We start from the raw sequence: 57,671 nt of genomic DNA, 5'->3' as shown, positions 1-57,671 counted from the left end.
CTCGGCGGCAAGAACCTGCGCACCGTCGACTGGGGTCTCGCCCTGGTGGCCGGCATCGTCGGCTCCTTCGTCGGCGGACTGCTCATCAGCCTGCTCTCGGGCGACGGCCTCGAGCTCCGCCCGAGTGGCATCATCGGCTCCCTCGTGGGTGCCGTTCTGGTGACCGCCGGGTGGATCTTCTTCAAGAAGCGTTCGACCGTCTAGCAGCCGGTGTCAGATGTAGCGCTTCGTGGCGGCAGAAGCAACGACGCACTACATCTGGCCACCGGCCCGAAATGAGGCCTGACCAGGCGATTGGTTCGGAACCGTGCTCGTCGGCTAGGCTTTACATCGCTCCGCTTCTCCAGGGAGCAACGGGCTGTGGCGCAGTTTGGTAGCGCACTTGACTGGGGGTCAAGTGGTCGCAGGTTCAAATCCTGTCAGCCCGACAGAAAACCCCGGTGAGCGTCGCTCACCGGGGTTTTGTTCTCGGAACCATCGACCGCTCACACGACCAGCGGCACCGCGACGTCGGCGCCGCCTTCCTCGGTGATCCGGGCACCCATCTGCGTGTACGTGGGCGCGGTGATGAACCCACCGGCGAGGAGTGCCTCACCCTGGCGGAACCCGGGCGACTCCGCCAGGAGGTGTTCGGGTACGAAGCCGAAGGTGTCGGCCAGCTCGGCGAGATCGCGTGGGGCGTTCATCCGCATCAGGCACAGGTTGTCGCACTGGGACAGGACATTGGGGTGGATCTTGGTCGGCCGCTGGGTTGACAGCAGCAGCCAGAGGCCGAATTTGCGGCCCTCGGCGGCGATCTGCACGACCCGGTCGATCAGCGCCTGCTCGACCGCGCTGGTGGCCTGCGGTGGGCAGATGTTGTGGGCCTCGTCGATCACGATGAGTATCGGGCGCCGCTCGTCGCGGTGGGCCCAGAGGTGTTCGAGCACACTGAGGGCGGCGACCTTCGGTTCCGCTGGGTGGGCGAACCCACCCAGGTCGAGCACGGTCGCCTGGGGTCGCTCGTCGATGACGTCGGTCGCCGCGAGGTCACCCCGCGCCCAGAGTGCCCAGTCGAGGACCTGCAGATTCTCGATACGCTTGGCCAGCCGCTGATGTCCGGGGTCGGCGGAACTGCGTAGCGCGTCGAGGTAGGTGGTCTGGTCCGATGTTTCGGTGAGTGTGGCGTCGGCGTGCAGCAGGACGTTGTACTCGTCGGCGTCGGCGATCGGATCCAGCTGCAGGACCGCGGCCTTCGCGGCCAGGGGCAGGGTCAGGAATCGCGTCCGCAATTGCGGTCCGTCACGTCGCGTCGAATGCAGGACCCGGATGTCGGATGCCGCGATCGCATCCGCGGCGGCGGGGTCCGCGGTACCCCGTGTCTCGGGCAACCGGGTGAAATCCGCGTTCGGATCGAGGATCAGCAACGGGAGTCGGGTCCGGAGCAGCAGCTGTTCGAGAACCACCCCGAGCGCGTAGGTCTTCCCGGAGCCGCTCTGGCCGCACCAGAAGGTGTGCCGATTGAACTTCTCCGCGGTGAGGAGGACGTCGGTCGTCGCGTTGTCGCGATGGCTTCCCACTGTCAGCTGAACCACGCTCGTACCTTACTGGCACGGGCGGGATTCCATCGGATTACGGAGCGGTCAGCTCCTTGCGGAGAACGAACGCCCGATCGCCGGTCTCGGGGTCGCGCAGCGGGAATTCGTGCCGGGCATAGAAGCGGTGCGCGTCGACGTCGGGTTCGTCGACCTCGATCTCGAATTCCCCGGCGCCCCGTCGCGCCGCCTCGGCAACCGCGGCGGTGAGGACGGCACCACCGAGTCCGCGGCTGCGTTGGGCGGGCGTGGTGTACATCTCGTCGAGCAGGGCGATGCCGCCGTCGACCCAGACGTTTGTCCGGATGGTCACCAGGCCCAGCGAGGTGATCGGGTCGCCGGCCACGATCGCGAAAGTCGAACTGCGCGAGAGTAAATCGGTCAGTCGATCGGCCAGGGCGGCCGGTCCGGGAGACGGTTCGCCGTACTCGCGGTTGAAGGCGTCGAGCAGTTCGGCCATGGTCGCCGCGTCGGCCGGTGTCGCCACTCGCGGGCTGTCGGGCTCGTTCACGGTCACCACCGTAGCCGCCCACCCGACGATCACCGGCGCAGGTCAACCCAGGGCGCCGAACCGGGCGAGTAGCCGGTCGACCGCACTGCAATCCTGCAGGACTCGTCGTCTATCGGGATCCTCTGCGGACTCGCGCAGCATCGTGGCGCCGTCCGGGATCCGCTCGGCGGCGAGGATGGCCGACCAGGCGGCGCTGTCGGTCGCCGTGAACGCGTCGACGCCGTCGCGCAGCGCATGCGCCAGGACGAGCCGGTCGTCCGGGCCGAGCCGGTCGTGGACCATCGCGATCATCTCGCCGGCGACCGAGCCGTGCGCGCGCTCGTCGCGGCGATGCAGGGCGACGGTGGCTTGGTGAACCGGTTGGATCGTCCGATCCTCGGCGATCAACGTGAGGTAGTCCCCGATGGAGGTCTCGGCGACCGTCGCGTATGCCAGGGTCGTGAGCGCCGCGGCTCGTGCCGACTCCGCACGTGCGAGCGCAGCCCGATGGCGGCGCACCATCAACGACTCGGGCAGTGTGGCATCCGGGAGCGTCCAGGCACGCCGGCGGCGGGTCAGCGCGGAAGCGTTCAGATGCATCAGCGTGTGGTACTCCTCGTCGACCATCGACTGGACGACCGCCGCCCTCCCGGCGTCGGAGAACCCAGTGCCGAAGGCATCCCGGAACAGCAAGCCGAAACCGGGTGTGACCACGTCTTGTTCGATGTCGACGACGTTCTTGTTGTATGCGATCCACCCCCACGCCCGGACCCGGGACCGGCGGTCCTCGTCGAGCCCGTTCCATCCCGGATGTCCGGCGAAGGGGAGCAGTGTCTCGGGATAGTCGACGCAATCGTCGTCGTAGAGATCGTCCATGGTCGGGCCGTCGAGTTCGGGCTCGGTGCGGCGCACCGTGGCCCGCCGCGACCAGCTGCGCACCAGCCCACGGATCACCGCCGTCTCCACCGGGTCGGCGGCGTCGTGGTCGGGCAGCGTGCCGGTCACGACGCCAACCCGGCGAACAGTTGCGCGCACAGCCCGGCATACTCGCTGCCGCGATCGCCCAGCGGCGCTCCGGCCCGGGCGAGCAGCGCCGTGAACTCGTCGGTGTCGCTGTCGCAGGTGGCGGAGACCCGGGACACCGCACGCGCCAACGCATCCCGGGCCGTCGACGCGCACGGGTTCGACGACTGCACGTCCCGGTACACCTCCGGTGTCCCACCGGCGACGCGCGCCAGCATCGCCGACATCGTCATGAACGGCGGGGTGGCCAGTGTCGCCGCCTCGTCGGCCTCGACGCCGAGATCGGCGAGCGCGACCCCGAACGACAGGATGGTCGCATGGGTGAGGGCCTGCACCGCGGCGCACAGGCGGTCGTGCCGATCGGCGGTGGTGACCTGCACGCGAGCGCCCCACCTCGCCAGGTCGTCGATCAGGCGGTCCACGCCGGGTCCGTCGCGATGGACGACCACCGCAATCGCGCGGCCGGGCAGACCGAGGGACGGGGCGAACATCGGGTTCACGCCGACGGCCGGGCCCGTTGTGGCGCAACGGCTCTCGTCCAGTCCGCCGACGGCCGCCGCGAACCGGGTCTTCACCGACAGCGTCTCCACCAGCATCGCGGTCGGGCGCATCAGTGATCGCACCGTCCCCAGCGAGGCGACGGCGACATTCTCCGGCACCGCGAGGACCACGATGTCCGCCGCGCGCACCCGCGCGGTCGCCTCTGGGCCGGGGGCACGGATGTCGTCGCCGGAGGTGGCGTCCAGGATGTGTACGAGGTCGCCGCCGCTGCGCCACCGGTCCGCGAACATGGATCCCACCGCCCCTGCTCCGCCGGCCACGACCACCGACCGCGCACCGGGGCCGGCCGATTCGGTCACGAGTCGCTCTCCTCGGCGACGGACAGGCAGCGTCGCATGGTCAGGGCCTTGACCATCGTCTCCTCGAACTCCTCGTCCGGATCCGACAGCGCGACGATCGCACCGCCGACGCCGAAGGTCACCTCGGAACCGGTCGCCACCATCGTGCGGATCACGATCGACAGGTCAGCGGTTCCGGTGAGCGAGAAGAAGCCGATCGCCCCCGAGTACACGCCCCGCGGACCCGCCTCGAGTTTGTCGATGATCTCCATCGTGCGGATCTTCGGTGCGCCGGTCATCGAACCGCCGGGAAAGGCCGCCCGCACACAGTCGACCGCCGACACCCCGTTCCGCAGCGTCCCCCGCACGGTCGACACCATTTGATGCACGGGTGCGTAGGTCTCGATGTCGAACAGTGACGGCACATGCACCGACCCCGGGACGCAGACACGCGACAGGTCGTTGCGGACGAGGTCCACGATCATCAGGTTCTCCGACCGGTCCTTCTCGCTCGCCCGTAGCGCGGATCGCAAGTGGTGGTCCTCGGTGGGATCGGCCGACCGCGGCCGTGTCCCCTTGATCGGCTTCGACTCGACCGTCCCGTCGGCACCGATCTTCAAGAACCGTTCCGGCGACGCGCTGAGCACCGACATCCCGGCGAACTGCAGCAGGGCGTTGTAGGGCATCGGGCTGATCTCCCGCAGACACGAATACCCGGACACGGGGTCGAGGCTGCGGTGCACGGTCGCCGAGTTCGTCAGACACACCTCGTACGACTCCCCGGACCGGATCTCCGCCAGACAGTCCTCGATGAGCCTCAGGTACGTCTGGCGGTTGTGGCGGAACACGATCGGCACCTCGTGGGGCGCCGGGACCAGCGGGGGAGTCGTCGCCGGAGCGGGTGTGGCGGTTCGCATCTCCCGAATGGTCGACGCCGTCTCGTCCAACCACGTCGCGACATCGGGATCCGGGCTCTCGACTGCTTCTAGTGCGAGCACATACGCACACCCGTGTCCGTGGTCGATCACCACCGCGCGGTCGGCGAACACGAGCGCCGCGTCGGCCTGCTCGGAGGCATGCGCCAGCTGGCCGCCGGTGTCCGCTTTGAGCTCGTAGCCGAGATAGCCGACGTACCCCAGACAGAACGCGAACGGCAGCTCAGGTTGCGCAGCCACCGCACGCGCCCGCAGCTGGGCGTCGAGGTAGTCGAAGAAGGTGCTGCGGACCTCCTCCGCTGTACCGTCCGAATGTTCGACTCGCACAGTCATTTCCGGGACCCGGTAGGTCACATACTCGGCGTGGGGGCCCGAGCAGTCTCCCATGACGGAGAAGCGACCGTCGGTCTCCTCGGCAGCCGACCGGTCGAGCCAATAGCTGTTCGGGCCACCGGCGAACAGTCGTTCATAGACGCTGTTCGGGTCCACCACGTGGTCCACCCGAACCGATCGGACCCGGTATTCCTCGTGCCGATTCCCCGTCGGTTCACTCCCCGCCGATTCACTCGTCGACGCCTCACTGGCCGGGCGCTCCGTCGTCGCCGACGCCCGACTCGCCCCGACCGAGACCCCGCGGTGCGCTCGCACCCGTGTGGCCGCCGCGAAGTTGGCCAACAGCTCCCGGCCGTACTCGCTGCAGATCGACTCCGGATGGAACTGCACCCCCCACATCGGCAACACCCGGTGGCGCACCGCCATCAGGACGCCGTCGTCGGACCACGCCTGCTCCTCCAACTCGTCGGGGACCTCCACCACCGCCAGCGAGTGATACCTGACCGCCCGGAACGGGGACGGCAGTCCCGCGAACAAGCCCCGGCCGTCGTGGTGGACGGTGCTGAGTCGTCCGTGCCGCGGCTCGGGGGCCCGTACCACCGGGCTGCCGAACACATGGCACAGGCCCTGGTGGCCCAGGCACACCCCGAGCACGGGTAGTCCGCTGTCGGTCAGAGCCCGTGCGCTGATCCCGAAGTCGCGGGGGTAATCCGGACGGCCCGGGCCGGGGGAGACCACCACGTTGTCGAAAGCTGTCAGGTCCACCGACGTCCAGGGCACATCGTTGGCGACGACGACCGGCTCCCGGCGGTTGACCTGGGTCAACAACGCGTACAGGTTGTACGTGAACGAGTCGTAGTTGTCGATCAGCAGTGTGCGCACCGGGTCCACCTCAGTCCGCGCTCGCGACTGCGGACGGGTGTCGGGCGGGGTCACGATCCGGCTCCGATCGCTGCGACGTCTCGGTCCCGACGATCAGATCCTCGACCCGACAGGTCTCCGAGATCATGAGGTCGTAGAGGGCATGCAGGAAATCGGTGGACAGGTCGTGATCGATGGCGAACCGGTGGGCGTGTTCGTGTACAGCGCCGACCCGGCGCGGCTGCATCACCGGGATGGCGTGCCGTCGTTTGAGTTCCGCGATGCGTGTGCAGACCTCGATCCGGGCCCGCACGTCTTCGAGCAGACGGTCGTCGATCCCGTCCAATTCCGTTCGCAGGGCTTCCAGTTCGCGTGCGGTGGGGTCGTCTCCACCCGGCGCACGGCTGTTGATGTTCGTCGATCGGGTCATGGCGCGACCACCTAGCAGTGTCCGAAAGTGCGGCCCGCCGACTTGACCCGCCCGACATGCGGCGCCTGCCCCCGTCCGGCATTGCGCCCGGCCCGCGTTCGCGAACCGCATCCCCCGACTCGGTCTATGGTCGCACCGAGCATGCGTGTCGCGAGGGGCGTTGACGTCACCAGGTGATCACGATTCGCCAACGACTAGTACGTCAAGGCACGAGATCCGTTGCCGGGGCGGCGGTTCGATTGCGGCAAGTCCGACCTTCCGGGCGTCGTTGCCGAGACCCTTTGCCGCGCTTACTTTCCGGGGTGCCGGAGGTGTCCGTAGAGGGCGGCGCGATAGCCGCGTGTGTAACTCGGTTCCTCGTCGTCGGGGTCGGGCGGACACGCGAGCGTCGACGACGCCAGTTGTCGCGCCCACGGCGCGGGAAGCGCACCGAGATCGGCCGCGGCATCGACGAAACCCTGCTGGAACAGGTCTGGATCGAGGTGCTCGTCGAGTTCGGCGTCGAAGATCGGGAACGACGTGGGCAGGCGCGTGACGACGCCGTACTCGGTGACGATGTCGAGTTCGGGGAGGTCGGAGTCGGGATTCTTCAACGGACCGAACGCCTCTCGGCCAGGGTGCGATACAGGGTCGCGCGGCTCACCCCGAGCTCTTGCGCGATCCTGGGTACGGAAACCCCCTGCGCGCGCATCTGTTCGGCGCGCACCACCTGATCGGCGTCGAGCGCCCGCGGCCGGCCGATCGCCGACGTGGACCCACGCAGGGTTCTCGGCGTGGAACGGTCCGACCGTCTCGGCGCGTCGTCGTCGAGTTCGGCCAGCGACGCCAGCACCGCGACGATCATCGCTCCGGCCGGGTCGGCGGTGTCGATTCCCTCGCGGAGCGAGCGCAGTCCGATGCGACGCCCGGCCATTTGGTTCGCGACCTCCATGACCTCGCGAACGTTCCGGCCGAGGCGGTCGATGCCGACGACCACCGTGGTGTCGCCGGCTCGCGCGTAGTCGAGGAGGGCGGCCATCCCGGGCCGCTGACCCGCGGGCGCGGAGCGATCGGTCGCATCGGTGTAGATCCGCGCGGGGTCCACCCCGGCATCGGTGAGCGCGTCGATCTGGGGCGCGAGTGCGTGGGCGCCGGGGGAGTCGCGTGCGTAGCCGAGGGCCATCCCCGACGGCTGTGTTGCGTCTGCTGTCACCGCGTCAGCGTATCTCAGAAGTATCGAAACAGACTCAAAAGACTCGCCGGTGTTTCGAGACATATGACGCAGCGGGGATGTTGGGTCTCGATAGTCCCAAAAAGAGTCTCGAAATAGGAGAGATGACTCAGGTGCGGCCGCGTTCGGGGTACACCCGTTCGCGCCGTTTCACCGCGTTGTGCCGCGCGGGCGTCGCGCCGGCGCTACCGTCGCACCACGGTCGTCGGAGGAGGTACATCCATGGGGCTCGCTCACTCGGACAGTCACTCGACGGAACCGCGCCTCGTCGAGACGCCGACCGGGCCGGTCGAATATGTCGACGTCGGATCCGGGCCACCGCTGGTGTTCGTGCACGGGTCCCCGGGTGGCTGCGACCAGGGGGTCCTGATGACGCGCTTCCTGGCCGGGACGCATCGCGTCATCGCGGTCTCTCGACCGGGCTACCTGGGTACGCCCCTGGGCGGCGACAATCGAGATCCGGCCGCGCAGGCGGCACTGGTCAGGGCGGTGCTGGATTCGGTGGGGATCGATCGTTTCGGGCTGATGTGCTGGTCCGGTGGCGGTCCCGTCGCCTACTCGTTGGCGGCTTCCGTACCCGAGCGGGTGTCCGCGATCGTCGCGGTCGCCGCGGTCAGCACCCGCTTCGATCCGCGGAGCAGCCTGCGCGGACGACTCGAACTGTCCGAGGAGAAGCTTCTCTTCAGTCGTTTCGGAAACTGGGTGGCCACGACGCTTGCGTCACACGCGCCGTCCACGGCCATCTCGACACTCCTGTCCGGTGAGGGAGACCTGTCGCGTGTACAGATCAGGGCGCTCACCGCGGAGATCATCGCCGATGACGACCAGCGCACGCTGGCAATCGATCTGTTCGACACCGTGTCGGGGTCGCGAAAAGCTGGCTTCGACAATGACTTCGACCAATTTCGCGACCTCGACCTACCGCTCGCGGAGGTGACCGCACCCGTGCTGGCGATACACTCCCGAACCGACGCCGACGTCCCGTTCGATCAGAGTGTCCATGCCGCGCAGACGCTGCCCGATGCTCGCCTCGAAGCCGTCGACGAGGGAACGCACCTGTCGTTGTGGCTCGGCTCGGACGCTCCGAGGCTGCAGTCGCTGGTCGTCGAACATCTGTCTGGGGCGTCGCGTACATGACGCTCGACGCTCGAGGATGCCGGATCACGAACTCACGTCGCGTGCGACATCGGTTCGCTGATGCGACTTCGATCGAGGTCGCGTAGACGGATTGATGTCGCATGCGACATCGATCTCAGGGTCGGCGTAGTCGGCTGGGCTCCTGATCAGAACAGTGTCGGCGGGAGAGCGCCCTCGAACTCGAGCAGCCAGCGTTTGGTCGCCAGACCCTGACCGTCCGCGCCGCCCGAGTAGCCGCCGAGTCCGTCGCCGGCGACGACGCGATGACACGGGATGATCAACGGCAGGGGGTTGATCCCCATGATCGTGCCGACGCCGCGCGCAGAGACCCGCGTGCCGCTCATCGCCGCGAGTTCGCCGTAGGTGACCGTGTCGCCGTGGGCGACCGTCCGGTGCAGCGTCGACAGGACCGCCCGGGCGGCGTCCGACATCCGATCGAGATCGACAGGCAGGTCGAAATCGGTCAGCTCACTCGCGAAATAGGCGCGGATCTGTCGAATCGCCTCTGCGAGAACGGGATCGATGGTCTCGTCATCGGTCGGTACGTCGGTGGTCACTCGCCAGGCCACGCGCACGACGGCCGATCCATTGCTGTCGACGGCCACGGCGCCGACCGGCGTCGGTACGAGAGCACGGCATGGTGTGGTCATCGGTGAGATCTCACGGTCGAGGTCAGGTCCGGCCACACAGTATCGGAGAGTCACGACACAGACGGCGCTGCGGGGAATACCCGGCCGAGCTGTGGTGTTCCGCCCACCATGAGTGCTAAAGCAGAGTTGAGTCCTGAAGGCTGGGTCCGCGAGCAGACCGAGAAGATCCTGGAGCAGGGCACGACCGACGGTGTGACCGTGATGGACCGTCCGATCGTACTGTTCACCACGACCGGCGCGAAGTCGGGCAAGAAGCGCTACGTCCCGCTGATGCGCGTGGAGGAGAACGGCAAGTACCTCATGGTCGCCTCGAAGGGCGGCGCGCCCGAGCATCCGGCGTGGTACCACAACGTGAAGGCGAACCCCCAGGTCACCGCGCAGGACGGTACCGACGTGAAGGAATTGACCGCGCGCGAGCTGAGTGACGGCGAGGAGCGCGATCACTGGTGGGAGCTGGCCGTCGCCGCCTTCCCGCCCTACGCCGAGTACCAGACGAAGACCGATCGGCAGATCCCGGTGTTCGTCCTCGAGTGAGCGTCGCGCTGCATCGATAAAGCCCCCGACCGCGGTCGGGGGCTTTACGCTGTCTGAGGCAACCTGCCGGAGGGAGAGTCATGGGTGACGTGATCGACTTCAAGCAGGTCTCCACCGCGGGACTCGAGAGTTCACCGGTTGCGGAGGCGCTGGCGGGACTCCGGGCAAACGAGGCCCGGTACTACAAGACGAAGTACGGGCACGACTTCACCGTCGTCCCGGCGTCGGACGCGCCCGAAATCCTCGACCGGGTGACCGCGATCCTGGCCGACGAGCGCGACATCACCATCGCCTCACCCGCGCTCGAGGTCAGCGACTTCGAGGTGGGCCCGGACGACGGAAGGCTGCACATGTCGTACGTGTTCTACGAGTCCGGCCTCGCGGTGAACGACATGTACAGCATCGATCCCGGTGGGAAGCGTGCCGTCGGGTTCAAGCTCTCCGACGGCATGGACGTCCCGACCGAGTCGGAGTCGACGTTCAAGTTCGCGCGTCAGAAATCGAAACTCGCCGGCGTGATCCGCGGGTCGTACTTCGTCATCAAAGGGGAGTACTGACCCCCGGGGTCACGAGAAGCGGATATTCAGTGTGGCGAGACCGAAGATCTTGCGGCCGCCCGACTTGGCCACCACGATCACGACGCCCGTCCGGGTCGCCGGATCGAGCGACTTGATCCGCCCGCTGTACTCGATCTCGCCGCCCTCGGCGCCGGACACGACAGCGGGCTGGGACAGGCGCACCGCGTAGCGGGTGACGGCACCCGGGTCGCCCGACCACGACGACACGAAAGCGGCCCCGAGCCCCATGGTCAGCATGCCGTGCGCGATGACATCAGGCAGGCCGGCCAGTTTTGCGCTCGTCTCGTCCCAATGGATGGGGTTCGCGTCGCCCGCGACACCGCCGTAGTTGACCAGATCGCCGCGCGACAACCTGATCGTGTGCAGAGGCAGTTCGTCGCCGACGTTCAGCTCGTCGAAGTTCCGTGCGCCCGATGTCCGCCCGCTGTCGTCAGCGGTGCGGACGTCAGCGTCGGGACGGACCGTCCGCACGTATCGTTCCGCCGCTTCGTCGTGGCTGAAGATGTTGACGTCGTGCATCATCACCTTGCGAACCGCACTGCTCAACTCGGGGTCGACCTCGTCGGCGGTGACCCCGACGACCGTCGTGTGCATGGTGTGCACACGCTCGCCCGAGGCATCGGTCATGGTGTTGGTCACGGTGATCAGGTCTTTGCCCGCGATCCGACGGACACTCGTCAGCTCCACGTCCGTCGTCAGCTCGTCGCCGGCGACGATCGGGCGGTGCTGCTCGAAGACCTGCTCGGTCTGGACGTAGGTGTCGTATCCGACGATGACCTTCTCGAACAGCTCCCGGTTCGCCGCCATCGCCGGGATGGAGGTGAAGGTGAGCGGCGCGACGAGACCGGAATAGCCAAGGGCGGCTGCGGCTTCGGGCTCCCAGTGGGCGCCGTGGTAGTCCTGGACCGCGCGTGCGTACTCACGCACCTTCTCGCGGCCGACCTGATACGAGCCGTCGAGCACGTAGTAGTGGCCGACGCGGGATCCGATCCCGGAGGGATCGTCGGTGGTCGTGGCGGTGGTCGTCGGGGTGTGCGTCACCCCGAACACGCTAACGGTGTGCGCATTCGAGTCCAACTCCGGAGTAACTCTCCGACACCGCGGTCAGCGCCGGAGACCTTTCCCGTGGGCGTACTCGGCCGGGCGACCCGAGGTCTGCCAGTCGTGCCAGTTCTCCCGATGGCGGCACATCCACTTCTCGTGAAGTCGACGGAATCGAGGTGAGAGTCGACGGGTGGTTTCGACGACGATCACCACCGGTAGTCGGAGCACGATGACGAGCATCCCCGGAACCGGACTGGGCATCCGGTAGCGCAGCCGCGTCGTGGGCAGTATGTAGACGCTCGAGTACGCCGCGTACATCGCCGCGTTGTATGTGCCGCGCAACCGCTGCAAGCCGGTCGACCCGCGCTTCGCGAACGCGGCCGGGAACGACTCGATGAGCTCTGCGCCGTCGGCCCCGGCGTCGTAGGTGCGGGTGGACGTGACGAAGGCCAGCAATCGCAACGAGTCGGCGATCGTTTCCGGATACCACTGCGTGCGCACCCCGAGTAGGTGGCCGAGGTAGCGCTGATAATGCAGCAGGACGCGGATCTCGCGGGGTGTCGTCTGTATTCCGGTCAGCCACAGCGCCATCGCGGGCACCACGCTGCCGCCCAGCAGGGTCAGTAGTTGGTAGGACTGACTGATCGGGTCGCCCCAGCGTTGGCGGTCCCATTCCGGGTGTTCGGCGACGGTGCGCCGGACCCACACGTGCATGATGCGTACCCGCATCGCCGTCGCACGACCCTGCGACCCCGGCGTGAGCAACGCGTCGGGTTGCGAGACGTCGATCCAGAAACGCGAGGTCTCCAGGAACCGGCGCAGAGCGTTGTCGCCCGCATAACCCCCGGCCAGCGAGAGCGGTTTCGCGACCGCGGCCTCGGTGTACATCTCCAGGGTGATCCCCCCGGCGACGCTGAACAGGCCGGTACCCCACCGGCGCCAGATGGCCTCGCCCTCCGCGATCAGCTCGGGGTCGACCCAGTCGGGCACCGTCTCGAACTCCTCGAACAGGTCGACCAGTGCGGGCGGGGGATCGTCGATGCTGTCCAGGCCGTCGGTGAGTGCCTGATCGAGCAGGGCCCGGGCCGCCTCGCCGCCCAACGTGCCGTAGACCTCGTCGACGAAACGTTCGGCCACGGGGTCGGTGCGGAACATGTCCTCGGCGAAGGTGCGGAGGTTCTCCGGCTCCGGGAAGAGGTCTTTGCGGGTGAACCGCCGAACCAGCGCCCGCACGCCTCGCAGACGCCGGTTGGTCATCGCGGACTCATAGGCGACCGCCGCCGGAAAGGCAGGAGTATCGAGTGGCAGCGAGGTGGACACGGGGACTCCTGACGTGAGACGGATTCCTAGATGTGTATCACCCGCGGTGCTCTGCTGACCAGTCGGCAACGGCGTCTTGACTTCAAGTGAACTCGAAGTTGCACCGTGGTGGGACATTCAACCAATCCGAGGAGGTATCGATGCGCCGCGTATCCGCCGACCTGTGGGAGACCAGCTCCGACAACCCGTTTCCGGGACTGACCACGCATGCCTACCTGTGGAGGTCGACTCGAAACGTCCTCTTCTACTCGGTTGCGTCGGACTCCGAGTTCGATGAGCTCTACCGCCTGGGTGGGATCGACGAGCAATATCTGTCGCATCAGGATGAGGCCGGGCCGCTGCTGGCAGCGATCCACGGACGATTCGGGACGACACTGCACGCTCCTTTCGCCGAAGCGGACCGGATCGGCCGCTACGCGCGGATCGGGGTGGGGCTCGCGGACCGGCACACGGACGGCAACGGGGTCGAGGTGATCCCGACACCCGGCCATTCCCCGGGTAGCACGAGCTACCTGGTGCACGGCGCCGACGGCGACCGCTACCTGTTCACCGGGGACACCCTCTATCGCAGTGCGTCGGGGCGGTGGACCGCCGGGTATCTCCCGGGCATCAGTGACCCCGACCAGCTCGCGGGGAGCCTCGAACTGCTGGCCACTCTTGCCCCGGACGTCGTCATATCGAGCGCGTATGCGGGGGAGTCAGCCGTTCACCGTGTCGACACGTCCACCTGGACAGCCGGTGTCACCGAAGCGATTCTCGGCCTGCAGGTGGCTGCGGACCGAAACGCCTAGTCGAACAGCCGCCGGAAGAGATTGGTCTCGGCGAGGTCGACCAGTTCGTCGCCGCGTCCGGACAGTACGGTGCGGAGCGCGTACAGCGTGAAGCCCTTGGCCTGGGCGGCGGTGATCGTCGGCGGGATGGACAGCTCCTGCCGAGCGGTGACGACATCGAGCAGCGCCGGACCATCGTGCGAGAGGAGCTCGTCGACCGCACCGGCCAGGTCGTCCGGCCGCTCGACGCGCCGACCGTGGATACCGAGCGACTCCGCCAGCGCGGCGAAGTCCGGATTCTCCAGATCGGTTCCGTAGTTGACGAATCCGGCCGCCTTCATCTCGACCTCGACGAAGTTCAGCGACGAGTTGTCGAAGACGACGATCTTCACCGGCAGGTTGTTCTGGGTGATGGTCAGCAGCTCGCCGAGCAGCATCGCGAGCCCGCCGTCGCCGGCGAGCGCAACGATCTGGCGGTCCGGGAAGGCGGTCTGTGCGCCGATCGCCTGGGACACGGCATTGGCCATCGAGCCGTGGGTGAACGAGCCGATCAGGCGACGGGCCCCGTTCATCTCGAGGTAGCGCGCCGCCCACACCACCGGTGAGCCGACGTCGGGGATGAACACCGCGTCGCGGTCGGCTTTCTCGCTGATGAGGCGGGTGAGGTACTGCGGGTGGATGGGCGTCCGGTTGCGGTCGTTGTCGGCGAGGTCGTCGAGGCGGCGCCGTGCCGTGGCGTAGTGGGCCAAACGAGGTCGACAGGTGTGCGGAGTCGCGGCCGGTGGAGATCTTCGGCAGGAGCGCACGGGCGGTGTCGCCGACATCGCCGACGAGTGGCAGGTCGACGGGGCAGCGTCGACCGATCTGCTCGCCACGGATGTCGACCTGGATGATGGTCGCCTTCGACGGATAGAACTGTTCATAGGGGAAGTCGGTGCCCAGCATGAGCAGTGTGTCGCACTTCTCGATCGCCCGGTATCCGGACGAGAAGCCGAGCAGCCCGGTCATTCCCACGTCGTAGGGGTTGTCGTACTCGATGAATTCCTTGCCCCGCAACGCGTGCACGACGGGGGCCTGCAGGGCACGGGCGAGCTCGACGACCTCGTCGTGAGACCCCTGCACCCCCGCCCCGGCGAGAATAGTCACGCGCTCGGAGGCGTTGAGAGTGTCTGCGGCGCGGTCGATCTCGGCATCGGTGGGCCGGGTGACCCGCGGGATACGGCGGATGGGGGCGCCGGCGCGCCGTTTCGGGCACGGCGCCAGGAAGGTCTCGCCCGGGATGACGAGGACCGCCACATCCTGTTTCTCGACCGCGGTGCGCAGGGCGATGTCGAGCAGGCGCGGCATCTGGTCGGGCGTGCCGACCATCTCGCAGAAGGCGCTGCATTCCCGAAACAGCTGCTCGGGGTGGGTCTCCTGGAAGTATCCGGTGCCGATCTCCGTCGCCGGGATGTGCGCGGCGATCGCGAGGACCGGGACACGACTGCGGTGTGCGTCGAACAGTCCGTTGATCAGGTGCAGGTTGCCGGGCCCGCAACTTCCCACGCACACCGCGAGTTCACCGGTGAGCGCGGCTTCGGCGGACGCGGCGAACGCCGCCGACTCCTCGTGTCGCACATGTCGCCACGAGATGGTGTCGTTTCTCCGCAGGGCATCGGTGAAACCGTTGAGTGAATCACCGGGCAACCCGTGGACGTGCCGGACTCCGGCGCGCTCGAGTTCCTCGACGATCCTCTCCGCGACAGTGGGCGGCATGGCGATCCGTTCGGTCGGCGGCGGTGTGCCCCGACTATAGACGCGGCGCGCGCCGGCGTGGCCACCGAAGAATTCGACCCACCCTGATTCGCCGACATGTCTCCGCTGCCAGACGGTGTGAAAATCGATTGCATGCCACGACGCGGTGAACCCCTCCAGAAGCTCGGATTTCTGACGATCGGACGCTTCGACGGTGACGACCCGCGCCCCGGCCACCTCGAGACGCTGCGGATGATCGAGCTGGCCGAACAACTCGGCTTCGACAGCGTGTGGGTGCGCAACCGGCATCTGCAGTACGGCATCTCCTCGCCGGTGGCCCTGCTGGCGGCCGCGGCGGTGCGCACCAGTCGCATCGAGCTCGGTACCGCGGTGATCCCGCTCGGTCTGGAGAATCCGCTGCGGCTGGCCGAAGACCTGGCGACGGTCGACATCCTCAGCGGGGGACGGCTCAACCCGGGGGTCTCCGTCGGTGTGCCGATGCGCTACGACGACTTCAAGACCGCGCTGTATCCCGAAACCCATGCGCTCGAGAACTTCTCGAAGGACCGGGTGGTGAGGCTCCTGGACAACCTGCGGGGCGAACCCGTCAGCGACTTCGAGGGCACCGTCGGGATAGAGACGTTCTCCCGACGGGTGCAACCGCATTCGCCGGGTCTCGCCGATCGGGTCTGGTACGGAGGTGGATTGAGCTCGGCGATCTGGGCGGGCCGGCAAGGCATCAACTATCTGACGTCCTCGGTGGTGACCACCGAGGGCACGGAGTCGCGCGACTTCGCGACCATCCAGGCCGAACACATCGACGCCTACCGTGCCCATCACGTTAACCCCGACCGTGCGCGCGTGTCCCAAGGGCTCGTGGTGATCCCCACGGATTCCGCGACCGCGGACCAGATCCGCAAGTACCGGGCGTATGCCGACAGTCGGTTCGAGCGCACGCTCACCCCGCAGGGCCCGCGGGGCCTCCTGTTCTCGCCGGACCTCGTCGGACCGTCCGATGAACTCGCCGAGAGACTGTATGAGCACGCGGGATTCCAACGCGCCACCGAGGTGGCCTTCGCGTTGCCGTTCTCCTTCGACGAGCCGGACTACCTGCAGATCGTGGGTGATCTCGCCGGGCAGCTCGGACCGGCACTCGGATGGACGCCGGCCGGCGGGACTTCGTAACGAGTAACCCTGCGATGAAGCATCTTTCGCTACGGGATGGTGGAGGACTCGACCGGTTGACGCAGCAGGGTCCGAAGTTTCTCCGGAGCTACTCGGCGGAAGTCGCTGAAGTAGATCTCATGGTGACGGCCCGACATGCGTAAGCCGTTGTCGGGTATGAACCGATCGTGCATCTCGGCCAGCACCGGCCCCTCGTCGTCGAAGGGCCCGTGGTGCAGTGTCTGAACACACGACCCCTCGTCCAACGACTCCGTGCGTAGATCGGCGAGACGCGGCGGGGGCTTCGTCGCGCCGGCCTCGAGAACAGCGGCGTCGAGCAGATCCTCGCCGATCCAGTCGGGAACCATCAGCATGAGCGTCCAACTCCAGCGGCCCTTGTCCCGGGCGCCGGTGAAGGTGCTCATGTCGTCGGCCCACCAGAGCCCCTCGAGGGGCGGGACGACGTAGTCACGGCCGAGTTCACGACTGCTTGCGAACTTCAGCTTGTACGCAACCGGATACAGCGTCTCGATCGACGCCGCGAACTGTGGTGTCGAGTTGGGGTCGCCCGATCCGTCGATCATCAGGTAGCGCATGGCCGGAACGTCGAGAATGCGGAACTGGCCGCGCCGCGCCTTGTACGAGTCCAGCGTCTTCTTGAAGTCCACCTTCTCGGGCACGCCCTCGACACTATCCGGGAATGCGTCGCCGCTCATAGGTTCGCAGCGCGAGAAAGTATGCGGCCCCGCCGATGGCGAGACTCCAGGCGAGCGAGGCGACAACACTCGCGGTGGGGACCGGGGCGTCGGTGAGGGTTCCGCGCAGGACCTCGATGACGGGGGTGAAGGGCTGATACTCGGCGAATTGCCGCAACCCGGTGGGTAGGGATTCGGCCGGTACGAAACCCGTGCTGAGGAACGGCAGGATCGTGAGGAACATCGGTGTGTTGCTGGCGGTCTCGACGCTCTTGGCCGCCAGCCCGAGGTAGACCGAGAGCCAGATCAGCGCGACGGAGAACACGGAAGTCACGCCGAGCGCGCCCAGCCAGTCGAGCGGACCGGCCGACGGCCGGAATCCGATACCGACCGCGACGGCGAGGACCACGACGATGCTGAACAGCGCCTGCAGGAGGCTGGCGAGTACGTGACCGGTGAGGACAGCGGAGCGAGCGATGTCCATGGTGCGGAAACGGTTGATGATCCCCGAGGTCATGTCCATGGCAACGACGATGGCGGTGCCCTGAACCGCCGACGCGACAGTGACCAGCACGATCCCGGGCACCACATAGTCGAGGTAGGCGGCCCGCCCGCTGTCGCCGGACTGCGTGGTCATCCCGGCGCCGAGCTGGCCCCCGAACACGAAGACGAACAGCAGCAGGAAGACCACCGGGATGCCGACCAGCATCACGGTGAGCACCGGGAACTTGATGAGCCGCCGAACGTTGCGGCGGACCATGACCCGCGAATCCGACACCGTGTGTGCCAGGGTCGTCATGAGGCGGCTCCGGACGGATCCGGGTCGGTGGCACCGGGTTCGCCGGTGTCGGCATCGGCGGCCGCGGAAGCGGGATTGCCGGTGAGCGCGAAGAACACATCGTCGAGGGTCGGGGCGTGGACACCGACGTCGGTGACCGTGATGCCGGCGGCCTCCAGCTGGTTCAAGGTGGTCCGGACAGTGGTGACGGTGTCGTCGGTCGCGATGTCGAGGCGTCGTGCTTCGGGAACCGGACGCGCATCCGGCAGAAGCGATGCCGCCTTGTCGAAGGAGTCGCGGTCGGCGAAGGTCAGGCGCACCTCGGAGTCGTGCACCCGGCTCTTCAATTCGGCGGCGGTGCCCTCGGCCACGATGTGGCCGTGGTCCAGGACGGCGATGCGGTCGGCGAGCTGGTCGGCCTCCTCGAGGTACTGCGTGGTGAGGAAGATCGTGACGCCTTCGGCGGCGAGCCGGGAGATGGTCTCCCACAGCATCCGTCGACTCCTGGGGTCGAGACCCGTGGTCGGTTCGTCGAGGAAGATCACTCGCGGAATGGACACCAGAGTCATGGCGAGATCGAGGCGCCGACGCATGCCGCCGGAGTAGGTCGACACCGCGCAGTCGGCGGCCGCGATCAGATCGAACTGCTCGATCAACTCCTGGGCGCGGGCCTGTCCGTTGCGTCGGCCCAGCCGTCGTAGGTCGGCCATGAGCACCAGATTGTCGCGCCCGCTGAACAATTCGTCGACCGCGACCGACTGGCCGGTGACACCGATCATCGCGCGCACCGCACGCGTCTGCGCGACCGTGTCGTATCCGCCGATCGTCACCGTCCCCGAGTCGGCGGGGAACAGGGTCGACGCGATGCCGACGGTCGTGGTCTTGCCGGAACCGTTCGGCCCCAGCAGGGCGGTCACGCTGCCGGCGGGTATCTCGAGATCGATGCCGTCGAGAACGCGATGTCCGCCATAGCTTTTCGTCAACCCGCGGATCTCGATGTCGGCGCCGGTGGTCAACCGATCGGGTCCGTCCGGCGGGCCGGTGCGCTCATCGGTCCTGCGCGTCGAGCCGGGCCGCGACCTCGGCGGGGAATCCGCCGGTGGTCACCGGACCCCACCTCGTCGGCGTGATGCGGATCAGCGACTTGCCCTGTGTTCGCATCGCTGCTCGGTACTCGTCCCAATCGGGGTGCTCACCGGAGATGCTGCGGAAGTAGTCGACGAGCGCGTCCTCGGCCTCGGGCATGTCGAGGACCTCGGCATCACCGTCGACCTGGACCCAGGCGCCGTTGAAGTCGTCGGAGAGCACCACGACACTGGCCACCGGCGTGTGCCGGAGGTTCGCCGCCTTCGCCCGGCCGGGATAGGTCGAGATGACGATGCGGCCCTGCTCGTCGACCCCACCGGTGACCGGCGACATCTGCGGGCTGCCGTTGGAGCGGACGGTGCTGAGGATCATGTGGTGGCGCGGCCGGATGAACTCCAGCAGTTCGGCACGGTCGACACCATCGGCTTTCGCGACTGTTCTGGCCATGCGCCGACCTTACGCCGGGACCGGGGTCTCAGGGCAGCGCGGCGATGAGGCCGGCCTGGACGGCGCTGACCGGGGTCGTCGACTTGCCGTCGACCGTCATCGCGTCGTCGGTGTTGATCACGATGATGATCGTCGTGTCCGATTCGTAGTTGTGGAACAACGAGGTGTTGTATCCGGGGAAATCCCCGTCGTGACCCCACCATCCGTCGCGGTTGCCGATACCGATGCCGTATCCGGAGGTGGCGGTGTTCGGTGGCGGCGAGGTGAGAATCGAGTCCCGGCGCAGTTGTTGGGTCGCCGGATTCAGGACGCCCTGCCCGGTGAACAAGGCCTCACCCCAGGTCTGCAGGTCGTCGACGGTCGAGATGACGGCACCGGCGGTGGACGCGAAGGACGGATTCCAGCGCGTCGAGTCGACCGTCTGCCCGTCGGGCTGGCCCTGGTCGGTGAGGCCGTCGAGATGTGGGTCGGGGATCTCGACCGACCCGCCGGGCCACGAGGACTCGTCCATGCCCAGGGGCGTGAAGATCCGGTCGGCGAAGACCTCGCCGATGGGTTTCGCGAGCACCTTCTCGATGACCAGGCCCAGCAGGACGTAATTAGTGTTGGAGTACTCCCAGCCCTGCCCCGGCGGAAAGCTGGGTGGCAGCGCCTTCGCGGTGTCCACCAGTTCGGTGGGCGTCCAGACGGATTCGGGGTCGGCGAAGAACTTCCGGTCGAAGGACTCGGACGCGGTGTACGACGGGATGCCGCTGGTCATGTCGGCGACCTGGCGCAACGTCGCGCTGCCGTTCGGGGCGTCCGGGACGAACCTGTCGATGCGGTCGTCGAGCGAGACGCGGCCCTCCTGGACGAGCTGCAGCAGCAGGGTGGCCGTCATCGTCTTGGTGAGCGAGCCGATGCGGGTGTGATCCGCCGCCTGGATGGGATCGTCCCCGCCGGCCGCCCGGACCCCGGACGTCCCCGTCCAGGTTCCGGCCGGTGAGATGACCCGGGCGATGACGCCGGGGAGATTCCCGGCGGCCCGGGTGTCGTCGATCGCCTTCTGGAACGCCGCCGCGGTGTCGGCCGGCACCGAGGTCGTCTGACCCGAGCCGGGCGCTGCACTCGACGATCCCGCACCGGATGCCGTCTCCGAGGGTGAGCATGCGACGAGGCCGAGTACGGCCGCTGCACCGATCGTCACCATGCGGAGGAGGGCCGTGGCGCGCACGGGGTTTCGGCTCATGTGGTCACTCTAACGGCAGGTCGGCGCACCGAGGCGACTTGGCGCAAATGGGACAACGTCCGGGGCGGGTATGTCAGATGCGGTGCGCCAGCGCCGGCGAGACCGGGTAGATGTCGACGGCCGTGGCGAGCTTCGAGGCGACGGCCCGCTCCCGCGCCACCGGGTCGAAACCCCGCCCGTACGGCCGGTCCGGGACGGACGTACCGGAATCCACCACCGTCCAGTCCGAGCCGGCCTCGACCAGTGACCAATGTTTGGTGGTGTAGTAACCCGGCATCGCCGCGACCGCGATCCCGGGATCGCCCGCGGCCGCGGCCATCAGGTGCGGGTGGAACCGCGTGCTGATCCAGGTGTTGTGGTGACCGGCGGGCAACCCGTCGTTCCAGACGTCGCGGAAGGTGCGCACGGTGGCACCGGCCAGACGTGTTCCGAGCCGGTAAGGAACCTCGTAATCGTGCCCCGGAATTCCCTCGACGACGGTGACCGCCGAACCGGGCACGTCCCAGGAGTCGAGCGTTGCCCGTACGAAGTCGGCCAGGGCCTCGACGCCGGTCGCCCGCGGTCCGGCGAACTTCTCGGTGAGGTCGGACTGCAGGCACAGCACGACGCCGTTCTCGGCCGGTGTGTCCATCTCTCGATACAGCGGAGGCCGGGGCCGGTGGAGGGTCAGCCACGCGTCGTCCCCGGAATGACGTGCGCCGATGATGCCGTCGAGTACGTCGTACGACGCGGTGTCGCGCACGTCCACGACGTCGAATGCGGCGAACGCCTCGGTCAACGCCGCCCACGCGGCGCCCTGCAGCGCGGGAACGAGTCCCTGACCCGTCGCGGCGAGGCGCGCCCCGGAGCGCCGGGCCACCGCAGCAGCTGCGACGAACAACGAGACATGGTGTGGCCACACGGTATTGAGGTAGCCGCCGCCCAGGAGGTGGATGGTGGTCGCCGACTCCAGGAGGTCGATCCCGGCGGTCAGTCGCGGCGCCAGACCTGAGTCGAGGGCGGCGGCGCCGACCCACTCCCAGGGCGCGGGTTGTTCGGCCTCCGCGGCGTAAGTGGTCAATTGCCAGAGGGTGTCGACGACGAGCATGTTCGGGTGGGCATCGCGCAGCAGCGTCGTGGCCGTGCCCGGGCTGTGGCAGTCCAGCACGATCGTGGCATTCGGACGCACCCGGGTCAGGTGCCGCAACCAGGTTCTTGCGATCAGTTCGTCGCCGTAGTTCGGGTGGCCGGCCGGTGCCACCAGGTAGATCACCTCGCCGGCACCCATCGCGCGGCCGAGACGTGACTCGGCGGAGCGCTGCCGGACCGAGGTGCCGATGCGGTCGGCGAGCACGCCCGCGGCCCGGAACAGGGGGCGGTTGAGTGCCGGTCTGCTGGTCACGATCCCCAAGGTTACGGCGTGCGCGGCCGGTGGCCCCGGTCGGACAGAGATCGGACGACACGGCGCGCGCTGGTACGAGGTGTCGCCGCTACCCGAAGGTGCCCTCGAGGTGACGCAGCGCGGCCTTGCCGTCGGTGGTCGGCCCGCGGTACCCGACGTACCCGTCGGGACGGATGACGAACACCGTCGAACCGTCGGGGCGGTAGCCATCGGCGAAGCGGCCGTCGGTGTCCCGGAGCAGCGGTAGTTCGGTGCTGCCGACCTGCGCGGTCGGCGCGGCGATCACATGGATGTCGAGGTGGCCGTGCGCCCTCGTCGACATCTCGTCGGCGAGTGATTCGAGTACCGCGACCTCGTCGGCGCCGGCGGTGGGGTCGGCGTACAGGACGAGCGAATGGTCGACGCCGCCGATCACGTCGAACAGTCGCAGCGGGAAATTGACGGAATCGCGGCTGAGGCCGGCGGCATCCGGTGCGCGTTCACCGGCACGCGGCGCGGCCGGCGCCGTGGGCACCGCCGACCCGGCGACGAGCGGACTGTCGGCGTAGGAGATCAGCAATTGGCCCTCGCGCCGCATGATGAAGTCCAAGTCGTTGGAATCGGCGCCGATGCCCTCGCGGGCGTCCCGGACCGTGCGTCCCACGACCTCCTCGCCGACGGGCCGACGTTCGAGGTCGTAGCTGTCGAGGAGCCCGTCGGAGCCGACACCCGCGACAGCGAGGGCGAGCTTCCAGGCGAGGTTGTGTGCATCCTGCACGCCGGTGTTCATCCCCTGCGCACCCGTGGGCGGGTGGATATGGGCGGCGTCGCCGGCGACGAACACGCGTCCACGACCGTAGGAATCGACGATGCGGTGACTGATCCGGAACACCGAGGACCAGCGCAGGTTCGACACCGTCGCGGGTTCCGGTGCGAGGCGGTCGACCACGGCCTGGATGTGGGACAGTTCCGGCGCCCGGGTTCCCTCGAAACCGTGCGCCACACCGTCTCCGCCGGTGGTCGGTGCGACCGCGAGTTCGTCGGGGACGAGCATCGACATCCGGTAGCGGCCGCGGCCGGGAAGGGGGATGCACACCAGCTGGTCGTCGGTCGTGCCGTCCGCGGTCTGGTGCATCGAGCGGATCGCGTACCCCTGGGGCATCGACCAGTCCGCCACGACGTCGCCGAGCATGTACTGCTCGGTGAAGGCGGCCCCTTCGAAGGACAGCCCGAGTCCCTTGCGCACCACGCTGTGGGCGCCGTCGGCGCCGAGCAGATAGCCCGCACGGACGGTGGTGTCCCCGTCCGGACCCGTGAGCGTCACGGTCACCCCGTCCGCGTCCTGGTCGAACGCGGACACGGCGGTGCCCCGGTCGACCTCGGTACCCAGATCGGTCAGGCGCTCACGCAGGATGCGCTCGGTCGCGTACTGGGGGAGCAGGTGGAATCGGTAGGGCACGTCGGGTGGCGTCGACAGATCGACCCGCGAGACCTGACTTCCGTTGACGTAGACGAGTTGTCCGCGCATCTCGAGCCCGGCGTCGAGCACCTGTTTCACGACGCCCATGCTCTCGAAGACCTCGAGCGTCCGCGGTTGGATCCCGACCGCCTTGGCGTACTGCGGGGGTTCGAGGAGCGGATCGACGATCCGCACGCGAACTCCGCGCCTGCGCAGCTCGATGGCGGCGGTCAAGCCGATGGGGCCCGCGCCGGCGATCAGGACATCGACTTCGGTCATGGAATCCTCCCGTTGTCGGCAGTCGCCGACGCTCTGAGGATTATCGGGCGGGTGGCATCCCACCGCCACCAGAACGGAGAAATCGGACGTCAAACGGACGGTCGACTCCGGCCCGGTCACCTCGGGATGGCGGCGGGGCCGATCGTCCGGGCGCCCAGTTGCGCGACTCTGGCCCGCAATTCACGGTCGGCGGTGACGACGATGCGCTCGCGACGAGGATCTGAATCCGCGACGACGCCGACGATCGTGTCGTCCCCCGAACCCGGCGCGTCGACGATCCGGACCTGTTCGCTCGCCACGACACCGCGGGCCCGACCCTCGACGACGAGCACCACCTCGAGTGGCCCCGGCAGTCCTTCGAGTCCGCCGACGGCGACGGAATCGAGACGCGTCCGCAACCGTTCGGTGGCTCCGCGGCGATCGCGCCACCACCCGTCGGGCACCGAACCCACGACGTTGGCGGCGTCGACGACGAGCAGGGGCCGGTCGTTTGGGGTGCGATCGTGCCGGGGTTCGGACGGTTCAGACATGCCGACCATCAGTCCACATCCGGCCACCCGGGGCGAGTGCGCCGTCCGATCGGCCGATCACAGGTCGCCGTGACAGAAGCGATTCGCCGGGTCGAGGCCGGCCTTGATCTCGTCGAGCCGGCGACGGTTGTCCGCGCTGAACGCGTCCGCGGCCCGGGCGACGCGTTCGGAGCCGGAGGTGAAGTTGAGGTAGGCGGCGCCGGTCACGTAGGGCTCGAGCTCGGCGCGGGTCACCCGCAACGTCGACTCGACGGCCAATGCGACGTGCGGATCGGGCACCGCCGCAACGAGTTCGAGAAGGAACCGGCCCTGTCGCCCCCGATCGTTGGGCGCGTTGTCCGCGCTGCGAGCGATCGCTCCACCGGCGTGGCGGATCTCGCCGCACACGATGAGCGGCGCCGACGCCGGGGCCGGCCGGACCCGCGCGGCGACGATGTCGACGGCCACGTCGGGGAGATCGTCGAACCATTCGGTGGTGACCATCACCGGCATCGGCTCGGTCGGGTCCATGCTGACGGCGTCGATCGCCGCGAACGGCAGCGCACCCCACATGTCGACGACCGGCGTCCGCCACTCGCGCCATTCGTCGACGACCGCGCGACCGGCGTCGAGATCCCCGGACCAGCAGCCGCGCACGACGGCGAAGCTCCGGCCGCGGAGCGGCGCCGGGACGTCGTCCGTGGGCGGGAGGTTGAGAATCGCGACGGCCGACGTCAGTTCCTCGGACTGGGCGGGCGCCCAGTCGCGGAACCGGCGGATGATCTCCTCGGCGTCGGCGGCCGGATAGAAGAGATTGCCGGCGTACACGGTCGACACCTCGACGAGCGCGATCTCCATGGACGTCACGACACCGAGACCGCCGGCGCCGGCGCCGCGCAACGCCCAGAAGAGGTGCGGGAAACTGGTATCGGTGACCCGGATCGGTGTCCCGTCCGGAGTCACCAGGTCGAACGAGAGCACGCGGTCCGACGAGAGGCCGTGGCGTCGACCGAGCCAGCCGAAACCGCCCCCGAGCGTGTAACCGACCGCCCCGACCCCGCCGGCCGAGCCCATCAGTGGCGCGAGACCGTACGGCGCCGCCGCGTCGACGACCGTTCGCCATGGGGCGCCGGCGCCGACCCGGGCGGTCCGGGTGACGGGGTCGACGCTCACCGACGAGAGCCGGGAGGTGTTGATCAGCAGTCCGCCGTCGGCCGGTCTCCCCGTGCCGTGACCGGTCGCCTGGACGGCGACGCGTAGATCTTCCTCGACGGCGAAGCGGACCGCCTCGACCACGTCGAAATGATTGTCGGGCACGGCGATCACGGCCGGGCGGTGCACGTCGAGCCGGTTGAAGCCGGATCGCGCGTCGAGGTAGCCGGCATCGCCGGGGCCGAAGACGTCGCCGGCGATCCGGTCGCGTAGTTGCGCGAGGACCGAGGTACGGGTCCGGACGGTGAGGCGCTCGGCGTGCTCGGGCAGGGAGGAGGCGGGTGTTGCGGGCATCGGCAGGTCCTCGGTCGCGGCCGGAACGATCCGGCGGAATTCGTCGGGCTCCGGGCGACGCCGGAGTCCTGACCAGGGTCGCCGACGGCGCTTGAAGGCGACTTGAGGCGGACTTGGCGACTCAGGTCGGGGACGTCAGACCCCAGGTCGTGGCCAGCGAATCGATCCGTCGGATCAACCCGGCCGCCTCCTGCGCGCGGGCGGTGTCGCGCGCGGTCGCCAGCGTGGCGCCGACCACGGACGCCGGACGCCCGTTGGCGTACTCGTAACGTGCGCGGACGAGGAGGCGGTGGGCGTCGGCATAACGTTCACCGGTGCGGTCGGCGAAGTCGTCGGCCCGGTCGAGCAGTGTGGCGGCGTCGGTGAGCTTGCCGGCGACGACGAGGACCTCGGCGTGCAGACCCAGCCAGTAGCCCTCACCCGTCCGCGGGTGATCCTCCACACCGACCTCGTCGGCACCCAGTCGCTCGATGTGCTCCAGGGCGTCGTCGAGGTCGCCGGTGAGGGCGCGCGCCCACCAGTACATGCGTTCGCCGCCGCGACGGAGGTAGGCGAGGGGCCCGACGCCGTCGGACGTGATGGCCGGGCCCGCGTCCAGAACCCACCTCGTGTCGCCGAGCATCGACGCCGCGCCGACGGCGAAGATGGCCATGGCGAGCCGGGACCGTGGATCGGGATGGGCATCGGCCATCGCGGCGAAGAGGTCCCGGCCGGCGTCGACACCGCGATGCACGGTCGCCGCCCAGGCCCGGAAGCCGCGGGCCATCGCGAGCTGATCGTCGCGGAGACCGTCGACGACGACGTCGATCGGCGCATAGTCCTCCAAGATGCGGTGCGCCGCACCGAAATTGCCGCGTGTGAACTCGTCGATCCCGGCGGCGTGCATGCCCAGATGGGTGACGACCGGGTCGTCGGATCTCTCGGCGCGCCGACGCAGATCCTCCGCGAGACGGTGGCCGGTGTGTGCATCCGCGATCTGGATGTGGGCCGCGCAGCGGGCGTAGTCGAGGGTGGCGAGGAGCCGGGCGTCGCCGAGGGCGGAGGCGAGTACACGGGCGCGGTCCTGCAGCTCGGGATCGGCGGCGAAGTACCCGTGCGCCGCGACGTCTCCGGCCAGTTGGGTGGTGATCGCGACGAGCTCCGCCTGCTGGTCACCGGTCGCGCGGGCGAGCGTCGCCGCATCCCCGAGATGCCGGCGCGCCCCGTCGAAATCGTAGGTGCGCAGCGCGATGTTCCCCGCCGCGAGGAGGGCGGTCGTGGTGCGCTCACGGTCGGCCAGCGGCCCGGCGGACCACAGATGCCGCGCGACTCTCGCCACGGCATGCGGCGACGAGTTGCCGGCGAGGGCGTCGGCGATCGCGAGATGCAGTCGCCGTGCGCGCATGGCGGCGATGCCGTCCGCGATCGCCTCCCGGATGATGTCGTGACTGAAGCCGAATCCGAACGGATCCTCCGGTCCGAGATCGATGACACCCGCCTCGCCCGCGGGTTCGAGGAGGTCGAGCGCCTCGTCCACCGGGCGCTGCGCGGCGGTCGCCAGCAGGACCAGGTCCACGCGGGTCCCGATGAGGGACGCGAGTTCGAGTAGTTCGGTCGTCGCCGCGGACATGCCGACCAGTCGCTGGCGCACCACATCACGGATGCCGGACGGGACGGCGCTGCCCGCGATGGACCCCCGGTCGGCCAGGATGCGGGCGAGTTCGCGCACGAAGAAGGCGTTGCCTCCGGTGCGTCGCTGGATCGACGACACGGTGGCGACCTCCGGCCACTGCCGGGTCTCGCGCCGGATGAGCTCGGAGATGTCGTCGCCGCCGAGCGGGCCGACGTGGAGGCGGCGATGCTCCGGCAACCGGGCCAGCGTCGCCAGGGTGGTGGCGACGACGGGCCGGTTCGACGGCGAACGCAACGAGGCGAAGAACGTGACCCCGGCGGTGCGTCGGGCGGCCATGTGCGCGAACAACTCCAGAGACGCACCGTCGGCCCACTGCAGATCGTCGAGCACGATGATCAGCTTCGACGTCGCGGCCACCCCCTCGAGGAGATCGGCGGCCTGGTCGTAGAACTGGAATCGAGCGGCCGCGTCCGGCATCTGCCGGGGCGGCGGGATCACGTTGACGCCCTCGGTCACCATCCGGCCGAGTGAACTGTCGAGGAGTCGTTCCCGATCGGCGGGGTCGAGCCGGGGGAGGACCGCACCGAGGATCTGCACCCACGGCCACATCGAGGGTGCGGCCGGGTCGTCGACGCAGCGCCCCCACAGGACCCGGAGGTCGGCGGCGCCCGCGGCCCGACGGCCGGCTTCGTCGATGAGCGCCGTCTTGCCCGCGCCCGGTTCGCCCTCGACCACGACCACGCCGCCGTGTCCTGTCATCGAGGCGAGCACCGCCCGATGCAATGCGGCGAGTTCGTCGGTCCGGCCGACCACGGACGGGGCGTCGTCGAGTTCGGCGTCGTCGACCGGTTCGTCCGTCATCGACTGCGCCGACGTCCGCGGGCCCGGTGCCGGGACGTCCGGCGCAAGCGTCACCTTGCCCGCGGCGGTGGCGGCCGGGGCGTCGAGATGCGGAGCGTGGTCGAGGATGTCGCGTTCGAGGGTGCGGAGACGGGGTCCCGGGTCGACGCCGATCTCCTCGGCGAGGGTCCGGCGGGCGGTGGCGATCGCCCCGAGTGCGTCGGACTGACGGCCGAGTCGGTAGAGGGCGGTGGCGAACAGCACCCACAAGCCCTCGTCGAGCGGCGCGCGTTCGACCTCGGTCTCCAGTTCGGTGACGAGCAGGCGGTGGTCGCCGTCGGCCATGCGGGCCTCGAAGGACATCTCCCGCGCCGCCTGCAGCATGCGGTCGAGGTGATCGGCGGCCTCGTCCCGGAAGGCGAGGCCCTCGAACTCGGGGAGCAGGGGACGATAGTCGGCGAGCACCTGGTGCAGCAGCGGTGCGGCACCCGCCGCGTCGCCCTGTTGCATCAATGCACGAGCATCGCCGACCCGGGCGGTCAGCCGGCGCACGTCGACGTTGTCGGCGGCCGTCGGGAGGCTGTACCCCGTCCCGTGGGTGAGCAGGACCGTGGAGGGAGTCCGAGGCTTTCGATGCGGCTCGAGGACTTTGCGCAGGCCCGAGATGTAGGACTGGAGCGACACCTCTGCGCGCTCCGGAGGCGAATCGCCCCAGATGCCCTCGATCAGACTGTCGGCGCGCACCGGAACACCCTCGGCAAGGATCAGCTGGGCGAGTGTCGCCCGCTGCTTGCGCGTGCCGAGTTCGACGGGGTCGGAACCGATCTGAGCCCCGAGGCCGCCCAAGACCGTATAGGAGATTTCGAGCATCAGCGTGAGTGTAAGTGGTGATCGGGTCCTTCCGGGCGGCTAGCGGCGAACGTGCCGACGATCTGCCCGCGACCGCCCGGGGATGTCGGTGGCCGGGAGTAGCTTGGCAGGCATGAGTCTCGCACTGGGCATGATCACCGTCGACGCACTCGCGCCCGCGCCCCTGGCGACGTGGTGGGCCGAGCAGCTCGGCGGCCGCATCGTCGAGGACAACGACGGTTACTTCATCGTCGTCGCGGTCGGGGAGGGCGGGCCGCTGTTCGCGTTCCAGCAGGTCGAGGACCCCACGCCCGGCAAGAACCGCGTCCACCTCGACCTGACCACCGAAGATCTCGAGACGGAGGTGGATCGACTCGTGGCGGCGGGCGCGAGCCGGATCGCCGATCGTGAGATGCCCGGCTTCGTGTGGGTGACGCTCGCCGACCCCGACGGCAACCAGTTCTGCGTGTCGGCCCGACACGGTGCGGAGACGGCATCCTGACGCGTTCCCGCATCGCCCGGCCGGATACCCGGTGTGCCTGATGGGATTCACCCGGGCCGACCTGCTCGCCTACCGAGACCGCACCGTCGACGACCTCGTGGGCGAGGGCTGCAAGCTGCTGTTCGTCGGCATCAACCCCGGCCTGTGGACCGCGGCCACCGGTGCGCATTTCGCCCGGCCCGGCAATCGGTTCTACCCGGCGCTCGCCCGGGCCGGCATCGTCGACCACGTGATCGACGCATCGACGGGCATGTCCGACGCCGACCGGACGATGCTGCTCGACCGCGGCGTGGGGATCACCAACGTCGTGCCACGCGCCACCGCGACCGCCGCCGAACTGACCGTCGAGGAGTTCCGCGAGGGGGGACGCCGCCTGCGCGAACGGGTTCGTGAGATCCGCCCACGGGTTGTCGCGGTCGCCGGGATCACCGCGTATCGCAGCGCGTTCGGGCGCCGCGATGCCGTGCCGGGGCGGCAGGACGAGACGTGGGACGGGGCCGAACTCTGGGTGGTCCCCAACCCGAGCGGACTGAACGCGCACGAGACGGTCGAGTCCCTCGCGGCCGCCTACCGCCGGGCCGCGGCTGCCGCCGGGGTCGTCGACGACCTCAGAAGTCCTCCGAGCTGACGACCCGGCGTCGCACCGACAGCAACTCGACTTCGGGATGGGCTGCCGCAGAACGTTCGACGGCGTCGAGCACGTCGACGACATGGCCGCGGTCGGCGGCCACCGCACTGACCCCGATGACGGTTCGCCGATGGACGTCGAGGTGTCCGACCTCGGCAGCCGAGACCGTGTACCGCTTGCGCAGGTCGGCGACGATCGGTCGCACCACGGACCGCTTCTGTTTCAGCGAGTGCACGTCACCGAGCAGATAGTCGAACTCGCAGAACCCGATCCACATCAGTGGTCGGTGCGGATCAGCGTCGCCACGTGGTCGGGTACGTACTTGGACAGCGAGCGCGGCGGGCGGTGATAGTTGCCCGACTCGATCGGATGCTTGGGCAGGGACACGCGGGGGCGGGGGACCTCGGCGTACTCGATGGTCGACAGCAGATGCGAGATCATGTTCAGGCGAGCATGCTTCTTCACGTCGGATTCGACGACGTACCAGGGACTCAGCGCGGTGTCGGTGTGGACCATCATCTCGTCCTTGGCGCGCGAGTAGTCCTCCCACCGGTACACCGACTCGAGATCCATCGGGCTCAGCTTCCATTGCCGCACTGGGTCGTTCATGCGTGACCGGAACCGCTTGAGCTGTTCGTCGTCGGACACCGAGAACCAGTACTTGCGCAGCAGGATGCCGTCGTCGATGAGCATCTGCTCGAAGATCGGGGTCTGCCGCAGGAACCGCGAGTGCTCCTCGGGGGTGCAGAAACCCATGACCTTCTCCACGCCGGCGCGGTTGTACCAGGACCGGTCGAACAAGACGATCTCGCCGGGCGCGGGCAGATGCGCGACGTAACGCTGGTAATACCACTGTCCGCGTTCACGATCCGTCGGCGCCGGGAGCGCGGCGACCCGTGCGATCCGTGGGCTCAGATACTCGGTGATGCGCTTGATCGTTCCGCCCTTGCCGGCAGCGTCACGCCCCTCGAAGATGACCACGACGCGGGTGCCGCTGTCACGGACCCATTCCTGGAGCTTCACGAGTTCGGTCTGCAACCGGAACAACTCCGCCTCGTAGACCTTGTTCCCGATCTTGGCCTTTTTCGCCTTGTCCTTCTTCGACATGAGCAGAAACACTACGGGGTGGACACGGCCTCGCGCTCGGATTGGAGTTCGGCGACCGACGCGTCGATCCGCGCCCGCGAGAACTCGTTGATGTCGAGACCCTCGACGATCTGCCACCGGCCGTCGACCGAGCGCACCGGAAACGAGCACACGAGTCCCTCGGGGACTCCATAGGCTCCCGGGGACGGCAGCGCCACCGACGTCCAGTCGTCGGGCGGTGTCCCGAGCACCCAGTCGTGGACATGGTCGATGGTGGCGTTCGCCGCCGAGGCCGCCGACGACGATCCGCGAGCCTCGATGATCGCGGTGCCACGGCGGGCGACGGTCGGGATGAAGTCGTCGACGAGCCAGTCACGGTCGGCGGCGATGTCCGCGCCGCTTCGGTTGCCGACCCGGGCGTGGAAGATGTCGGGGTACTGCGTGGCGGAGTGGTTGCCCCACACCGTGACCCGGCTGATCTCGGCGACGCTCGCGCCGGTGCGTCGGGCCAACTGGGCGATGGCGCGATTGTGGTCGAGGCGGGTCAGGGCGGTGAACCGGTCGGCCGGGACCTCGGGCGCGTTGGCGGCGGCGACCGCGGCGTTGGTGTTGGCGGGGTTGCCGACGACGATCACCCGGATGTCATCGGCGGCAACGTCGTTGATGACCGAGCCCTGGGCGGCGAAGATGTCGGAGTTGGCGGCCAGCAGGTCGGCGCGCTCCATGCCCTTGGTGCGCGGACGGGCCCCGATGAGCAGACCGAAACTCGCCCCGTCGAACGCCTTGCGCGGATCGTCGAGGACGTCGACGGACTTCAGGAGGGGGAACGCGCCGTCGTCGAGTTCCATCGCGGTGCCGACTGCGCCGGAGATCGCCTGCGGGAGTTCGAGGAGTCGGAGAGCAACCGGTTGGTCGTGACCGAGCATCGCGCCGGCGGCGATGCGGAAGACGCTGGCGTATCCGATGCTGCCGGCGGCACCCGTCACGGTCACCGTCACCGGTATCCGCCGGTTCATGCCGGCTTCTCGGTCAACAGGACCTGCGCCGCGGGGCCGACGAGGACGAGCGCGTGGCCCACCGAATACCAGGTCAGCGGTTCCTTGGTGAACGTGGTCACCCAGGCGTCGGCGCCGGCGTGCGGACCGGGGCAGGCCATCATCGTCGAGGCGAGGGAGCCGAGACGCAACAGTGAGTCGTCGACGCGGAGATCCCCGATGTGCCGGTTGCAACCGGCAGACAGCGCGATCCGATTGGCGGCCGGGAAACTGACCTCCAGCGGTCCACCGCCGGGGATCTGTTCACCGGTCACCGCGGTCGAGGTGTAGGTCTTGCCGACGAAGCCGGGGGCGGGGGGAGCGGCGGCAGCGGACCCGGGGCCGACGAGCATCGTGCCGACCGCGGCGATCACCGCGCTGAGCAGTAAGGCCATGCGTAAGCTGATGCGGTGTTCGCGGGCCGGGGATCGGTCGCGCGCGGGTAGACGTCCCGCCTCGGATTGACGTCGCTGCGCCGGTTGACGGCGTTCGCCGGAGCTCACGCGCACAACGGTAGCCGACCGGACAGGGGTATGGATATGACGAATGTGGGCACCATGGTCCCGGTGACGTGTCGGACTGAATACCTGACCGGTCGCCACCACCGCTCGGCCACCGCAGCCTGGGTTCTCATGGTCGTCGCGATGATCGCGCTCGTGACCCTCAACATCGCCGGGGTCGACGGTCTCATCACGTCGGCGGTGGTCGGTGGCGCGATCGCGGCGTCGTTGCTCGGGGCGGCCTTCGGCCGGCTCGGTGAACGAGGCGCGGTCCTGCTGACTGTCGACGACGACACGGTCTACTTCGGGAACGAGGACCGCACACTCGTCAGCTACCCGCTCGACTCGCTCGTCACGGTGGCCGTGGGTGGGCCGGCGGACGCGACTTCGGAGATGGCCGGCGAGCGTGCGCGTCACCTGACGGTCGTCGGGCAGAAGTATCTGAAACTCACCTTCGCGAGCCGGGACGGTGAGCCCGTTCCCGCCGACCGGACACCACCCAGCTCCCCGGACGAGTCCGACGACACGCCCGAGACGGAGTTCTGGCGGGTCGCCGTCGTCGAAGGAGACCCGGCGGTCGCGGAGATCCTGGCCCGACTCCGCCGGCACGCGCCCGAACGCATCGCCACGAAGAAGAAGGGCGCCGCGACGCCGGCCGGGTCACGGGCGGCAGCGGCGAGTGCCCCGCCGGACGAACCGGTCGACCTGACCCGACCCGCATCCGGCGGGCCCCGGATCGCCGACGCGGGCTCTGACGAAGCGGCGCAACGGTTGTGGGAGGAAGCGGCGCGTCGCCACGACGAGGTCCTCGGCGCCTACGGAACCTACGAACTCGATCCCGCCATGCTGCTGAGGTATCCGGCCGTGACCGACGTGACGGTCGAACAGACGCAGACCTTCCATCTCGCGCTCGACGAGGCGATGGCTCTGCGGACCGACGACTACCCGGACAACCGCTCGCGCGCCGACGCCTACCAGCAGTCCGTCGCCAGACTGCGGCGGGCCTGGATCGCCTGCGAGAAGAACGGCCGGCGGGTGGGCGCAAGCTACCTGGAGCAGACCGATCAGGACGACCTCGATCGCGCGCTCAAGCTCTACAACCACGCCGCCGCCAGCAGCACGCCGGCCGAGCAGGCGACGTACTACGGCCGCGTCCGCGACATCGTCACCACGATGACCGATCGCGGGGTGCTGCATCCGCCCGAAGCGGCGGTGGCCGAACTGCAGGCCGTCACGCGGAGGGCGCTGGAAGCGGGGACCCCGAAGGTGTGAGTCGACCGGTGTGGTCGCGCCGGCCGGGTCCGGTGTCAGTACCGACCCTCCTTCATGAAGCGTCCATCCAAGGTATAGATCGCCTCGGCGTCGTCGGTGTTGGCGATGTCCATCCGGATGACGAACTGCGGAGCCTCGTCGATGCGGTTGCGTTCGACCTCGACGCCCACCGCGTCACGGTCGTACTCGGGCACCGACGCACGTCTCATCAAGTCGGCCCTGACCTGGTCGAGGGTGTCCGCCGAGATGCTGTCAAAGCGGAAGCCCACGCTTCGGTAACGACCCTCGCTGACGGTTCCGACCGGGAATTCGCCGGGTGCGATGGCGACTTCGCCGCCACGGTCGCCGAGTCGGTACCTCACTAGGACCCCGCCCGAGTTCTGGATGACGCTCGCCGTGACCGGGGACACACCGTCCGCCGTCCCCTGGATGATGAACTCCTCGATGACGGGCGCGTCGACGGGGACACGAGCAGCCGCCAGTTCACGACGCGCCAGTTCGAACGACTTGGCGAAGTCCGCGGGGTCGAAGAACTCGGCGATGGTGCCGTCCGGTGTCGCCTGGACGACGTAGTCGTCGATGACACCCTCGTCGGGTTCGATGGTCCCGGTGATCAGTACCGGACCGTCCGGTCCGCGCCGCTCGATGACCACCTTGTCCAGTTCCGGTTCGGTGGCGTACGGCCGGACCGCCGCCACCATCGGGTCGGCGAGTGAGCCGAGTGTGTTCGGTTCGATGGCCGCGGCGTCGAAGGTCTTGTTCGCCCGTTCGGTGTTGGGCACGACTGACGAATTCGAGTACCCGTCACCGATGTTGATCGTCCTGGCGCGGCCGGTGTCGGGATCGAAGACGCGCGCGGAGGCCGACGGAGAGCCGACCTCGTAGTCGAGTTGCAGCACGTTGTGTACGCCCTGCGGGCCCGCGTATTCGGCGATCGCGTCCAGCATCTGCCGATGCTGATCGGCGAGAGTCGCCGCGTCCTCGTCGTCGGAATCGATCGCGGAATCGAACCCGGAGAGCGACGGCCCCTCGACGTGCCACCCGCCGGCGACACCGAACAGCAAGGCGCCGGCCACGAGCAGGGTGACCGCGGGATAGACGAGCGCCCAGCGGCCGGGCTGGTCGTCGAATTCGGGGGTCTCCGGCTGGTCGCGGGGCGGGAGAGCATCCGGCGGCAGTGTCGTGAACGGGGTGTCGGTCAGCGACTGGAAATTCCCCTTGGTCATCGAGGTGATCCAGCGCGCCCGGTACGCGGTGTCGTTCGGTGGGTTGATCGTCGCGGTGACCATGGTCGGTTGCGAGTCGTCGGCGGTCAGGCTGCTGCGGGTGAGCGCCTCGACCTTCACCTGCGGGGCGTCCGGCGACGTGGCGCGCCGGAACTCCGGCAGTTCCGACACCCGGGAAGCGCGGGGACTGACCGCGATGCCGGCGAAGACCAGGGGGATCCCGAAGAACAGCGCGACCCACCAGTCGTTGAATGCACCGAGGCCGACTCCGACCGCGATGAGCGACCCGGCGATCGTCGCGCGCAGGAGACGGAGTCGAACCCTGGTCCGGCGAGTCCTGGTCATGGGCCGTCCTTAGTCCTCGAGCCGAATCGGGTGGACTGATCATAATGTCGGCGTCCTCGGTCGACCAGCGGCCGCGTACCGTTGTTGCTGACCTGACCGCCCGGAGGGGGTGGGTCGCGACGGAACCGGGAACGATCAGGAGAAATGTTTCGGTGGGAAAGCTGAGCAACAGCATGTGGCGCCTTCTGGGCGCCCAGTCGACTCGCAACCAGTCGAAGTCGTTGGGTGTGATCAAGGATGCCGAAGCCCACACCGACTGGGCCGCCGAACTCGCCGACGACGCGTTCGGCGCGGAGGCCGAGAAACTCGACATCGCCGAGAAGCCCGCGGACCGCGCGAAGTTCCTCGCCCTGGTCCGGGAAGCCGCCGACCGCACCATCGACCTGCGGCCCTTCGATGTCCAGTTGCAGGGCGCCCTCCGACTCCTGGAGGGCGACATCGTCGAGATGGCCACCGGTGAGGGCAAGACGCTCGCCGGCGCCATCGCCGCGATCGGCCATGTGCTGCAGGGACATCAGGTCCACGTGATCTCGGTCAACGACTACCTGGCGACCCGCGACGCGGAGTGGATGAAGCCGCTGTTCGACGTCTTCGGCATCACCGTCCACGCGGTCTCGGAGAACTCGAGCCGCGAGGAACGGCGACGCGCCTACACCGGTGACGTCACTTACGGGTCGGTCAACGAGATCGGCTTCGACGTCCTGCGTGATCAGCTCGCCCTGTCCGAAGCGGACCTCGTCTCACCGACACCCGACGTGGCCATCATCGACGAGGCGGATTCGGTGCTCGTCGACGAGGCGCTCGTGCCGCTGGTGCTCGCCGGTTCGACCGAGACCGAGGTGCCGGACGCGGCGATCCACGACGTCGTGTCGCGGATGAAGAACAAGCACTACGAGGTCGACGCGGAGGGTCGCAACGTCACCCTGACCGACGAGGGTGCGGTGTTCGTCGAGGAAGAACTCGGCGGCATCGACCTCTACAGCGAGGAACACGTCGGCACGACGCTCGTACACGTCAGCATCGCCATGCACGCCCACTATCTCCTCGAACGCGACATCCACTACATCGTCCGCGACGGCGGCGTGCACCTCATCAACGCCTCGCGCGGCCGCGTCGCGCAGCTCCAGCGCTGGCCCGACGGGGTCCAGGCCGCGGTCGAGCTCAAGGAAGGGCTGACGCAGACCGACTCGGGAGAGGTCATCGACACCATCACGGTGCAGGCCCTGATCGGCCGCTACCCGAAGGTCTGCGGCATGACCGGCACTGCGCTCGCCGCCGGCGAGCAGTTCCGCCAGTTCTACGAACTGCGCGTCTCGCAGATCCCGCCGAACACCCCCAACGTCCGGACCGACCTGCCCGACCGGGTCTACGACACCAAGGCCAACAAGGTCGAGGCGATCGTCGCCTACGTCAAGGAGATCCACGAGACCGGACAACCCGTCCTCATCGGTACCCACGACGTGGCCGAGTCCGAGGAACTCGCGTACTTCCTCGACAAGGCCGGGGTGTCGTCGGTCGTGCTCAACGCGAAGAACGACGCCGAAGAGGCGAAGATCATCGCCGAGGCCGGCGCCCGGGACGCCGTCACCGTGTCCACCCAGATGGCCGGACGGGGCACCGACATCCGCCTGGGTGGTTCGAAGGACGACGCGGACGCCCACGACGAGGTCATCGAACTCGGCGGGTTGTGCGTCGTCGGCACGGGCCGCCACGACACCGAACGTCTCGACAGTCAGCTGCGCGGACGCGCGGGGCGTCAGGGCGATCCCGGTACGTCGGTGTTCTTCTCCAGCCTCGAGGACCCGGTCGTCACCAAGAACCTCGCGTTCAAGCGAGATCCCGTGTCGCCCAACGAAGACGGTTCGATGGGCAGCAAGGGCGTCGACCTCATCGAGCAGGCCCAGCGGATTGCCGAGGGCGTGATGCTCGAACTCCACGCGAACACCTGGCGTTACAACAAGCTGGTCAATCAGCAGCGGGACATCATTGTCGAACGTCGTATGCAGATCCTGACCACCGACGCCGCGCTCGAAGAGCTCGCGGATCTGGAACCGGACCGCTACGCGCAGTTGACCGGGAGCACGACGACGGTGGAGACCACCACCGATGAGGCCGACGCCGACAAGGCCGACGCCGAGACGGCCGACGCCGAGAAGGCCGCGACCGATCACGAGGCCACCCCCGCCGTCGCGCCCGTGCCTCGCGAGGTGTTGTCACAGGCCGCGCGCGAGATCGTGCTCTACCATCTCGACCGCGCCTGGGCCGACCACCTCGCGTTCGTCTCCGACGTCCGCGCCAGCATCCACCTCCGGTCGCTGGGCAAGGAGAGCCCGCTGGACGAGTTCCACCGGCTGATCCTCGCCGAGTTCGCCGATCTGCCCGGTACGGCACTCGCGAAGGCGCGCGAGACGTTCCGGGAGGCCGACATCACCCCCGACGGCGTCGACCTCGGGTCGGCGGATCTGCACCGGTCGACGACCACCTGGACCTACATGGTCCACGACAACCTGTTCTCCTCGGGCGGAGCGAAAACCTTGCAGGGCATCATCGGGATCTTCCGGTGACCGAGCCGGAGGCGGCGACCACGCCGGCTCCGGACCGGATCGTCACGGTCCCGAACGCGCTGAGCGTGCTTCGGCTCGCACTCATCCCGGTGTTCGTGTGGCTGCTCCTCGTCGAGAAGGCGGACGGCTGGGCCTTCGCCGTCCTCATGTTCTCGGGCTTCTCCGATTGGGCCGACGGCAAGATCGCGCGACTCCTCGACCAGTCGTCGAAGATCGGTGCGCTGCTCGACCCGGCCGCCGACCGGCTCTACATCGTGATCATCCCGATCGCGTTCGGTATCCGGGAGTTCCTGCCGTGGTGGCTGATCGGTGTGATCATCGCGCGCGACGTCCTGCTGTTCGCGTCTGCGCCGCTGTTGCGTTCGCGGGGCGTGCTGGCGCTCCCGGTGCTCTACATCGGCAAGGCGGGGACCTTCGCGCTGATGAGCGCATTCCCGTGGCTTCTTGCCGGACAGCTCGATTCGATCGTGGGGACCATCGCGTACCCGATCGGCTGGGCTTTCATGATCTGGGGCGTCGGACTGTATCTGTGGTCCTTCGTCCTGTACTGGTATCAGACGATCCTGGTGATGCGGCTCATGCCGCCGCGTCACCCGGCAGGCGACTCGGCAGACAGTAGAGTCTGACGAGGACGAAAGGGGTTCGCGTGACCGACAGCAAAGTGCCAGAGACCTTGCGCTACACCGCGGAGCACGAGTGGATCGAGCGACTCGGGCCGACGACGGTGCGCGTCGGGATCACCGACTACGCCCAGGACGCTCTCGGCGACGTGGTGTTCGTCCAGCTACCCGAGAGCGGTGCGGAGGTGACCGTCGGCGAGTCGTTCGCCGAGGTCGAGTCGACGAAGAGCGTCTCGGACATCTTCGGGCCGCTCGCAGGCACGGTGTCGGCGGTGAACGACGCCCTCGACGCCTCGCCGGAACTGGTCAATTCGGACCCGTACGGCGAGGGGTGGCTGGTCGAGATCGAGGCGGCAGACGAGGCGACCCTCGACGAACACCTGGGTGAGGTACTCGACGCCGCGGGGTACCGCGCCGTCATCGAGGGGTGAGTTCTCCCGGCCGTGAACGGCCGGTGCCCCGATCGACCCGGCTGATCGCCTCCGGAACGATATGATCGTCGATGCCGGAGTCGACTCGCGCGCCGGTGGGATCGGCAGGACCGGTACGGTTACGGCAGTGGGAACGAGGCGCGACGTGACACCGATGCTCACGATCTCGCGCCGAGAACTACCCGGCCGCACAAGTCATGTAGATTCGACCGGCCATCGTGGCGAGAGCCGACGGGCACCGTCCCAGGCGATGCCGGCGGTTCCGAGAACGAGGTTGGCGACTGTGCGGTCGACACTGACGACGACGAAGGAGAAGTGGTGAGCGAAAACGACAGGGACTTCGAGGCGCCGGTGGAGACCACATCGGTGTTCCGGGAGGAGTTCATCAATGAACTCGATGCCGGGACCAGCACCTCGAGTGAGCCGGCCGACACGGGGGTCGAACGACTCGCTCCCGGGACCGCGCTGCTTGTCGTGAAGCGAGGACCCAATGCGGGGTCGCGGTTCCTCCTCGATCAGCCGACGACCTCGGCCGGCCGGCACCCCGACAGCGACATCTTCCTCGACGACGTGACCGTCAGCCGTCGTCACGCCGAGTTCCGTCTCGGCGACAACGACTTTCAGGTCGTCGACGTGGGCAGCCTCAACGGCACGTACGTCAACCGCGAGCCGGTCGACACCGCGTCGCTGAGCAATGGCGACGAGGTTCAGATCGGCAAGTTCCGTCTGGTGTTCCTCAGCGGTCCCCGCGACGAAGCAGACGCCTGACACCCGTGACGGCGTCCACGGCCCCCCGCGGCGAAGGATCGATGTCGATCGGCACGGTTCTCGCCCAATTGCGTGATGACTTCCCGGACATCACGATCTCGAAGATCCGATTCTTGGAGTCGGAGGGTCTGGTGACCCCGGAGCGGGCTCCGTCGGGGTATCGGCGGTTCAGTCAGGCCGACTGCGAACGGCTGCGGTTCGTGCTGACCGCGCAGCGGGACCGGTATCTCCCGCTGAAGGTGATCAAGGAACAGCTCGACGCGATCGACAACGGCAACGGCGGCTTCGGTCCCGGCGGGACGCGCGTGCTATCCGCGGCCCGCGGGACCGTGGCGCCGGCCACCGACTTCGGTGCGCGCGCCGGACGCGTCTCCCGGGAGTCGCTGATCGAACGCACCGGGGTGGATTCGGCGTTCGTCACCGAACTCCAGCGCAACGGCCTGTTGACCGCCGGGCCCGCCGGGTTCTTCGACGAGGACGCCGTACGGCTCGTCGAGGCGGCCGCGGCCCTGGCCAGTTACGGCCTGGAGACGCGTCATCTCCGGGCATTCAAGGTGTCCGCAGATCGCGAGGCGGGCCTCGTCGCCCAGATCGCCAACCCGATCGCCAAGGGCAAGGGCACCGGTGCGCGGGACCGCGCCGAGGAACTCGTGCGCGAGATCGCGGCCTTGTCGGTGACGCTGCACACGCAGTTGGTCAAGGCGGCCGTCAAGGGTGCGCTGGACTGAGATCGCGGTGCGCGCGTGCGGCCGCCGCACCGGACTGAACAGCGACGATCCGCCGAGGGCATCCGCTGAGGGGATCCGCTGGGGCGCCGCGAGTCGGCCGCCGCTGTCCGCTCAGTCGGTGTAGCGTCGAGGTCACTGAATCGAGCGCCGTACAAGGCGTCTGGGAGGTGCGAGATGAGCGAGATGCGTGTGGTGGGCATCAGGGTCGAACCCCCGCAGAGTCAGCCGGTGTTGTTGCTGCGCGAGGTCGAGGGCGAACGCTACCTGCCGATCTGGATCGGGCAGAGTGAAGCTGCGTCGATTGCGTTGCGGCAGAAGGGGATCGAGCCTCCTCGTCCGCTGACCCACGATTTGATCGTGAACCTCATCAAGGAGTTCGGGCAGACCCTCGTCGAGGTCCGGATCGTCGACATGCAGGAGGGCACCTTCTACGCCGAGATGATCTTCACCGGCGACCTGCGGGTGTCGGCGCGGCCGTCGGATTCGATCGCGGTCGCGATGCGTGCCGAGGTGCCGATCATCGCCGACGAAGAGGTTCTCGCCGAGGCGGGGTTGCTGATCCCGGACGAGGATTCCGACGAGTCCGCCGAGGTGCAGCCCGAAGAGGTCAAAGAGGACGAGGTCGAGAAGTTCAAGGAGTTCCTCGACAACGTGTCCCCGGACGACTTCAAGGCAAGCGGCGCCTGACCGGTTCGTGGAATTCGTCGACGAACGTGTTCGCCGACCGGAACCGAAACTCAGATCACGGAATCGACACCGCCCGATCACCATTTGTCTTGATCTCAAGTTGAGGTTGAGTGTCGTGGCGAGTCGCGTTGATCCACCGTCCTCCGCCGCATAGCGTCATCAGCGACATCGAGCACCGGACACGGGCCGATGAAGATGATCGGCCGACCGGAAACAGCCTGGACCGCGTACTGTGGACGTGGACGTCAGGCACCGTGGTGCGGCGTCCGATCCGAGCTTTGCGAGGGAGTCAGAAGTGGGCGATCGTCCGGTCGACAGCGAAACGACGTCGAGCGACCAGTCACCCGATCGTCCGGTGGTCCAGCGTCCCGACGCCGTCCCGACCCAGGGCAGTCTCGGCGACATCGCCCCGGGCCTCTTCCCGGACGACACGGTGCCCGACGAGCTCGTCGGCTACCGGGTGCCGAGCGCCTGCCAGATCGCCGGGATCACCTACCGCCAGCTCGACTACTGGGCCCGCACCTCGCTGGTCGTCCCGTCGATCCGTGGAGCGGCTGGTTCCGGAAGCCAGCGCCTGTACTCGTTCAAGGACATCCTCGTCCTCAAGATCGTCAAGCGTCTGCTCGACACCGGGATCTCCCTGCAGAACATCCGCGTCGCCGTCGACCACCTCCGTCAGCGCGGTGTCGAGGACCTCGCGAAGATCACCCTGTTCTCGGACGGTACGACCGTGTACGAGTGCACCTCGGCCGAAGAGGTCGTCGACCTCCTGCAAGGCGGGCAGGGCGTGTTCGGCATCGCCGTCAGCGGCGCGATGCGCGAACTCACCGGCACCATCGCCGACTTCCCCGGCGAGCGGGCCGACGGCGGTGTCAGTGAGACCGCACCCGAGGACGAACTCGCTGCGCGACGCAAGAACCGCGCCCGTCGCACCGGGTAGTCGAGACTCCGCGTAGACTGGCCCCGCGTCGCTACGCTGCGGGAGAGCGCCGTCGGATACTCATCGCCGGCGGCCGCCGAAGGAGCAACACCTCTCCGTCAAACTCTCAGGCACCCAGGACCGCGGTGGTGACGACGTCTCTGGAAAGTGACGATCCGTCGTCCGCCCACGGTGAAAGGCGGTCGCGCAGAGTTGCGCGGCGCCGAATCTCTCAGGCGTCACATCGGCTGTGGCCGAAGACATGACAGAGGGGGAGGGTCAACAGCCGGTCCGTGTACCGGCGCCTGCGAGAGGTTGCCCGCCACCGTGTCCACCACTGAAGCGACCCCGTCCGACGCCCCAGAAGGATCTAGCCCAGACGGATCCGGCCCGGACCCCACACGGGCCGCTCCCCAGGTGTCGGCCGCCTTCGTCGACCGCCATGTCGGTCCGGACGCCGACGAGACCCGCCGGATGCTCGAGGCGATCGGCGCGGCTTCCCTCGATGATCTGGCGCACCGTGTCATACCCGCCGTCATCGCCGACGAACTCGATTCCGACGTCCTGGGGGCGCTGCCCGAACCGCTGAGCGAGAGTGCGGTCCTCGCACAACTCGGTGACCTCGCAGCCCGTAACACCGTGGCCCGGTCGATGATCGGGCTCGGCTACTACGGAACCCACACGCCCGGCGTCATCCTGCGCAACGTGCTGGAGAACCCCGCCTGGTACACCGCGTACACGCCATATCAGCCGGAGATCAGCCAGGGACGTCTCGAGGCGCTGCTGAACTTCCAGACCATGGTCGCCGACCTCACCGGCATGGAGGTGGCCAATGCCTCCATGCTCGACGAGGCCACCGCGGCCGCCGAGGCGATGACGCTGATGCGTCGCGCGGGCAAGTCGAAGTCGAACCGCGTGATCGTCGACGCGGACCTGTTCCCGCAGACGCGTGCCGTCCTCGACACGCGCGCCGAGCCCCTGGGCATCGAGGTCGTCGAGGCCTCGTTGCACCCCGATCTGCCCGGATGCGGACTGCCGGACGGCGATTTCTTCGGCGTGATCCTCCAGGTGCCCGGCGCATCGGGTCGCATCGTCGACGCCACCGCGATCGTCGACGCCGCGCACGAGCGCGGCGCTCTCGTCGCGGCCGGTGCCGATCTCCTGGCGATGACACTGGTCACGCCGCCCGGCGAGCAGGGAGCCGACGTCTGCTTCGGCACGACGCAACGCTTCGGTGTGCCGATGGGCTTCGGCGGACCGCACGCGGGTTACCTCGCCGTCGGGTCGAAGCACGCCCGACAGCTTCCCGGGCGGCTCGTCGGCATCTCCAAGGATGCCGACGGCAACCTGGCCTACCGACTCGCGCTGCAGACCCGCGAACAGCACATCCGCCGGGAGAAGGCCACGAGCAACATCTGCACCGCGCAAGTGCTGCTGGCGGTGATGGCCGCCATGTACGCCTCGTACCACGGGGCGGACGGCCTGCGTGCCATCGCACGACGCACCCACGACGCAGCGGCCCGGATCGCCGACTCGATCGCCGCGGGCGGGTTCTCGGTGGCACACGCGAACTTCTTCGACACCGTCGAGGTGCACGCACCCGGTCAGGCCGACACGATCCTCGCCCGCGCCCGCCACGACGGGATCAACCTGCGACGCGTCGACGCCGACACCATCGGCATCGCCTGTGACGAGACGACGACCGACGCCGACATCGATGCCGTCCTGCGGGCCTTCGACGTCGCCGGCGTCACCCCGCGGGCACTCGCGCAGCCGATCGAGAATCGCACCAGCGAGTACCTGACCCACCCGGCGTTCAACCGGTATCGCACCGAGACCGCGATGCTGCGTTACCTGCGGGCCCTGTCGGACAAGGACATCGCGCTCGACCGCAGCATGATCCCGCTCGGGTCGTGCACGATGAAACTCAACGCCACCACCGAGATGGAACCCATCACGTGGCCCGGCTTCGCCCAGCTGCACCCCTTCGCCCCGGCCGACGACACCGGGGGAATCCGCGAGCTGATCACCACGCTCGAGGGCTGGCTCGTGGCGGTCACCGGTTACGACCGCGTCAGCCTCCAGCCCAATGCGGGTTCACAGGGGGAGTTCGCGGGACTGCTCGCGATCCGCGGCTACCACCTCAGCCGCGGCGACGTCGACCGGGATGTCTGCCTCATCCCGTCGAGCGCCCACGGCACCAATGCCGCGTCGGCGGTCATGGCCGGGATGCGCGTCGTGGTGGTCGGGTGCCGCGAGAACGGCGACGTCGACCTCGACGATCTGCGCGCCAAGATCGCCGCGAACGAAGGCCGGGTAGCGGCGATCATGATCACGTACCCGTCGACGCACGGCGTCTTCGAGCACGACGTCCGCGACGTCTGCGGCGCCGTGCACGACGCCGGCGGCCAGGTCTACGTGGACGGCGCCAACCTCAACGCGCTTGTCGGTGTCGCGCGGCCGGGTCATTTCGGCGGTGACGTCAGCCATCTCAACCTGCACAAGACGTTCTGCATCCCGCACGGCGGCGGCGGGCCCGGCGTCGGACCCGTCGCGGTCCGGGAGCATCTGGCCCCGTTCCTCCCCGGACACCCGCTCGCCGACGAGCTGCCCGGGTCGGCCACGATCGCCGCGGCCCCGTATGGCTCGGCGGCGATCCTGCCGATCACCTATGCCTACATCGCGATGATGGGCGCGGACGGTCTCCGGCGGGCGACGCTCACGGCGATCACCGCCGCCAACTACGTCGCCAAGCGGCTCGGTGAGCACTATCCGGTGCTCTACACCGGCGAGGACGGCTTCGTCGCCCACGAGTGCATCCTCGACCTCCGGGCCATCACCAAGGCCACCGGCGTCACCGTCGACGACGTGGCGAAACGACTCGCCGACTACGGATTTCACGCGCCGACCATGAGTTTCCCGGTGGCCGGCACGCTGATGGTGGAGCCCACCGAGAGCGAGAACCTCGACGAGATCGACGCGTTCTGCGATGCGATGATCGCCATCCGCGGCGAGATCGAACTCGTCGGACGAGGGGAGTGGCCCGCCGAGGACAATCCGCTCCGCGGCGCCCCGCACACGGCCGAGTCGCTCGTCGGCGAGTGGGATCACCCGTACTCGCGGGAACTCGCTGTCTACCCGCAGGGACTGCCGTCCGCAGGTGGCCGGGCGAAGGTGTGGCCCGCCGTCCGGCGGATCGACGGGGTGTACGGCGACCGCAACCTGGTGTGCAGCTGCCCGCCGATCGAGGCCTACAGCAGCTGACTTCTTCATCGTCTTAAGCTCCTCACCTGTTCGTTGAGCAGGTGAGGAGCGTAGCGACGAGCCGTGTCGAAGCGACCCGTCCTCGCGAGCTCTAACCCCCCGCGCTTCCCGACGGCACCGAGGGCGGCGTGGAGCTCGCCGGAACGCTGGCCGGCCCGTAGACGAGCCGGTTGATGGCGACGATCGCGCCGTTCTCGGGTGTCGGCATCGGATCGGGCGTGCGCGGGAACGTCACGGTCGGGGTCGGGGAGGGCATCGGGGCGTCGCCGCGGAAACCGAGCTCGGTCAGCAACTGCAACTGCTCGGGCTCCGAGGCGAACTGGATGAACTCGGCGACGGCATCGGCTGCCGACTCGGAGACCTCGGGACCCGACATCCGGATGACGGGGTAGTCGGCGATCGGAGTCGGACCCGACGGGATGAGTTCGGCCAGGCGTGCGCGGTCGTCCTCGCGGGTCATCTGGAACAGGCGTTGCTCGGTGATGGGCACGACGTGGATCTCCGCTCGGGCCGCGTCCGGTGCGTCGGCGATGGCCGTTGCCGCGCCCTGGGGTGTCCCGTCCGGGGAGAGCGGCGCGCCCTCCAGCATGGCGCGGACACTCGAACTGACCCGCGGCGACTCGGCGTCGGCGGTGGTCAGCGGTCCGGTGGTCCGGGTGACGCGTGTCGCGACCGCCTGGGCGGCCAACGCGCTGGCGTCGGATTGTGCGCCGATCGGCATCGCCATGCGCAACGATCCCCAACCCTGGAGTCCGAAGTCGGCGAGTGAGTTGTCGCGGCGCTGCAGGGTGGGGATCTGTGACCAGTCGAGGCGGCCGGCCAGGGAGCTGTTGAGCTCAGGGGACACCGCCAGCACGACCGGCGTCGAGACCAGTGATCGGGTGTTGCCCTCGATCGCATCGGGTTTCGCCGCCGCCAGATCTGCCGACCACACCGACGACTGCGGCACCCAGGCGGCCGGGTACGCGCCCATTGACTCGGTGTCCCAAGACCCCGACAGACCGTCGAGGGTGATCTTCGCGTCGCCCGGCCGGACGTCGACACTGACGCATTTGTCGCGCACGACGGGGTTCGTCTCGCCGAAGTTGCGGGCGACGGCCGCCAGTCCCGGCGCGATATCCGGATCGGCGACGATCGGTACCGACTCACGACCCTCGACGCACTGCGCGGCGGCCTCCTCGGCCTGGCGATCGATCTGATCGCCGAGGTCCTGCCAGATGACGACGACGGCCGCGACGAGCAGGATCGACAAGAGTGCGGCGACGACACCTCGGCTCACGCCGCGGCTTCGGATGCTCTCCCCGCCGCTACTCCGGTGATGTGCCAACGCCGATGCCCTCCCTGCTCAGTGCGTCCCTCGCCCGGTCGGCCGTGGCGAGCCGGTGCGCAGTGCAGGGTACGACGATACGCCGTGCCGATCCTCGGCGGTTCGGCACGGTCGTATCGCCTACGTGGAACCCGGTGCTCAGCCGGCCGGGTTGGCTGCCTTGTACTCGCGGCGGCGGCGGTGCAGGATCGGCTCGGTGTAGCCGCTCGGCTGCGTCGTGCCCTCGAGGATCAACTCCTTGGCCGCCTGGAAGGCGATGTTGGAGTCGAAGTCCGGCGCCAGCGGGCGGTAGGTCGGGTCACCGGCGTTCTGCCGGTCGACGACCGGGGCCATCCGCTCGAGGGATGCGACGACATCGGACTCCGCCACGATGCCGTGGCGCAGCCAGTTCGCCAGCAGCTGGCTCGAGATCCGAAGCGTCGCACGGTCTTCCATGAGAGCGACGTCGTGGATGTCGGGGACCTTGGAGCAGCCGACACCCTGGTCGATCCATCGCACCACGTAACCCAGGATGGACTGGCAGTTGTTGTCGAGTTCCTGCTGCTTCTCCTCGTCGGACCAGTCCGTCTTCGGCGCGAGCGGGATGGTGAGGACGTCCTCGACCCGGGCGGGATCGCGCTTGGCGATCTCGTCCTGGCGCTCGAAGACGTCGACGAGGTGGTAGTGCAGCGCGTGCAGGGTCGCGGCCGTCGGCGAGGGGACCCACGCGGTCGTGGCGCCGGCCTTCGGGTGCCCGATCTTCTGCTCGAGCATGTCGGCCATCAGGTCGGGCATGGCCCACATGCCCTTTCCGATCTGCGCCTTGTGCTGCAGGCCCGCGTGCAGACCGGTGTCGACGTTGAAGTTCTCGTACGCGCCGATCCAGGTCTGCTGCTTCATCTCGGCCTTGCGGACCATCGGCCCGGCCTCCATGGACGTGTGGATCTCGTCGCCGGTGCGGTCGAGGAAGCCAGTGTTGATGAAGACGACGCGTTCCTGTGCCGCCTTGATGCAGGCCTTCAGGTTCACCGTCGTGCGGCGCTCCTCGTCCATGATCCCGACCTTGAGCGTGTTCTCGGGCAGGCCGAGGACCTTCTCCACGCGGCCGAACAGTTCGACGGTGAAGGCGACCTCGTCGGGGCCGTGCATCTTCGGCTTCACGATGTAGACCGATCCGGCCCGCGAGTTCTGTAGACCCTCTGCTTGCGATCCATTCGGCCCGCTCGCTTCGCTCCCGGCGCCGCTCAAACCGTGGATGCCGATCAGTGACGTGATCAGACCGTCGAGGATGCCCTCGGGGACCTCGTTGCCGTCGGCGTCGAGAATCGCGTCGTTGGTCATCAGGTGGCCCACGTTGCGGACGAACAGCAGCGAACGCCCGTGCAGGTCGAAGGTGGTGCCGTCCGGCGCGGTGTACTCGCGGTTGCCGTTGAGCACGCGCGTGAAGGTCTTGCCGCCCTTGGTGACCTCTTCGGACAGGTCGCCCTTGTTGAGGCCCAGCCAGTTCCGGTACCCGACGACCTTGTCCTCGGCGTCGACCGCGGCGACCGAGTCCTCGAAGTCCATGATCGTGGTGATCGCGGATTCGACGACGACGTCCTTGATGCCGGCCGGGTCGGTGGAACCGATGGGCGAGGACGGATCGATCTCGATGTCGAGGTGAAGGCCATTGTTGCGCAGCAGGATCGAGGTCGGCGAAGCCGCGTCGCCGCGGTAGCCGACGAACGCGGTCGGGTCGGCCAGGGTGGAGGTCTTGTCGCCGTCGAGCGTCACCTGCAGCGAGCCGTCGGTGACGGCGAACGCCCGCACATCGGTGTAGCTGCACTGTTCGAGCGGCACGGCCTGGTCGAGGAAGTCCTTGGCGTAGGCGATGACCTTGTCACCGCGCACCTTGTTGTACGACGAACCCTTCTCCGCGCCGTCGGCCTCGGAGATCGCGTCGGTGCCGTAGAGCGCGTCGTACAGCGAACCCCAGCGGGCGTTCGAGGCATTCAGCGCGAACCGCGCGTTGAGGATCGGGACCACGAGCTGCGGGCCCGCGGTGTCGGCGATCTCGCGGTCGACGTTCGACGTGGTGATCTGGAAGTCGGCGGGGACCTCAGCGAGGTAGCCGATCTCGGTCAGGAACGACTTGTAGGAGTCGAAGTCGGCGCTGCCGGGGGTGAGGTCGGCGTCCTTGTGATCGCGGTGCCAGGCGTCGAGCTTGGTCTGCAGGTCGTCGCGGACGGCGAGCAGTTCACGGTTGCGCGGGGCGAGATCGGCGATGACCGACGCCGCACCGGCCCAGAAGGCGTCCGCATCTACACCGGTACCGGGCAACGCCTCGTTGTTGATGAAGTCGTGCAGGACGGTAGCGACCTGCAACCCGTTGACGGTGATCCGGTCAGACATGGCAGCCTTTCTCGAGCGAATGACGACGCATACATGCTACTCGTCGGTAACGGCGGACGGCAGGCGCCTCCCGCCGGGCACGGTCGCGAGGTCCGCGAGCTCCGTACAGATGGTGAGCAACCGCGTCCGCAGGGTCATTCCCCGTTCGGCGATCGCCGACTGCTCGCGCACGTAGTCGGCCCTGCCGGCGGCTGTCTCGATGCGGACCGGCTCGTAACCGAGGTCGCTGAGATCGTAGGGACTGGCGCGCATGTCGAGGTCGCGGGCTCGGAGTGCCAGCGCGAAGCAGTCGAGCGTCAGGTCCGACGGCACGAGTGGCGCGAGGGTGAAGCAGTACCGGTAGAGGTCCATCGTCGCGTGCAGGCAACCCGGTTGTTCGTGCGCGATCTGCGACACACGGCTCAGCGTGGTGTCGTTGCGCGAACGCGCCGGGTCGGTGAAGAACCGGAAGGCGTCGAAGTGGGTGCACCGCAGCGGCATGGACTCGACGACCGCGTCGGTGCCCGCGGACCCCAATCGCAGCGGCAGGTCGTGCCGGGTGTCGTCGGTGCGGTAGACCATCGCCCACTCGTGCAGGCCGAAACAGCCGAGCCGAGCGGGTCGTCGGGCGGTGGCGCCGAGCATGTCCACGGCGGCGGCGAGCGCTTCGCCACGGTGCCGGAGATAGGCGTCGCTGACGCTCACACCGGCGGCGGTCTGCTCGTAGCCACGCAGGCCGAGGAACTCGTCGCCGTCCTCGATCGTCACACCGAACCCGGGATGCCAGCGCAGCACGTGCGCCGGACGTGACGAGTAGTAGGTGAACAAGAAGTCGATCACCGGGTGACGGGCGCCGCGACGCCGGGCGTCGAGGTAGGGGCCGATCAGCTCCTCCACCGCCTGCCGATGGGCGTCGCGGCGTGCTCGCCACTCGTCGGCGTCCAGGACCTGCGCCGCCAGGCCGTGATCCGGATGTTCCAGCTGCGCGGTCATCGTGGTCACACCCGGTGTGTCTCGTCGCGGACGTTGCCGACGAACTCCTCCACCAGATCGGCGAGCGGGACGATGCCGATGGTGCGGCCGCTGTCGTCGACCACCGCGCCGAGATGCGAACTGGTCCGCCGCAGCACTCCGGTGGCCTCGTCGAGGGGCGTCGTCGAATCGATGACCGGCAGCGGCCGGATCTTGTCGACGCCGATGATGGTGTCCGATCCGACGTGCTCGTCGAGGATCTCGTCGAGCACGTCCTTGAGGTGCAGATAGCCGGTGAAGGTGCCGTCGGGTCCGCGGACGGGGAACCGGGAGAACCCCGTCTCGCCGACCGCTTTTTCCACGGCACCCAGCGTCGGTCCGATACCGCCGGAACCGGACACCTGCACACCGACACTGCGCATCTGGTCCAGCGGGATCATCACCTCCGACACCGTGCGGCCGATGGACTGCAGGGCGCGGGTCAGTCGTTCGTGCTCCTCGGCGTCGATGAGGCCTTCCTGCTTGGACTCGCCGACCATCTCGGCCAGCTCGCCCAGCGACACCGTGGACTCGAGTTCGTCCTTCGGTTCCACCCGGAGGAGCCGCAGCGAGATGTTCGCCAGCCAGTTGTAGAACGCGATCAACGGCCGGACCAGTCGGATGAACATCAGATGTGCCGGCACGAGGAGCATCGCGGACGACTCCGGGCCGGCCAGCGCGATGTTCTTCGGCACCATCTCACCCAGCAGGATGTGCAGCACCACGACCAGCGACAGCGCGATGGCGAACGAGATCGGGTGGAGAAGGGCATCGGGAACGTGCGCCAGGTGCAGCGGCGCCTCGATGAGATGCGCGACCGCGGGCTCGCCGACCCGGCCGAGCAGGATCGAACAGATCGTGATGCCGAGTTGCGCACCGGCCAGCATCAGCGACAGCCGTTCGCCGGCGTAGATGACGGTTCGCGCACGGCTCTTGCCGCTCTCGGCGAGGGCTTCGAGGCGGTCGCGTCGAGCCGAGATCAGGGAGAACTCGGCACCCACGAAGAACGCGTTGCCGGCCAGGAGGACGACGGTCAGCCCGACCGCCCACAGATCACCGCCCATGCGGGTCCTCCTGGATGTTCGACGGTTCGCCGTTTCGTTCGGCAGCGGTGGAGAGGTCTCGATCCGCGTGAGCCGGCCGGACCTGATCCGTGGGAGCCGGCCGGATCGCGACCACGTCGACCCGGCGTCCGTCCATCTGGGTGACGGTCGCACGCCAGGTGACGTCCGGGCCGCGGTCGGGCGACTGGGCGGTGTCGTCGTCGGTCTCGCCGACGGCCGAGCGTCGTGGGAGGTCCACCTCGTCGTCGACGGTGGGAATGCGGCCCAGGCAGTACATGACGAGTCCACCCAGCGTGTCGTAGGGCCCTTCGGGGGCGTGGTAGCCGACGGCGTCGTACAGCTCGTCGATGCGCAGCAGTCCGGCACAGAGGTAACCGTTGCCGTCGACCGCGACGTCGGCGCGTTCGTCGTCGTGTTCGTCGGTGACGTCGCCGAGGATCTCCTCGATGAGGTCTTCGGTGGTGACGATGCCGGCGGTCCCGCCGTATTCGTCGATCACGACGCACAGCTCCATCCCGTCGGCGCGGATGCGTTCCATCAGCGCGTCACCGTCGAGGCTGGCCGGCACACGTGGCACCGGCCGGGCGATCGAGGTGACCGAGGTGGTGGCCTGTCGCTCGGGCGGAACGGTGAAGGCCTGTTTGATGTGCACGACCCCGACGAGGTCGTCGAGGTCGCCGTCGATGACGACCGGGAAACGGGAATGCCCGGTGCGCGACGACGCCATGACGAGGTCGCGGACCGAGTCGGCGCGGTCGAGACAATCGATCGTCACGCGGGGGGTCATCAGGTCCTCGGCGGTGAGTTCGCCGAAGCGCAGCGAGCGGTCGACTAGGGTCGCCGTCTGCTGGTCGAGGGCACCGCGACGTGCCGAGTTACGGACGAGCGAGACGAGTTCCTGGGGCGACCGCGCGGACGCCAGCTCGTCGGTCGGTTCGATGCCGAGACGCCGGACGATCCAGTTCGCCGTGCCGTTCAATCCGGTGATCGCCCAGCGGAAGACCGAGGAGAACACGGTCATCGGGCCGGCGGTGGCCCGCGCCACCGCGAGCGGCTTGGCGATCGCGAGGTTCTTCGGGATGAGCTCGCCGAGCACCATCGACAGGGAGGTCGCGATCACCAGCGCGAGAATGAGCGAGGTCGCCGAGGCCACCGACTCGCCGACGCCGAGTGCGGTCAGCGGCGGCCGGAGGATCCGGGCGAGGACCGGTTCGGCGATGTAGCCGGTGATGAGGGTCGTGATCGTGATGCCCAGCTGCGCGCCCGACAGCTGGAACGACAGGGTGGAGTGCGCGCGCTGGACCATCCGAGAACGACGGTCCGCGCGATCGGCCACGTCGGCGGTGATCGTCGACCGCTCCAGCGCGGTGAGGGAGAACTCGGCCGCCACGAACAGCGCCGTCCCGAGCGTCAGCGCGATGAATCCGACGAGACTCGCGACCAGGAGCAGGATCTCCACGTCACCACCCGCCCGGCAGGGGCCGTCCTTCGGCGAAGCCGGCGGGCGACTGGATGCCGAGCACCACCTTGTCGTGGAGCTCGCGCAGGTTGCGGGCGCCGGTATAGGTCGCCGTACTGCGGACGCCCGCGCAGATGTGGTCGATGACGTCCTCGACGCCGGGCCGCTCCGGATCCAGACGGATCCGTGAACTCGAGATGCCCTCTTCGAACAGGCTCTTGCGGGCCAGGTCGTAGGTGCTGTCGCCGCTCGAGCGGGCCGCGACCGCCCGCTTCGAAGCCATGCCGAAACTCACCTTGTACGGGCCCCGCTCGTCCACGAGCAGGTCGCCCGGTGACTCGTGGGTCCCGGCGAACCACGAGCCGACCATCACGTTCGACGCCCCGGCGGCCAGTGCGAGCGCGACATCGCGCGGGTGTCGGACACCGCCGTCGGCCCAGACCGCTGCACCATGTCCCGCGGCGACTGCGGCGCATTCGGCGACCGCCGAGAATTGGGGGCGCCCGACGCCGGTCATCATGCGGGTGGTGCACATCGCGCCCGGCCCGACACCCACCTTGATGATCGACGCGCCGGCGTCGATGAGGTCGAGAGTGCCCTCGGCCGACACGACATTGCCGGCCGCGATCGGGACGCCGAGGTCGGCGTCGGCGACCGCGGACAGCGCGGTGAGCATCTTCTCCTGATGGCCGTGCGCGGTGTCGATCACCAGTAGATCCGCTCCCGCGGCGACCAACGCACGAGCCTTGCCCACGACGTCGCCGTTGATGCCGACGGCCGCCGCGATCCGCAGGGCGCCGGCGGAGTCGAGGTTCGGCGTGTAGATCGCATGACGCAGGGCACCGACGCGGTTGAGCACCCCGGCGAGCCGGCCGTCGGGTTCGACGAGCACGGCCAGGCCCAGGTGTAGGTCACCAAGCGCGTCGAAGACCTCGCGGGGCGGGGTGTCGACGGGCAGCGTCACGATGTCGGGGTCGGCGATCTCGCGGACCCGGGCGAACCGGTCGACGTCGCGGCACCGTCTCTCGGTCACGACACCCACCGGCCGGCCGTCTTCGACCACGACGGCCGCGCCGTGGGAACGCTTCGGGATCAACGCGACAGCATCGGTGACCGACGCGTCCGGGTCGAGGGTGACGGGTGTGTCGGCCACCAGGTGCCGTGACTTCACGAACGCGATGGACGCGGCGGCCGCCTCGATGGGCAGGTCCTGGGGGAGGACCACGAGCCCACCGCGGCGGGCCACCGTCTCGGCCATGCGCTTGCCCGCCACCGCCGTCATGTTCGCCACGACCAGCGGGATCGTGGTACCGCTGCCGTCCGACGTCGACAGGTCGACGTCGAAGCGCGAGCTGACGTCCGATCTGCCCGGGACGATGAACAGATCGTCGTACGTCAGATCGTGTGTCGGCCGGTGGCCTTCGATGAATCGCACGGGGCTTCGTGGGCTCCTATTCGGTCACTTCCGAGCGGTCACCGCTCCACAGCGTGTGGAACGTGCCCTCCTTGTCGATGCGCTGGTAGGTGTGCGCGCCGAAGTAGTCGCGCAGGCCCTGGGTGAGCGCGGCCGGCAGGCGTTCGGCTCGCAGACCGTCGTAGTACGACAGCGACGACGCGAACGCCGGCACGGGGATACCGAGGAGCGTCGCGGTCGAAACCACCCGGCGCCAACTGTCGATGCCGACCTCGACGGCTTCGCGGAAGTACGGCGCGAGAAGCAGGCTCGGAAGGGCGGGGTCGTCGTGGTAGGCCTCACGAATGCGGTTGAGGAACTGTGCCCGGATGATGCAGCCGCCGCGCCAGATGGTGGCCAGCGCTCCGCGGTCGACGTCCCAGCCGTACTCGGCGCTGCCGGCGGCGATCTGATCGAAGCCCTGGGCGTAGGCGACGACCTTGGAGGCGTAGAGGGCGGTCTTGATGTCGTTGACGAAGGTCTCGCGGTCGGCGGGGGCCGAGCCGAGGTTGCCCGACGACAGGCCGCGCGCGGCGACGCGCTGATCGGTGGCGCTCGACAGGGCGCGGGCGAACACGGCCTCGGCGATACCGGTCGTCGGGATGCCCAGGTCGAGTGCGGACTTCACGGTCCAGCGACCGGTGCCCTTCTGACCCGCGGCGTCGACGATGACGTCGACCAGCGGCTTGCCGGTCTCGTCGTCGACCTGGCTGAGGACCTCCGCGGTGATCTCGATCAGGTAGCTCTCGAGTTCGGTGGTGTTCCAGTCACGGAAGACGTCGGCGATCTCCGAGACCGGCATGTCCAGGGCCTTGCGCATGAGGTCGTAGGCCTCGCCGATGAGCTGCATGTCGGCGTACTCGATGCCGTTGTGCACCATCTTGACGAAGTGGCCGCTGCCGTCGGGCCCGATGTGGGTGCAGCACGGCTCGCCGTCGACCTGGGCGGCGATCGACTCGAGGAGGGGCCCGAGCGACTCGTAGGACTCGGCGGGTCCGCCCGGCATGATCGACGGGCCGTTGAGCGCGCCCTCTTCGCCGCCGGAGATGCCCGCGCCGACGAAGTTGAGTCCGCGGGCCGACATCGCGGCCTCGCGCCGGATGGTGTCGGTGTAGAGGGCGTTGCCGCCGTCGATGATGATGTCGCCCGGCTCCATCGCGTCGGCGAGTTCCTCGATGACCGCGTCGGTCGCGTCGCCCGCCTTCACCATGATGAGGACCCGGCGCGGACGCTCGAGTGCGGCCACGAACTCGGCCACCGTCTCGGTGCGGATGAAGTTGCCGTCGCCGCCGTGGTTTTCGAGCAGCGCGTCGGTCTTGGCGATGCTGCGGTTGTGCAGCGCGACCGTGTACCCGTGACGGGCGAAGTTGCGTGCGATGTTCGAACCCATGACGGCCAGGCCGGTGACACCGATCTGGGCCTTCGCGGAGGAGGACGATGCGTCGACATTGTTCATGCGGACAGCCTATTGCCTCTGTGTCCGAAGCGGCGATCTACCTCCACGTGTGACGGCGGTCCGATACCGCCGGGGGACAGGAGTCGTCAGAACGCCGACATGAGTCGGTTGAGCTCGGTCAGCCACGGGATCGCGACCGCGAGGGTCGGCAGGACCAGGATCGCGGCGGCGGCGATGTAGGCGCCGGCCGCGAGAACGCGTGCGGGACGGTCGTCGCGGAGGCGGTGGACGCGCGTTAGGGTCGTCGGCCCGCCGACCGCCATCGCCCCGCGGGGAGCCACCGCGTCGGCGCAGGCGACCAGTGCGCGACCCAGTGTCGTCGGGGTGGTCGCGCGGACGGCCTGGTCGTCGGCCAGTGCCTCGACGAGGAGTTCGGCCGCGCCGAGCGCGGAACTGCTGCGCACGAACCGGGGGAACGCCTCGTGCAGTGCGATGAAGGCCTCGAGCACGAGGTCGTGCCGGGCACGTAGGTGGGCGCGCTCGTGCGCGATGACGGCGACCAGTTCGTCCCGGGTGAGGCGATGTACGACGCCTTCGCTGACCACAACACGCTGGCGGAGGCCGGGCAGGCAGTAGGCGAGCGGCTGCTCGACGTCGATCATGCGGACGTCGCGGGCGTAGAGCGGGTCGTCGGCGTCGTCGGTCCGGTCACAGCGGTCGAGGATGTCGATGAGCTGGCGGTGGGCCTTGCGCCGAGCGCGGGTGCGCAGGCCGACGCGGATCACGGTGTAGAACAGCCGCGCGCCGACGAACAGGGTCAGGACGAAGACCCCGACGCAGAGGAGCCACAGCGGCCAGCCGAGGCGTTCGATCTCACGGACCGGGTGGGTCGTCGGGGTGCCGTCGGGACCGATCACGAGGATGTTCGCCGCGATCGCCAGGCCACAGCTGAACGCCGACAGCACGGCGGCCAGGGCAATGGCCTGCCACAGCGTCATCGCCGCGCGTGGTGCTCGGATCGGCCAGCGGGCCCGGGACAGTGCCTCGGGTACGGGTCCGGCGAGCACCAGGCTGACGATGCCGAAGAGCAAGGCGGTCATCTGGTGATTCCTCAGGGTGGGCTGCGAGTGGTGGTGCCGCGAATCTAGCCGGTGTCGCTCGTTCCGCGGGCGGCTTCGAGTTCATCGAGTGCGGAACGGAGGGCGGCCGCCTCGTCGGCGCCCACGCGACCGACGAAGGACACCAGCGCCGCGTGTCGGGAGCCGGGGGCGGCGGCCTCACTGAGCGCGTCGACCATGAGACTGGCGACCAGGTCCTCGCGGGGATGGGTGGCGACGTATTTATGCGCCCGGTCGTCGCGGATCTGCGTCACCAGGTTCTTCTTCGCCAGTCGCTGCAGGACCGTCATGACGGTCGTGTACGCGAGGGAACGGTCCCGGGACAGTGCGGCGTGTACCTGCCGCACGGTCTGCGGGGTCGAACTCTCCCACAACGTGTCCATCACAGCGCGTTCGAGGTCGCCCAGGCCATTCATCTTTCGCATTTTACTGCTGTGCCTCCGTTTGTGGGTCCGCTGGATACCCAGTTGTTGCGTGCCGGTGTGCCGAGCGACGCTCGCGCGGGCCGGCACGCCGTTGACGTGGCCGTTTCTGCGGCGCTTGACACGTTGGTAAGGCTAGCCTACATTAAGTGTCACGTCGGACCGCGCGAGAGTCCTGAGGGCTGCAGAGACCCCCGGTCCACGGCACGGAAGGCCCCGCATCT

52 protein-coding genes, 1 tRNA gene, 1 pseudogene and 1 riboswitch (1 of these 55 running past the window's edge) are annotated in these 57,671 nt (G+C 68.5%); of the genes and pseudogenes, 18 read left to right on the top strand and 36 right to left on the bottom strand.

Annotation, left to right across the window (positions count from 1 at the left end):
• Both M4D77_RS08660 and M4D77_RS08655 read left to right on the top strand, forming a co-directional pair.
• Positions 1 to 204 carry the 3' portion of a GlsB/YeaQ/YmgE family stress response membrane protein gene (locus M4D77_RS08660; protein ID WP_065629874.1) on the top strand. 60 nt of this gene lie to the left of the window's left edge, so 204 of the gene's 264 nt are visible here — the last part of the coding sequence; its start codon lies off the left edge, out of view; the stop codon is at positions 202 to 204.
• A gap of 150 nt (positions 205 to 354) precedes the next feature.
• Positions 355 to 428, top strand: a tRNA-Pro gene (locus M4D77_RS08655).
• Between the two features lie 57 nt (positions 429 to 485).
• Here M4D77_RS08655 and M4D77_RS08650 read toward each other — a convergent pair.
• From M4D77_RS08650 to M4D77_RS08615, 8 genes are all read right to left on the bottom strand, one after another.
• A complete protein-coding gene (locus M4D77_RS08650) occupies positions 486 to 1,574 on the bottom strand; it encodes an ATP-binding protein (protein WP_068972167.1) in 1,089 nt (362 codons plus the stop codon).
• A 37-nt stretch (positions 1,575 to 1,611) separates the two neighbouring features.
• Complete coding sequence (locus M4D77_RS08645; RefSeq protein ID WP_083229477.1) at positions 1,612 to 2,085, bottom strand: GNAT family N-acetyltransferase; 474 nt, start codon at positions 2,083 to 2,085, stop codon at positions 1,612 to 1,614.
• A 42-nt stretch (positions 2,086 to 2,127) separates the two neighbouring features.
• A complete protein-coding gene (locus M4D77_RS08640) occupies positions 2,128 to 3,069 on the bottom strand; it encodes a diiron oxygenase (RefSeq protein WP_068972169.1) in 942 nt (313 codons plus the stop codon).
• Positions 3,066 to 3,947: a prephenate dehydrogenase dimerization domain-containing protein gene (locus M4D77_RS08635; RefSeq protein ID WP_137810035.1), complete on the bottom strand. Its 882-nt coding sequence runs from the start codon at positions 3,945 to 3,947 to the stop codon at positions 3,066 to 3,068. The genes M4D77_RS08640 and M4D77_RS08635 overlap by 4 nt, the downstream gene beginning before the upstream one ends.
• Complete coding sequence (gene pabB, locus M4D77_RS08630) at positions 3,944 to 6,085, bottom strand: aminodeoxychorismate synthase component I (protein ID WP_259936024.1); 2,142 nt, start codon at positions 6,083 to 6,085, stop codon at positions 3,944 to 3,946. Before pabB ends, M4D77_RS08635 begins: the two co-directional genes overlap by 4 nt.
• A 1-nt stretch (position 6,086) precedes the next feature.
• A complete protein-coding gene (locus tag M4D77_RS08625) occupies positions 6,087 to 6,485 on the bottom strand; it encodes a chorismate mutase family protein (protein ID WP_068972171.1) in 399 nt (132 codons plus the stop codon).
• A 290-nt stretch (positions 6,486 to 6,775) separates the two neighbouring features.
• Positions 6,776 to 7,078 (bottom strand): hypothetical protein, encoded by a 303-nt coding sequence (locus M4D77_RS08620; protein WP_259936020.1) that lies wholly within the window; start codon positions 7,076 to 7,078, stop codon positions 6,776 to 6,778.
• Positions 7,075 to 7,647, bottom strand: a complete 573-nt coding sequence (locus M4D77_RS08615) for a recombinase family protein (RefSeq protein ID WP_065629821.1) — start codon at positions 7,645 to 7,647, stop codon at positions 7,075 to 7,077. The genes M4D77_RS08620 and M4D77_RS08615 overlap by 4 nt, the downstream gene beginning before the upstream one ends.
• A 270-nt stretch (positions 7,648 to 7,917) precedes the next feature.
• Between M4D77_RS08615 and M4D77_RS08610 the strand changes: the two genes are divergently transcribed.
• The gene (locus tag M4D77_RS08610; protein WP_211539539.1) at positions 7,918 to 8,832 is read left to right on the top strand and encodes an alpha/beta fold hydrolase; all 915 of its coding nucleotides are present in this window, start codon (positions 7,918 to 7,920) and stop codon (positions 8,830 to 8,832) included.
• Between the two features lie 146 nt (positions 8,833 to 8,978).
• Here M4D77_RS08610 and M4D77_RS08605 read toward each other — a convergent pair whose 3' ends face one another.
• Entirely contained in the window at positions 8,979 to 9,482 is a 504-nt protein-coding gene (locus M4D77_RS08605; RefSeq protein WP_259936019.1) for a methylated-DNA--[protein]-cysteine S-methyltransferase, read from the bottom strand.
• 108 nt (positions 9,483 to 9,590) lie between these two features.
• Here M4D77_RS08605 and M4D77_RS08600 point away from each other — a divergent pair, with 108 nt between their 5' ends.
• Together M4D77_RS08600 and M4D77_RS08595 are read left to right on the top strand one after the other, a co-directional pair.
• A complete protein-coding gene (locus M4D77_RS08600; RefSeq protein ID WP_259936018.1) occupies positions 9,591 to 10,016 on the top strand; it encodes a nitroreductase family deazaflavin-dependent oxidoreductase in 426 nt (141 codons plus the stop codon).
• Between the two features lie 80 nt (positions 10,017 to 10,096).
• Complete coding sequence (locus tag M4D77_RS08595; protein ID WP_259936017.1) at positions 10,097 to 10,573, top strand: phage tail protein; 477 nt, start codon at positions 10,097 to 10,099, stop codon at positions 10,571 to 10,573.
• Positions 10,574 to 10,582: 9 nt separating this feature from the next.
• On the opposite strand, the gene M4D77_RS08590 is transcribed toward M4D77_RS08595, so the two are convergent.
• Entirely contained in the window at positions 10,583 to 11,635 is a 1,053-nt protein-coding gene (locus M4D77_RS08590) for a fused (3R)-hydroxyacyl-ACP dehydratase subunits HadA/HadB (protein ID WP_137810029.1), read from the bottom strand.
• A 63-nt stretch (positions 11,636 to 11,698) separates the two neighbouring features.
• Positions 11,699 to 12,958 carry an oxygenase MpaB family protein gene (locus M4D77_RS08585; RefSeq protein WP_259936016.1) on the bottom strand — a complete coding sequence of 420 codons (1,260 nt, stop codon included), beginning with the start codon at positions 12,956 to 12,958 and terminating at the stop codon, positions 11,699 to 11,701.
• 140 nt (positions 12,959 to 13,098) lie between these two features.
• Between M4D77_RS08585 and M4D77_RS08580 the strand changes: the two genes are divergently transcribed.
• Positions 13,099 to 13,749: an MBL fold metallo-hydrolase gene (locus M4D77_RS08580; protein WP_259936015.1), complete on the top strand. Its 651-nt coding sequence runs from the start codon at positions 13,099 to 13,101 to the stop codon at positions 13,747 to 13,749.
• On the opposite strand, the pseudogene poxB reads toward M4D77_RS08580, so the two are convergent.
• A pseudogene (gene poxB, locus M4D77_RS08575) lies at positions 13,746 to 15,483 on the bottom strand (ubiquinone-dependent pyruvate dehydrogenase). The gene M4D77_RS08580 and the pseudogene poxB overlap by 4 nt on opposite strands.
• Positions 15,484 to 15,615: 132 nt before the next feature.
• On the opposite strand from poxB, the gene M4D77_RS08570 reads away from it, so the two are divergent.
• Complete coding sequence (locus tag M4D77_RS08570; RefSeq protein WP_159370954.1) at positions 15,616 to 16,647, top strand: LLM class flavin-dependent oxidoreductase; 1,032 nt, start codon at positions 15,616 to 15,618, stop codon at positions 16,645 to 16,647.
• Between the two features lie 29 nt (positions 16,648 to 16,676).
• On the opposite strand, the gene M4D77_RS08565 is transcribed toward M4D77_RS08570, so the two are convergent.
• From M4D77_RS08565 to M4D77_RS08520, 10 genes are all read right to left on the bottom strand, one after another.
• On the bottom strand, positions 16,677 to 17,306 hold the full coding sequence (locus tag M4D77_RS08565) for a GyrI-like domain-containing protein (RefSeq protein ID WP_078113831.1): 630 nt from the start codon (positions 17,304 to 17,306) through the stop codon (positions 16,677 to 16,679).
• A 10-nt stretch (positions 17,307 to 17,316) separates the two neighbouring features.
• Positions 17,317 to 18,120, bottom strand: a complete 804-nt coding sequence (locus M4D77_RS08560) for an ABC transporter permease (RefSeq protein ID WP_078113817.1) — start codon at positions 18,118 to 18,120, stop codon at positions 17,317 to 17,319.
• Positions 18,117 to 19,115, bottom strand: coding sequence for an ATP-binding cassette domain-containing protein (locus M4D77_RS08555; RefSeq protein WP_259936014.1), 999 nt, complete (start codon positions 19,113 to 19,115; stop codon positions 18,117 to 18,119). Before M4D77_RS08555 ends, M4D77_RS08560 begins: the two co-directional genes overlap by 4 nt.
• Before the next feature lie 31 nt (positions 19,116 to 19,146).
• Positions 19,147 to 19,632 carry a PPOX class F420-dependent oxidoreductase gene (locus M4D77_RS08550; protein WP_259936013.1) on the bottom strand — a complete coding sequence of 162 codons (486 nt, stop codon included), beginning with the start codon at positions 19,630 to 19,632 and terminating at the stop codon, positions 19,147 to 19,149.
• Positions 19,633 to 19,660: 28 nt separating this feature from the next.
• Positions 19,661 to 20,860: a serine hydrolase gene (locus M4D77_RS08545; RefSeq protein WP_259936012.1), complete on the bottom strand. Its 1,200-nt coding sequence runs from the start codon at positions 20,858 to 20,860 to the stop codon at positions 19,661 to 19,663.
• Positions 20,861 to 20,933: 73 nt separating this feature from the next.
• Positions 20,934 to 22,241: a polysaccharide pyruvyl transferase family protein gene (locus M4D77_RS08540; protein ID WP_259936011.1), complete on the bottom strand. Its 1,308-nt coding sequence runs from the start codon at positions 22,239 to 22,241 to the stop codon at positions 20,934 to 20,936.
• 88 nt (positions 22,242 to 22,329) lie between these two features.
• Positions 22,330 to 23,958 carry an FAD-dependent monooxygenase gene (locus M4D77_RS08535; protein WP_259936010.1) on the bottom strand — a complete coding sequence of 543 codons (1,629 nt, stop codon included), beginning with the start codon at positions 23,956 to 23,958 and terminating at the stop codon, positions 22,330 to 22,332.
• A 116-nt stretch (positions 23,959 to 24,074) separates the two neighbouring features.
• Positions 24,075 to 24,488 carry a hypothetical protein gene (locus M4D77_RS08530; RefSeq protein WP_137810019.1) on the bottom strand — a complete coding sequence of 138 codons (414 nt, stop codon included), beginning with the start codon at positions 24,486 to 24,488 and terminating at the stop codon, positions 24,075 to 24,077.
• A gap of 57 nt (positions 24,489 to 24,545) precedes the next feature.
• Positions 24,546 to 25,973: an FAD-binding oxidoreductase gene (locus M4D77_RS08525; RefSeq protein ID WP_211539527.1), complete on the bottom strand. Its 1,428-nt coding sequence runs from the start codon at positions 25,971 to 25,973 to the stop codon at positions 24,546 to 24,548.
• 121 nt (positions 25,974 to 26,094) lie between these two features.
• Positions 26,095 to 29,295, bottom strand: a complete 3,201-nt coding sequence (locus M4D77_RS08520; RefSeq protein WP_259936009.1) for a BTAD domain-containing putative transcriptional regulator — start codon at positions 29,293 to 29,295, stop codon at positions 26,095 to 26,097.
• 112 nt (positions 29,296 to 29,407) lie between these two features.
• On the opposite strand from M4D77_RS08520, the gene M4D77_RS08515 reads away from it, so the two are divergent.
• Entirely contained in the window at positions 29,408 to 29,776 is a 369-nt protein-coding gene (locus M4D77_RS08515) for a VOC family protein (RefSeq protein ID WP_065629835.1), read from the top strand.
• Between the two features lie 40 nt (positions 29,777 to 29,816).
• On the top strand, positions 29,817 to 30,404 hold the full coding sequence (locus tag M4D77_RS08510) for a mismatch-specific DNA-glycosylase (protein WP_058253179.1): 588 nt from the start codon (positions 29,817 to 29,819) through the stop codon (positions 30,402 to 30,404).
• Here the strand turns inward: M4D77_RS08510 and M4D77_RS08505 are convergent.
• From M4D77_RS08505 to M4D77_RS08490, 4 genes are read right to left on the bottom strand one after another with little or no spacing between them, the layout of a single operon-like run.
• Positions 30,385 to 30,681: a DUF503 domain-containing protein gene (locus M4D77_RS08505; RefSeq protein WP_058253180.1), complete on the bottom strand. Its 297-nt coding sequence runs from the start codon at positions 30,679 to 30,681 to the stop codon at positions 30,385 to 30,387. The genes M4D77_RS08510 and M4D77_RS08505 overlap by 20 nt on opposite strands.
• Positions 30,681 to 31,511, bottom strand: coding sequence for a polyphosphate kinase 2 (gene ppk2, locus M4D77_RS08500; protein WP_058253227.1), 831 nt, complete (start codon positions 31,509 to 31,511; stop codon positions 30,681 to 30,683). Before ppk2 ends, M4D77_RS08505 begins: the two co-directional genes overlap by 1 nt.
• Positions 31,512 to 31,522: 11 nt before the next feature.
• Positions 31,523 to 32,506, bottom strand: coding sequence for a malate dehydrogenase (locus M4D77_RS08495; protein ID WP_065629836.1), 984 nt, complete (start codon positions 32,504 to 32,506; stop codon positions 31,523 to 31,525).
• Entirely contained in the window at positions 32,503 to 33,027 is a 525-nt protein-coding gene (locus M4D77_RS08490; protein ID WP_396266555.1) for an META domain-containing protein, read from the bottom strand. Before M4D77_RS08490 ends, M4D77_RS08495 begins: the two co-directional genes overlap by 4 nt.
• 54 nt (positions 33,028 to 33,081) lie before the next feature.
• Here M4D77_RS08490 and M4D77_RS08485 point away from each other — a divergent pair, with 54 nt between their 5' ends.
• Positions 33,082 to 34,296: a hypothetical protein gene (locus M4D77_RS08485; protein ID WP_259936022.1), complete on the top strand. Its 1,215-nt coding sequence runs from the start codon at positions 33,082 to 33,084 to the stop codon at positions 34,294 to 34,296.
• A 35-nt stretch (positions 34,297 to 34,331) separates the two neighbouring features.
• Here M4D77_RS08485 and M4D77_RS08480 read toward each other — a convergent pair whose 3' ends face one another.
• Positions 34,332 to 35,867: a hypothetical protein gene (locus M4D77_RS08480; RefSeq protein WP_259936008.1), complete on the bottom strand. Its 1,536-nt coding sequence runs from the start codon at positions 35,865 to 35,867 to the stop codon at positions 34,332 to 34,334.
• 152 nt (positions 35,868 to 36,019) lie between these two features.
• On the opposite strand from M4D77_RS08480, the gene secA2 reads away from it, so the two are divergent.
• From secA2 to gcvP, 8 genes are all read left to right on the top strand, one after another.
• On the top strand, positions 36,020 to 38,431 hold the full coding sequence (gene secA2, locus M4D77_RS08475) for an accessory Sec system translocase SecA2 (protein WP_259936007.1): 2,412 nt from the start codon (positions 36,020 to 36,022) through the stop codon (positions 38,429 to 38,431).
• The gene (locus M4D77_RS08470; protein ID WP_055475391.1) at positions 38,428 to 39,057 is read left to right on the top strand and encodes a CDP-alcohol phosphatidyltransferase family protein; all 630 of its coding nucleotides are present in this window, start codon (positions 38,428 to 38,430) and stop codon (positions 39,055 to 39,057) included. The genes secA2 and M4D77_RS08470 overlap by 4 nt, the downstream gene beginning before the upstream one ends.
• Positions 39,058 to 39,077: 20 nt before the next feature.
• Positions 39,078 to 39,482: a glycine cleavage system protein GcvH gene (gcvH, locus tag M4D77_RS08465; RefSeq protein WP_055475392.1), complete on the top strand. Its 405-nt coding sequence runs from the start codon at positions 39,078 to 39,080 to the stop codon at positions 39,480 to 39,482.
• A 315-nt stretch (positions 39,483 to 39,797) separates the two neighbouring features.
• Positions 39,798 to 40,250, top strand: coding sequence for a glycogen accumulation regulator GarA (garA, locus tag M4D77_RS08460; RefSeq protein ID WP_055475393.1), 453 nt, complete (start codon positions 39,798 to 39,800; stop codon positions 40,248 to 40,250).
• A gap of 41 nt (positions 40,251 to 40,291) precedes the next feature.
• Positions 40,292 to 40,978: a MerR family transcriptional regulator gene (locus M4D77_RS08455; RefSeq protein ID WP_055475436.1), complete on the top strand. Its 687-nt coding sequence runs from the start codon at positions 40,292 to 40,294 to the stop codon at positions 40,976 to 40,978.
• A 174-nt stretch (positions 40,979 to 41,152) separates the two neighbouring features.
• Complete coding sequence (locus tag M4D77_RS08450; protein WP_055475394.1) at positions 41,153 to 41,665, top strand: bifunctional nuclease family protein; 513 nt, start codon at positions 41,153 to 41,155, stop codon at positions 41,663 to 41,665.
• A 295-nt stretch (positions 41,666 to 41,960) separates the two neighbouring features.
• Positions 41,961 to 42,605, top strand: a complete 645-nt coding sequence (locus M4D77_RS08445; protein WP_068972441.1) for a MerR family transcriptional regulator — start codon at positions 41,961 to 41,963, stop codon at positions 42,603 to 42,605.
• Between the two features lie 29 nt (positions 42,606 to 42,634).
• A riboswitch (glycine riboswitch) is annotated at positions 42,635 to 42,738 on the top strand.
• Positions 42,739 to 42,911: 173 nt separating this feature from the next.
• Positions 42,912 to 45,848 (top strand): aminomethyl-transferring glycine dehydrogenase, encoded by a 2,937-nt coding sequence (gene gcvP / locus M4D77_RS08440; protein ID WP_396266553.1) that lies wholly within the window; start codon positions 42,912 to 42,914, stop codon positions 45,846 to 45,848.
• Between the two features lie 91 nt (positions 45,849 to 45,939).
• Here the strand turns inward: gcvP and M4D77_RS08435 are convergent, their stop codons facing one another.
• From M4D77_RS08435 to M4D77_RS08395, 9 genes are all read right to left on the bottom strand, one after another.
• Positions 45,940 to 47,175 carry a substrate-binding domain-containing protein gene (locus M4D77_RS08435; protein WP_259936006.1) on the bottom strand — a complete coding sequence of 412 codons (1,236 nt, stop codon included), beginning with the start codon at positions 47,173 to 47,175 and terminating at the stop codon, positions 45,940 to 45,942.
• 138 nt (positions 47,176 to 47,313) lie between these two features.
• On the bottom strand, positions 47,314 to 49,545 hold the full coding sequence (locus M4D77_RS08430; protein WP_259936005.1) for a malate synthase G: 2,232 nt from the start codon (positions 49,543 to 49,545) through the stop codon (positions 47,314 to 47,316).
• Positions 49,546 to 49,581: 36 nt separating this feature from the next.
• Positions 49,582 to 50,526: a 3-methyladenine DNA glycosylase gene (locus M4D77_RS08425; protein ID WP_396266552.1), complete on the bottom strand. Its 945-nt coding sequence runs from the start codon at positions 50,524 to 50,526 to the stop codon at positions 49,582 to 49,584.
• Positions 50,523 to 51,599, bottom strand: a complete 1,077-nt coding sequence (locus tag M4D77_RS08420) for a hemolysin family protein (protein ID WP_065629844.1) — start codon at positions 51,597 to 51,599, stop codon at positions 50,523 to 50,525. The genes M4D77_RS08425 and M4D77_RS08420 overlap by 4 nt, the downstream gene beginning before the upstream one ends.
• Positions 51,589 to 53,058, bottom strand: a complete 1,470-nt coding sequence (locus M4D77_RS08415) for a hemolysin family protein (RefSeq protein WP_259936004.1) — start codon at positions 53,056 to 53,058, stop codon at positions 51,589 to 51,591. Before M4D77_RS08415 ends, M4D77_RS08420 begins: the two co-directional genes overlap by 11 nt.
• A 1-nt stretch (position 53,059) precedes the next feature.
• Entirely contained in the window at positions 53,060 to 54,493 is a 1,434-nt protein-coding gene (locus tag M4D77_RS08410; protein WP_259936003.1) for a GuaB1 family IMP dehydrogenase-related protein, read from the bottom strand.
• A gap of 16 nt (positions 54,494 to 54,509) precedes the next feature.
• A complete protein-coding gene (gene gndA, locus M4D77_RS08405) occupies positions 54,510 to 55,967 on the bottom strand; it encodes an NADP-dependent phosphogluconate dehydrogenase (protein ID WP_065629847.1) in 1,458 nt (485 codons plus the stop codon).
• Between the two features lie 86 nt (positions 55,968 to 56,053).
• A complete protein-coding gene (locus tag M4D77_RS08400; protein WP_226513433.1) occupies positions 56,054 to 57,007 on the bottom strand; it encodes a M56 family metallopeptidase in 954 nt (317 codons plus the stop codon).
• A gap of 44 nt (positions 57,008 to 57,051) precedes the next feature.
• The gene (locus tag M4D77_RS08395) at positions 57,052 to 57,450 is read right to left on the bottom strand and encodes a BlaI/MecI/CopY family transcriptional regulator (protein WP_159370929.1); all 399 of its coding nucleotides are present in this window, start codon (positions 57,448 to 57,450) and stop codon (positions 57,052 to 57,054) included.
• Positions 57,451 to 57,671 lie beyond the last annotated feature (221 nt).

The sequence above is a fragment of the Gordonia sp. p3-SID1431 genome (assembly GCF_025143765.1).
In the GTDB taxonomy this organism is placed as follows: Bacteria; Actinomycetota; Actinomycetes; order Mycobacteriales; family Mycobacteriaceae; genus Gordonia; species Gordonia hongkongensis.
This window is presented reverse-complemented; position numbering and strand designations above follow the sequence as displayed.

Coding starts and splice junctions, on each gene's coding strand:
- M4D77_RS08400 (WP_226513433.1), bottom strand. CDS start 57,007: ATGACCGCCTTGCTCTTCGGCATCGTCAGCCTGGTGCTCGCCGGACCC.
- M4D77_RS08430 (WP_259936005.1), bottom strand. CDS start 49,545: ATGTCTGACCGGATCACCGTCAACGGGTTGCAGGTCGCTACCGTCCTG.
- M4D77_RS08450 (WP_055475394.1), top strand. CDS start 41,153: ATGAGCGAGATGCGTGTGGTGGGCATCAGGGTCGAACCCCCGCAGAGT.
- M4D77_RS08615 (WP_065629821.1), bottom strand. CDS start 7,647: ATGGCCCTCGGCTACGCACGCGACTCCCCCGGCGCCCACGCACTCGCG.
- M4D77_RS08625 (WP_068972171.1), bottom strand. CDS start 6,485: ATGACCCGATCGACGAACATCAACAGCCGTGCGCCGGGTGGAGACGAC.
- M4D77_RS08580 (WP_259936015.1), top strand. CDS start 13,099: ATGCGCCGCGTATCCGCCGACCTGTGGGAGACCAGCTCCGACAACCCG.
- M4D77_RS08420 (WP_065629844.1), bottom strand. CDS start 51,599: ATGGGCGGTGATCTGTGGGCGGTCGGGCTGACCGTCGTCCTCCTGGCC.
- M4D77_RS08520 (WP_259936009.1), bottom strand. CDS start 29,295: ATGCTCGAAATCTCCTATACGGTCTTGGGCGGCCTCGGGGCTCAGATC.
- gndA (WP_065629847.1), bottom strand. CDS start 55,967: ATGAACAATGTCGACGCATCGTCCTCCTCCGCGAAGGCCCAGATCGGT.
- M4D77_RS08560 (WP_078113817.1), bottom strand. CDS start 18,120: ATGACGACCCTGGCACACACGGTGTCGGATTCGCGGGTCATGGTCCGC.
- M4D77_RS08535 (WP_259936010.1), bottom strand. CDS start 23,958: ATGACCGAAGTCGATGTCCTGATCGCCGGCGCGGGCCCCATCGGCTTG.
- M4D77_RS08595 (WP_259936017.1), top strand. CDS start 10,097: ATGGGTGACGTGATCGACTTCAAGCAGGTCTCCACCGCGGGACTCGAG.
- M4D77_RS08600 (WP_259936018.1), top strand. CDS start 9,591: ATGAGTGCTAAAGCAGAGTTGAGTCCTGAAGGCTGGGTCCGCGAGCAG.
- M4D77_RS08515 (WP_065629835.1), top strand. CDS start 29,408: ATGAGTCTCGCACTGGGCATGATCACCGTCGACGCACTCGCGCCCGCG.
- M4D77_RS08485 (WP_259936022.1), top strand. CDS start 33,082: ATGGTCCCGGTGACGTGTCGGACTGAATACCTGACCGGTCGCCACCAC.
- M4D77_RS08395 (WP_159370929.1), bottom strand. CDS start 57,450: ATGCGAAAGATGAATGGCCTGGGCGACCTCGAACGCGCTGTGATGGAC.
- M4D77_RS08455 (WP_055475436.1), top strand. CDS start 40,292: ATGTCGATCGGCACGGTTCTCGCCCAATTGCGTGATGACTTCCCGGAC.
- ppk2 (WP_058253227.1), bottom strand. CDS start 31,511: ATGTCGAAGAAGGACAAGGCGAAAAAGGCCAAGATCGGGAACAAGGTC.
- M4D77_RS08480 (WP_259936008.1), bottom strand. CDS start 35,867: ATGACCAGGACTCGCCGGACCAGGGTTCGACTCCGTCTCCTGCGCGCG.
- M4D77_RS08510 (WP_058253179.1), top strand. CDS start 29,817: ATGGGATTCACCCGGGCCGACCTGCTCGCCTACCGAGACCGCACCGTC.
- M4D77_RS08525 (WP_211539527.1), bottom strand. CDS start 25,973: ATGCCCGCAACACCCGCCTCCTCCCTGCCCGAGCACGCCGAGCGCCTC.
- M4D77_RS08495 (WP_065629836.1), bottom strand. CDS start 32,506: ATGAACCGGCGGATACCGGTGACGGTGACCGTGACGGGTGCCGCCGGC.
- M4D77_RS08530 (WP_137810019.1), bottom strand. CDS start 24,488: ATGTCTGAACCGTCCGAACCCCGGCACGATCGCACCCCAAACGACCGG.
- M4D77_RS08550 (WP_259936013.1), bottom strand. CDS start 19,632: ATGGCCAGAACAGTCGCGAAAGCCGATGGTGTCGACCGTGCCGAACTG.
- M4D77_RS08605 (WP_259936019.1), bottom strand. CDS start 9,482: ATGACCACACCATGCCGTGCTCTCGTACCGACGCCGGTCGGCGCCGTG.
- M4D77_RS08545 (WP_259936012.1), bottom strand. CDS start 20,860: ATGAGCCGAAACCCCGTGCGCGCCACGGCCCTCCTCCGCATGGTGACG.
- M4D77_RS08570 (WP_159370954.1), top strand. CDS start 15,616: ATGCCACGACGCGGTGAACCCCTCCAGAAGCTCGGATTTCTGACGATC.
- M4D77_RS08610 (WP_211539539.1), top strand. CDS start 7,918: ATGGGGCTCGCTCACTCGGACAGTCACTCGACGGAACCGCGCCTCGTC.
- M4D77_RS08505 (WP_058253180.1), bottom strand. CDS start 30,681: ATGTGGATCGGGTTCTGCGAGTTCGACTATCTGCTCGGTGACGTGCAC.